This is a genomic window from Oceanobacillus salinisoli, from assembly GCF_009733865.1.
Lineage (GTDB): Bacteria > Bacillota > Bacilli > Bacillales > Amphibacillaceae > Oceanobacillus > Oceanobacillus salinisoli.
The window spans coordinates 173,015-218,648 of the sequence record NZ_WOFB01000012.1 but is presented as its reverse complement, the minus strand read 5'-3'; the positions used below and the strand labels follow the sequence as shown (position 1 = coordinate 218,648).

39 protein-coding genes and 1 pseudogene are annotated in these 45,634 nt (G+C 37.5%); 10 read left to right on the top strand and 30 right to left on the bottom strand.

Translation table 11 applies throughout. The features are described from left to right. Window positions 1-166: 166 nt before the first annotated feature. The gene (gene speB, locus GMJ66_RS10140; protein WP_156290201.1) at window positions 167-1,039 is read right to left on the bottom strand and encodes an agmatinase; all 873 of its coding nucleotides are present in this window, start codon (window positions 1,037-1,039) and stop codon (window positions 167-169) included. A gap of 14 nt (window positions 1,040-1,053) precedes the next feature. Next, window positions 1,054-1,881, bottom strand: coding sequence for a polyamine aminopropyltransferase (gene speE, locus GMJ66_RS10135; protein WP_156290200.1), 828 nt, complete (start codon window positions 1,879-1,881; stop codon window positions 1,054-1,056). 362 nt (window positions 1,882-2,243) lie between these two features. Here speE and GMJ66_RS10130 point away from each other — a divergent pair, with 362 nt between their 5' ends. Next, entirely contained in the window at window positions 2,244-4,295 is a 2,052-nt protein-coding gene (locus tag GMJ66_RS10130) for a transglycosylase domain-containing protein (RefSeq protein WP_156290199.1), read from the top strand. A 244-nt stretch (window positions 4,296-4,539) separates the two neighbouring features. Here the strand turns inward: GMJ66_RS10130 and GMJ66_RS10125 are convergent, their stop codons facing one another. The 7 genes from GMJ66_RS10125 to GMJ66_RS10100 all read right to left on the bottom strand — a co-directional run bounded on the left by GMJ66_RS10125 (window position 4,540) and on the right by GMJ66_RS10100 (window position 11,070). After that, the gene (locus tag GMJ66_RS10125) at window positions 4,540-5,265 is read right to left on the bottom strand and encodes a hypothetical protein (protein WP_156290198.1); all 726 of its coding nucleotides are present in this window, start codon (window positions 5,263-5,265) and stop codon (window positions 4,540-4,542) included. After that, a complete protein-coding gene (locus GMJ66_RS20680) occupies window positions 5,237-5,449 on the bottom strand; it encodes an RNA polymerase sigma factor (protein WP_231514889.1) in 213 nt (70 codons plus the stop codon). Before GMJ66_RS20680 ends, GMJ66_RS10125 begins: the two co-directional genes overlap by 29 nt. 35 nt (window positions 5,450-5,484) lie before the next feature. Continuing rightward, the gene (locus tag GMJ66_RS20675) at window positions 5,485-5,778 is read right to left on the bottom strand and encodes an RNA polymerase sigma factor (RefSeq protein ID WP_231514888.1); all 294 of its coding nucleotides are present in this window, start codon (window positions 5,776-5,778) and stop codon (window positions 5,485-5,487) included. A gap of 405 nt (window positions 5,779-6,183) precedes the next feature. Next, window positions 6,184-7,953 carry a gamma-glutamyltransferase gene (ggt, locus tag GMJ66_RS10115; RefSeq protein ID WP_156290197.1) on the bottom strand — a complete coding sequence of 590 codons (1,770 nt, stop codon included), beginning with the start codon at window positions 7,951-7,953 and terminating at the stop codon, window positions 6,184-6,186. Window positions 7,954-8,637: 684 nt separating this feature from the next. After that, window positions 8,638-9,153 carry a YwhD family protein gene (locus tag GMJ66_RS10110; protein ID WP_156290196.1) on the bottom strand — a complete coding sequence of 172 codons (516 nt, stop codon included), beginning with the start codon at window positions 9,151-9,153 and terminating at the stop codon, window positions 8,638-8,640. A gap of 101 nt (window positions 9,154-9,254) precedes the next feature. Beyond that, window positions 9,255-9,761 (bottom strand): YwgA family protein, encoded by a 507-nt coding sequence (locus GMJ66_RS10105; protein WP_156290195.1) that lies wholly within the window; start codon window positions 9,759-9,761, stop codon window positions 9,255-9,257. Beyond that, window positions 9,751-11,070, bottom strand: a complete 1,320-nt coding sequence (locus GMJ66_RS10100; RefSeq protein WP_156290194.1) for an HD domain-containing protein — start codon at window positions 11,068-11,070, stop codon at window positions 9,751-9,753. Before GMJ66_RS10100 ends, GMJ66_RS10105 begins: the two co-directional genes overlap by 11 nt. Before the next feature lie 81 nt (window positions 11,071-11,151). On the opposite strand from GMJ66_RS10100, the gene GMJ66_RS10095 reads away from it, so the two are divergent. After that, window positions 11,152-12,057 (top strand): lipoate--protein ligase family protein, encoded by a 906-nt coding sequence (locus GMJ66_RS10095; RefSeq protein WP_156290193.1) that lies wholly within the window; start codon window positions 11,152-11,154, stop codon window positions 12,055-12,057. A gap of 252 nt (window positions 12,058-12,309) precedes the next feature. On the opposite strand, the gene pta is transcribed toward GMJ66_RS10095, so the two are convergent. Beyond that, entirely contained in the window at window positions 12,310-13,287 is a 978-nt protein-coding gene (gene pta / locus GMJ66_RS10090; protein WP_156290192.1) for a phosphate acetyltransferase, read from the bottom strand. Window positions 13,288-13,731: 444 nt separating this feature from the next. Between pta and hemQ the strand changes: the two genes are divergently transcribed. From hemQ to GMJ66_RS10075, 3 genes are all read left to right on the top strand, one after another. Continuing rightward, window positions 13,732-14,484, top strand: a complete 753-nt coding sequence (gene hemQ / locus GMJ66_RS10085; protein WP_156290191.1) for a hydrogen peroxide-dependent heme synthase — start codon at window positions 13,732-13,734, stop codon at window positions 14,482-14,484. Window positions 14,485-14,993: 509 nt separating this feature from the next. Further along, window positions 14,994-15,506 (top strand): spore coat protein GerQ, encoded by a 513-nt coding sequence (gene gerQ, locus GMJ66_RS10080; RefSeq protein WP_156290190.1) that lies wholly within the window; start codon window positions 14,994-14,996, stop codon window positions 15,504-15,506. A 178-nt stretch (window positions 15,507-15,684) separates the two neighbouring features. Beyond that, on the top strand, window positions 15,685-15,936 hold the full coding sequence (locus GMJ66_RS10075; RefSeq protein WP_156290189.1) for a hypothetical protein: 252 nt from the start codon (window positions 15,685-15,687) through the stop codon (window positions 15,934-15,936). A 4-nt stretch (window positions 15,937-15,940) separates the two neighbouring features. On the opposite strand, the gene GMJ66_RS10070 is transcribed toward GMJ66_RS10075, so the two are convergent. From GMJ66_RS10070 to GMJ66_RS10050, 5 genes are all read right to left on the bottom strand, one after another. Beyond that, window positions 15,941-16,309: a DUF423 domain-containing protein gene (locus tag GMJ66_RS10070; protein ID WP_156290188.1), complete on the bottom strand. Its 369-nt coding sequence runs from the start codon at window positions 16,307-16,309 to the stop codon at window positions 15,941-15,943. Window positions 16,310-16,328: 19 nt separating this feature from the next. Further along, window positions 16,329-16,643 carry a YwdI family protein gene (locus tag GMJ66_RS10065; RefSeq protein ID WP_156290187.1) on the bottom strand — a complete coding sequence of 105 codons (315 nt, stop codon included), beginning with the start codon at window positions 16,641-16,643 and terminating at the stop codon, window positions 16,329-16,331. A gap of 767 nt (window positions 16,644-17,410) precedes the next feature. Beyond that, window positions 17,411-17,572: a hypothetical protein gene (locus tag GMJ66_RS10060; protein WP_156290186.1), complete on the bottom strand. Its 162-nt coding sequence runs from the start codon at window positions 17,570-17,572 to the stop codon at window positions 17,411-17,413. 550 nt (window positions 17,573-18,122) lie between these two features. Beyond that, window positions 18,123-18,443 carry a phasin family protein gene (locus GMJ66_RS10055; protein WP_156290185.1) on the bottom strand — a complete coding sequence of 107 codons (321 nt, stop codon included), beginning with the start codon at window positions 18,441-18,443 and terminating at the stop codon, window positions 18,123-18,125. 14 nt (window positions 18,444-18,457) lie between these two features. Then, a complete protein-coding gene (locus GMJ66_RS10050; RefSeq protein WP_156290184.1) occupies window positions 18,458-20,098 on the bottom strand; it encodes an ABC1 kinase family protein in 1,641 nt (546 codons plus the stop codon). 292 nt (window positions 20,099-20,390) lie between these two features. On the opposite strand from GMJ66_RS10050, the gene GMJ66_RS10045 reads away from it, so the two are divergent. Further along, a complete protein-coding gene (locus tag GMJ66_RS10045) occupies window positions 20,391-21,731 on the top strand; it encodes a YjiH family protein (protein ID WP_156290183.1) in 1,341 nt (446 codons plus the stop codon). Window positions 21,732-21,999: 268 nt separating this feature from the next. Here the strand turns inward: GMJ66_RS10045 and GMJ66_RS10040 are convergent, their stop codons facing one another. Further along, window positions 22,000-23,013 carry an acyltransferase family protein gene (locus tag GMJ66_RS10040; protein WP_156290182.1) on the bottom strand — a complete coding sequence of 338 codons (1,014 nt, stop codon included), beginning with the start codon at window positions 23,011-23,013 and terminating at the stop codon, window positions 22,000-22,002. A 471-nt stretch (window positions 23,014-23,484) separates the two neighbouring features. Then, on the bottom strand, window positions 23,485-24,336 hold the full coding sequence (gene ku / locus GMJ66_RS10035; RefSeq protein WP_156290181.1) for a non-homologous end joining protein Ku: 852 nt from the start codon (window positions 24,334-24,336) through the stop codon (window positions 23,485-23,487). Between the two features lie 118 nt (window positions 24,337-24,454). Here ku and GMJ66_RS10030 point away from each other — a divergent pair, with 118 nt between their 5' ends. Next, entirely contained in the window at window positions 24,455-26,257 is a 1,803-nt protein-coding gene (locus GMJ66_RS10030) for a DNA ligase D (protein WP_156290180.1), read from the top strand. Between the two features lie 853 nt (window positions 26,258-27,110). Here GMJ66_RS10030 and GMJ66_RS10025 read toward each other — a convergent pair. The 5 genes from GMJ66_RS10025 to GMJ66_RS10005 form a co-directional block, all read right to left on the bottom strand. After that, window positions 27,111-28,505, bottom strand: coding sequence for an L-cystine transporter (locus tag GMJ66_RS10025; RefSeq protein ID WP_156290179.1), 1,395 nt, complete (start codon window positions 28,503-28,505; stop codon window positions 27,111-27,113). 244 nt (window positions 28,506-28,749) lie between these two features. Further along, on the bottom strand, window positions 28,750-29,190 hold the full coding sequence (locus GMJ66_RS10020; protein WP_156290178.1) for an OsmC family protein: 441 nt from the start codon (window positions 29,188-29,190) through the stop codon (window positions 28,750-28,752). Between the two features lie 99 nt (window positions 29,191-29,289). Then, window positions 29,290-29,652, bottom strand: a complete 363-nt coding sequence (locus GMJ66_RS10015; protein ID WP_156290177.1) for a DUF488 domain-containing protein — start codon at window positions 29,650-29,652, stop codon at window positions 29,290-29,292. Between the two features lie 874 nt (window positions 29,653-30,526). Beyond that, a complete protein-coding gene (locus tag GMJ66_RS10010; RefSeq protein WP_156290176.1) occupies window positions 30,527-31,336 on the bottom strand; it encodes a TerC family protein in 810 nt (269 codons plus the stop codon). 267 nt (window positions 31,337-31,603) lie between these two features. Continuing rightward, window positions 31,604-33,346: a phospho-sugar mutase gene (locus GMJ66_RS10005; RefSeq protein WP_156290175.1), complete on the bottom strand. Its 1,743-nt coding sequence runs from the start codon at window positions 33,344-33,346 to the stop codon at window positions 31,604-31,606. A gap of 252 nt (window positions 33,347-33,598) precedes the next feature. Here GMJ66_RS10005 and GMJ66_RS10000 point away from each other — a divergent pair, with 252 nt between their 5' ends. Both GMJ66_RS10000 and GMJ66_RS09995 read left to right on the top strand, forming a co-directional pair. Then, window positions 33,599-34,720: an AI-2E family transporter gene (locus GMJ66_RS10000; protein ID WP_231514887.1), complete on the top strand. Its 1,122-nt coding sequence runs from the start codon at window positions 33,599-33,601 to the stop codon at window positions 34,718-34,720. A 293-nt stretch (window positions 34,721-35,013) separates the two neighbouring features. Further along, window positions 35,014-35,341 (top strand): annotated as a pseudogene (locus GMJ66_RS09995) (tyrosine-type recombinase/integrase); the annotation flags it as partial. A gap of 85 nt (window positions 35,342-35,426) precedes the next feature. Here GMJ66_RS09995 and GMJ66_RS09990 read toward each other — a convergent pair. From GMJ66_RS09990 to istA, 8 genes are all read right to left on the bottom strand, one after another. Further along, window positions 35,427-35,810 carry a hypothetical protein gene (locus GMJ66_RS09990; protein WP_156290174.1) on the bottom strand — a complete coding sequence of 128 codons (384 nt, stop codon included), beginning with the start codon at window positions 35,808-35,810 and terminating at the stop codon, window positions 35,427-35,429. A 139-nt stretch (window positions 35,811-35,949) separates the two neighbouring features. Next, entirely contained in the window at window positions 35,950-36,834 is an 885-nt protein-coding gene (locus tag GMJ66_RS09985; RefSeq protein ID WP_156290173.1) for a PhzF family phenazine biosynthesis protein, read from the bottom strand. Between the two features lie 238 nt (window positions 36,835-37,072). Further along, window positions 37,073-37,348: a CDI toxin immunity protein gene (locus GMJ66_RS21285; RefSeq protein WP_456238590.1), complete on the bottom strand. Its 276-nt coding sequence runs from the start codon at window positions 37,346-37,348 to the stop codon at window positions 37,073-37,075. A gap of 748 nt (window positions 37,349-38,096) precedes the next feature. Then, complete coding sequence (locus tag GMJ66_RS20670) at window positions 38,097-38,768, bottom strand: hypothetical protein (RefSeq protein WP_231514886.1); 672 nt, start codon at window positions 38,766-38,768, stop codon at window positions 38,097-38,099. Between the two features lie 496 nt (window positions 38,769-39,264). Continuing rightward, window positions 39,265-40,845 carry an LA2681 family HEPN domain-containing protein gene (locus GMJ66_RS09970; protein WP_156290171.1) on the bottom strand — a complete coding sequence of 527 codons (1,581 nt, stop codon included), beginning with the start codon at window positions 40,843-40,845 and terminating at the stop codon, window positions 39,265-39,267. A 286-nt stretch (window positions 40,846-41,131) separates the two neighbouring features. Beyond that, a complete protein-coding gene (locus GMJ66_RS09965) occupies window positions 41,132-41,785 on the bottom strand; it encodes a hypothetical protein (protein WP_156290170.1) in 654 nt (217 codons plus the stop codon). A gap of 480 nt (window positions 41,786-42,265) precedes the next feature. Beyond that, window positions 42,266-42,985 carry an IS21-like element helper ATPase IstB gene (gene istB / locus GMJ66_RS09960; protein WP_156290208.1) on the bottom strand — a complete coding sequence of 240 codons (720 nt, stop codon included), beginning with the start codon at window positions 42,983-42,985 and terminating at the stop codon, window positions 42,266-42,268. After that, complete coding sequence (gene istA / locus GMJ66_RS09955) at window positions 42,985-44,484, bottom strand: IS21 family transposase (protein ID WP_156290169.1); 1,500 nt, start codon at window positions 44,482-44,484, stop codon at window positions 42,985-42,987. The genes istB and istA overlap by 1 nt, the downstream gene beginning before the upstream one ends. 214 nt (window positions 44,485-44,698) lie before the next feature. On the opposite strand from istA, the gene GMJ66_RS09950 reads away from it, so the two are divergent. Continuing rightward, a complete protein-coding gene (locus GMJ66_RS09950; RefSeq protein ID WP_156290168.1) occupies window positions 44,699-45,502 on the top strand; it encodes a hypothetical protein in 804 nt (267 codons plus the stop codon). The last annotated feature ends 132 nt before the right edge of the window (window positions 45,503-45,634 follow it).

Here is a 45,634-nt window from a genome sequence, read left to right as displayed (position 1 = left end):
TCTCACATGCTTTTGAGCGGTTCTACTTTTTTATGAGCCCCCTCCCTCTCTTTTGAGCGGTTCTACCTTTTTATGAGCGCTCTTCCCTCTCTTTTGAGCGGTTCTACCTTTTTATGAGCGCTCCTCCTTCTCTTTTGAGCGCCTACCAGCGCCTACCAGCTCCTACCTACTCCACCCAGCCGAGCAGCATTTCTCTTACAAATTTGCTTGCGGCAATTGCTGTTTTTTCCGAATGGTCGTATGCTGGTGCTACTTCCACTAAATCTGCACCGATAACATGGATATCCGACTTCGATATCAGTTGAATCGCCTCTAATAATTCATTCGATGTGATCCCACCTGCTTCTGCTGTTCCGGTTCCTGGTGCAAAAGCTGGGTCCAGTACATCGATATCAATCGTGACATAAACATTTCTTCCACTTAAAGCAGGCAGCATTTCCCGTAGTGGTTCTGAGACATGGAATTTGGACATGTGCATGCCGCTTTCTTTGGCATACTGGAATTCTTCACGCATGCCGGAACGGATTCCAAATGAATAGACATTTTCCGGTCCAATTAACTCACAAATTTTTCGTACTGGTGTGGAATGGGAAAGTGGCTCCCCTTCATATTCCTCCCTGAGATCGGCATGGGCATCAATATGAATGAGTGCCATATCCGGGTATTTTTTATGGATGGCCTGAATGATGGGCCAGGTTACTAAATGCTCTCCACCAAGTCCAATCGGAAATTTATCCTGTTCCAACAATTTCCCAATGTATTCCTGAATCATTTCCAGGCTGCGGGCAGGATTTCCAAATGGCAACGGAATGTCTCCTGCATCAAAAAAGGCAACTTCCTCCAGATGTTTATCCATGTATGGGCTGTATTCCTCCAGTCCAATAGATGCCTCGCGAATGCGGCCTGGACCAAAACGAGAACCTGGACGGAAGCTAACCGTCCAGTCCATTGGCATCCCATATATGACTGCCTTTGCTTTGTCAAAATCCGAACCTGACATAATAAATACTTTTCCAGAATATGCTTCATCAAATCTCATCGAAACGTCTCCCCTTACTCAGTCAAATCTTTCACAAATTTAGGCAATACGAAGGAAGCAAAATGAAGCTCCGGTGTGTAATATTTTGTAGCCATCGGTGTAAAACGTTCTTGTTTCACTTTTTGCGGATCATGAATTTTGCTTCCGATTGTAAATGTCCAAAGTCCACTTGGATAGGTTGGAATATTCGCCGTATACAGGCGTGTTACTGGAAAAATTTCTTTTACATCCGAATACACTTGTTTAATTAAATCTGCCTTAAACCAAGGATTATCCGTTTGTGCAACAAATACCCCATCATCTTTTAATGCCTTGGAAATTCCTGCGTAAAATCCTTGACTGAAAAGATTTACTGCCGGGCCAACCGGTTCCGTGGAGTCTACCATGATCACATCGAATGCCTTTTCACTATTGGCGATATACATAAAACCGTCATCGACTTTGACTTCCACACGTTCATTATCAAATTCGCTCGCAATCGTTGGAAGATATTTTTTGGAATAGTCGATAACCTTCCCATCAATTTCTACAAGCGTCACTTTTTGTACAGACGGATGCTTTAACACTTCGCGAATCACTCCCCCATCACCGCCACCAACAACTAGGACGTCCTTTGGATTCGGATGGGTGAATAAAGGAACATGTGCAACCATTTCATGATACACAAATTCGTCTTTTTCCGTTGTCATTACCATATCATCCAGGATTAGCATGTTTCCCCATTCTTCGGTTTCCACCATTTGCAGTTCCTGAAAATCTGTTCGCTCGGAAACATAGGTCTGTTTAATTTTTGCCGTTATTCCAAAATTCTCTGTCTGTTTTTCTGTAAACCAAATACTCATTGCTCTAATCCATCTCCTTGTATGTAGCTTTATTCAAAACTTCCTGCCAGCTAGTATTTCCTGCAGCATGAAATTAATGTTTTCATCAATCATGTAAACAAATAAATTATAGAGAAAACCGTGAAAATTACAAGCCTTTTTTTACACGAATTTCAAATTTAACTCTTTTTGGTTATTAGTAACTAAATCCCATTGTCCACTTCCGCATTTTCATGTTAGTCTAGCTCCAGCGACTAGCGGACTTCCCTCACCTCCGTACGTCGCTAAACGGGCGATTCCGCTTTTCTTATGTTTATTTGTTTTTATCTTTTCCCATAATGGTAGTAATACAAACGTATATTATGATTTATGGAGCTAATGCGATGAAGAAGAGGGGATTTAGAAAATATCGAATCATTGGGAAACTGATTACTGGCTTAGCCGGACTTGTACTTATTTCTTTTGCTGGAATTTATTTTTTAAGCTTTTTATTAGGTCCTCCCGTTTTAACAAACGAAGAGAATACCATTTATTACAGTGATTCCAATGAAGTAATTGGAGAAGAGCATGGGGTGGAAAACAGGTATTGGGTAGACTTGGAGGATATGTCTCCACATGTCATCAATGCCACCCTTATTGTTGAGGATCAGCACTTTATGGAGCATAACGGGTTTGATTTTAAACGGATTGCAGGTGCTATCATAGAAAATATTAGATCGATGTCATTGAAAGAAGGGGCAAGTACGCTTACCCAGCAGCTCGCTCGAAATCTTTATTTATCTCATGATAAAACATGGAACAGAAAAATAAAAGAAGCCTTTTATACGGTTCGACTGGAAATGTATTATTCCAAAAAAGAGATTTTGGAAGCCTATTTGAATTCCGTTTATTACGGACATGGTGCATATGGCATTGAAGCTGCCAGCAGATATTTTTTTGATCAATCCGCGAAAGATTTGGATGTGGCAGAAGCTTCGATGTTAGCAGGAATTCCAAAGGGGCCAACCTATTATTCTCCATTAAATAATAAGGAGAATGCAGATAACCGTCAGCAGCAGATTCTGAACTTAATGTTTAAAAACGACATGATTACTGCAGAAGAGTTTGACAAAGCCACAGAGAAAGAGCTTATCTATGCTGAAAAAGTGGCAGAAAACAAAAATACAATTGGCCCTTATTTTCAGGATACGGTTTTGGAAGAGGCATCCGAAGTTTTGGAACTGGATATGGAACTGATTCGCTCTGGTGGATTTCAAATTTACACAACCCTAAATGCAGAAATGCAAACACAACTGGAAGAATCCGTGGATGCCACGATTAGCGAGGAGAGCGAGATGCAAATTGGTGCTTTAGCGATGGAGCCAAATACTGGTGCGATAAAAGCAATGGTAGGTGGAAGGGATTATCAGGAGAGTCCGTATAATCGGGCTGTAGACGCAAGGCGCATGGCCGGTTCTACCTTTAAGCCATTCTTGTACTATGCCGCATTGGAAAACGGGTATTCCGCAAACACGATGTTAACCAGTAAGCCAACCGTGTTTGAACTGGAAAATGGGGAGGTATATCGCCCTAGTAATTTTAATGACTATTATGCCTACGAGCCGATTTCCCTCGCCCAAGCTTTGGCCGTATCTGACAATATTTATGCGGTAAAAACGAATGTGTTTCTAACACCTGAAAGAGTCATAGAAACTGCAAGAAGATTCGGGTTGGAAGGAGAATTGCCGGAAGTTCCGTCCCTTGCATTAGGAACTGCTTCCGTCACCGTGGAAGAGATGGTAACCGGATACGGAATCATTGCCAATGGGGGACGTGAAATCGAAGGCTATACGATAGAAAAAATTGTCGATCGAAATGGAAAAACGGTTTATGAAAGGGAAGAGAAAGCTGGTGACATCATCCTTGATCCGGACCAGGCTTTTATTTTAACCGATTTAATGACAGGTATGTTCGACCGGAAGCTTAATGGGTATGCATCGGTTACAGGTGCTCCGATTACAGATCAATTAACCCGTGTGTATGCCGGAAAATCTGGTTCAACCCAATCAGACAGCTGGATGATTGGGTATAGTCCTCATCTTGTTACAGGCGTCTGGGGCGGGTATGATGATAATCGTACGATGGAAATCGTTGCGGAATCCGGGTATCCTAAGCAAATCTGGGCAGCTTTTATGGAAAAGGCTCATGAGGAGCTGCCAGAACAAGGATTTGCAGCACCAGAAGGGGTTGTCGGAGTTCCGATTGATCCAGCAACTGGGCACATCGCCACTCCATACTGTGAAGTAAGCCGTGTAATGTATTTTGAAGAGGAAAATGTGCCTACCACTTATTGTACAGAGCATTTTCATATGGATGAACCAGAGGAGGAACCGGAAGAAGAAGATTCCAGCAAGGGACTGGTTGAACGGATTTTTGATTCGTTTATAGGGAGATAACAATCTACCAGTTCCGGATCAAAGCCAAGTGTGTTTTAGTAGTAAAAGGGAATTACTTCTAATTGTAATTCCATGAAAATGCACCTTGCAAATTGGTATTTTGGTTGTTTGAGCTTTCCATTTTACCATATTTTGCTAAAGGTGCATTTTTATTTTTGATGGAAAATACTTTATAGTTATTTCTGTCCTACTAAAAAATTATATGTTATTCAAATCGCTCTAAATATATTTTCTCGTTTATTTGTCAAAAATCAATGGATTCACCAATCTTTATCAGTTGCTCCTCAGATAGATGATAGGTGGATAACGTGAAACCGTACCCGTTTGTAATAATGTTTAATGTCTTCAATCCACTATTGTCATTTTCATTATAAAAGGCTTCATTACCATTAATTTCAGTTTTATAGTCTGCGTTTTCTTTCATATGATTTATCCCATTGTTATTGTTGTTTTCATTTATCTCTGAAATATCTTCTTGAAGAAATGTAAATATTTGCTTACCCTCGCCATCATAGTAATTAGCTGTTACGTTGGTTGTTTTCCCTGCAGACCTTTGTATAAGGTTCTTTATCTCCGTATTACTAGTTGGGGAATACTGCGGAAGTCGCAGGTCAAAGCCCGCTTCATTAATTTCCTCTATATTTGATTCGACCTCTTCATCCATTCCAATACTGGAAACTTGATCTGTGTTATTCCCTGACATATTTTCATTTTGTACCAAAGAATTATTTTGCTGCTGTACACTATGTTCACTAACAAAAAGAGTAGTAGTAGTTCCCAAAAACAAAATAGAAGCTACTATAGGGACAGCACTTCTCCTTATCCAGGATTTACGTTTGGATGATCTAACTTGTTCAAGTTTTGAAAGAAATAGTCTTCGGGAATGCTGCTGTTTCTCATTATCCCACGAAATATTTTCATTCAAGCTTTTGAGTGACTGATCAAGTTGTGTCTCCTCTTGGCCTTTCATACGCAGTACCTCCTTTTTTTAATTGTTCCTCCAATGTCCGTAGTGCGCGGAATAGTGTCGATTTCACTTTACTTTCGGACCATTTTAAAATTTGGGCTGTTTCCTGAATAGAGAATCCTTCTATCTTACGTAAGATAATGACCTGCCGGTAAGAGGTTTTTAGGCGATGTAAGGTCTTATACAAATCCTTTAATTCTTCACGCCCCTCAACAATGGATTCTATTGAGTCTTCTCATCTTTCTCACTTGGAATAAAATTCTTCACTAAAAGAATAGGAGCTTGTTTTCGTATAAAATCAACTGTAATACTGTGTGCTGTACGATAAAGGAATGTTTTGGGGTATTCTATTTCTTTATTCCCAAGATATTTGTATGCCTTTATAAATGTGTCCTGTGTAAGGTCTTCTGCTTGGTGAGTATCATTTATCATTTTTACAATATACTTATAGATACTGATACTATACTGATCATACCATTCCATGATTAATTTACGTTCAAGATCTCCTTCCGGCAATAGTATCCCCCCTTTTTTAATTAATTGTTTTCGCTATAAGGACGTATGAATCATAAATAAGTTGCAGTTTTTTGGTTTTATAATTTTTCAATATCCTATTTAATTCCAATGATACTTCTTTCAAACTACTGGAATCATAGATTTTGAACAAGCACTTTTAATAGAATTCACGTTATAGACGTTTGGAATTTGGTAAAGTTGCAAAAATACCCCCTCCATATTTTGGAAATGCTCATAAACTAAATATCATTTTATTGATGGGAAATTTGAGTAATATATAATACAAATTTTGTATATTCGGGACGTAAAATTAAAAATTCAGGTACATTGATCCCATTTCTAATGGAAGGAACCAAAATAAAAAGCCGGGACGAAAGATGATATTTCTTTCGCCCCAGCTTCTATTTACCTATTGTTTCCCTTTAAATCAACTCCAATTGCCGCTCCGTTTCTTCTATGATCCGCTACACCTTTTAATAATCCTGTTTCATGATCTAGTAAAATACTTTGAACATTCCCTATCGTTGTTGGTGAAGTTCCGAATTGGTGTCCCATGGAATTTAACTGCTCAATAACTTCCCTAGGGATACCTTCCTCATAACGATAGGAGTTCAGGTTGTTGGAATAAATCCGTGGTTCTATAACGGCATCTTCCGGTTCCATACCATATTCAACGACATTGATAATGGTTTGCAGGACGGACGTAATAATCGTCGGACCACCTGGAGAACCAACTGTTAATACCGGATCATCATTTTCAAACACAATGGTTGGCGTCATACTGCTTAATGGACGTTTATTTGGCTGCACCTCATTCGCACCACCAGGGATAGCATCAAAGTCTGTTAACTCGTTATTCAGCATGAACCCATATCCTGGTACCATGATTCCTGAACCAAATACCTGTTCAATGGTTGTCGTATAGGAAACTACATTTCCATCTTTGTCAGCTACTGTGAAGTGGGTTGTTTCCCCATATTGCCGATCATCCGGCTGTTCGGTCATTTCATAATTAGGTGAAGTATTTTCATATTGCCAAGGATCACCCGCTGTTGGATTTTCATTGACAGATTCTAAATCTATCAACGCCCTGCGTTCGGCAAGATAATCTGGGTCAATCAAACCGTTAACAGGTACATCGACAAACTCAGGGTCCCCAGCATATGCTGCACGGTCGGCGTATGCCAAATGCATCGTTTCAGCTAATAGATGATATTTTTCCCAGGATTTTGCATCATACTGGGATAAATCAAAACCATCTAAAATTCCAAGCATTTGAAGGAGGAATACCCCGCCAGAACTTGGAGGTGGCATGCTGGCAATGTCATATCCTTGGAACTCACCCCATACTGGTTCGTCTATCGTCACATCATAACGAGCTAAATCATCAACCGTCATGGAACCTCCAAAGTCCTGTACCACACCAGAAAGCGCTTCCCCGATTTCGCCATTGTAAAAAACATCAGAACCTTTCGCACGAATAAGTTTTAATGTTTTTGCCAAATCTTCTTGAACAAGGATATCTCCCTCTTCTATTACTTCTCCATTTGAAAAGAATACTTCTTCGGCTGCCGTGCTTCGTAGCTTACTCTTATTACTCGAGATGGATTGCGCAAGATAATCATCAACAGGAAATCCATTTTGAGCCAGTTGAATAGCAGGTCCAATCAATTGCTGAAATGGACGAGTTCCCCATGTTTCATGAGCTGTTTCCAAACCTTTCAACGTTCCTGGAACACCAACTGCTGTCCCTTGTCTTACACGCTCACTGAATGGAATGGGATTCCCGTTTTCGTCTAAAAACATATCTGGTGTCGCACCGGCTGGGGCACGTTCACGGCTATTCACAATGGTCGTTTCTCCTGTTTCTCCGTCATATACCATCATAAATCCACCGCCACCAATTCCGGACATCATCGGCTCCACCACATTTAATGCAAACTGAATGGCCACAGCAGCGTCCACCGCATTTCCACCCTGTTCCAAAACGTCAGCACCAACTTGGGTTGCTATTCCGTGAGATGTGGATACCATCCCACCATTCGAGGTATCAACTAAATCAAAATTGTCGTAATCCGTATCATATTTTGCTGCTAGTGCTGCTGTTGGATATGTTCCTGCTGTCATGACTAAAATCATACTCAAAACTACGATTCGATTCCACCATTTTTTCATCAAAATCTCTCCTCCCTAAGATATGAATCACCATTATCAAGCCTTGAAAGAAATGTCCCTCCTTCTCCCATCCAATTAACATTACATTTCGTGTTTTTATTTACCTTTTCCTTCCATAAATGGAAAAACAGTACTTTTGTCTTAATTTAGGATGTTTTCTAAAGAGTCAGCACTAAGTCTGCCGGCAATTTTGCTTTCAACTCAAAGGATTTGTTGCTATTGAAGAATGTTTTCATTTGTATTTGCTCACGGGGCGCCCACGAAAAGCGGAGTGTATTTCCGTAGCGATGCGTTAGCAGTATCCTACAGTCAGGAATTTATATCTAATATCAACTAATGTAGTGCTATAGCATACTTTATATCAAATTGATAGCAACAAAATACGAAAATGGCCTAATTTTCGAACAACCTGGTAACCCCTTCCTATCCCCAGCATTCGGATTCCCTATGAGCCAAAAGGCAAAGAAAAAGTCTACTATCTTAAGAAATCTTCCTCCTCCCACTTCCAAAAAAACTGTAGTAAAAAAAAGCAACCGACAATCCAGGGAAGATTGTCGGTTGCTTTTTGTCCTAGTAATACATGTTTGTCCATGTATCCATATTTTACAAATTTCTGACTAAAAGTACAATATGAATTAAAATTGTTCAAGATTCGTTCACAAAGTGTTCATTTTTTAAAATATTTTACTCCGGCAATGCGTCTTTAAGCTCATCGGATGAATTATTCCACATATCTTCATCAAAATCTACGAGAAAATCTTTAAGGAGTTTTTTCGAGTGGTCATCCATGTGATCGACAATGATTTTTCCTTTTAGGGATTTTTCCATATGTTTAATATGTTCCGGCATGTATTTATATGCTCGTTTGTTTTCTCTATCAACGCGGATTTCACTGCCTGCTACACCACTGTAAAACTTTCCACTTTCGTTTCGTTCCACATTGACCCATACAATCCAATATAATTTTCCATTTAGAACCTGATCTCTCTCATGGGTCCATTTTACTCTGCGCTCCACTTTACTTCGCGCGTGCATTGCATCCATGTCCACATATGCCTCATTCTCGTTGGGATCCACAATGACTGGGGACATGTTTTCCAGGCTGATGACACCACCACCTCCACCGTAGCCACCATGACCATCTGTAGGATCGTCCTTAATAATCGTAAAAGCATTCTTTTTCTTTTTATCCGAACTCATACAAGATTTCCTCCCTTTCTTCACCAACCACTAAGAATATGTGTGCATACTACCCATTTTTACTAATCTTACCAAAATAAATACGTTATTTCACACATTCCTTATTGCGTAACCGGATCTTTTAGTTCGTTAATAAATTGTATGGCATCCTGTATTTCTTCATCACTATATTTTTGCTTCGCTTTCACTGTACGAACTTTTTCAATTGTTTCTTCCATTGGCAAGTCATCGAAGTAAAACATGGTTGCAACCAATTCGAGAAAACGGGAGCTTCTTGATTTTAATTTATCCACTTTAATCTGGTAATCCGGCATGTCCAGTCCAAATTGCTGCAGAAAATCTTTCCCGTCTGAAGTAATCCTATAATTATATTGATAATAATTGCTTTTATCTTCTTTTACTTCATTAAGAAATCCAAGATTACAGAGCTCCTCAATTCGTAATGTCAGTTCTTCCGAGTAAGGACCGTAAAAATGAAAATTGTATTTTTCCTCAAATGGAATGTTACACTTTTGTAAGATATAAATCATCTTCTGCAACTTCTTGCGTCCAGTCACACTTTCGGCCACTGAAAAAAACTGCACTAACTTCGCATGATTATCTAACATCTTTTACCTCTCCTTGGCCATATAAAATTTCTATAATACGATGTTTAAGCTGTTCATCTTCCACTGCATCTAAGCGGTCTTTCGGAAAATATAACTTATGATCCGTCCGTTTTTTTCCGGATATCGCTTCTACTATATCGGAATGTCTGGACAATTCCTTTAATGAATTATCCGGCATAACTAAATGAATCGGCAATCTTTCTTCTTCCTCACCTGGTCGATAAAAGTCATATGGTAGATCAGATGAAGAATCAACAACTAAATAATATTCCGGATGAATACCGGCGTCCTGAAACAGCTGGTAAAGTTCCATCCACTGCTTCATTTGCAGATTAGGATTAAATTCCACATATTTAAACAGTCTCCGATTCATAAACCGTTCACACAAATCTCGTAAAATATCATCCTGCTCTTCCTGCCAAAGCTGAAAATAATAGTGCACAATCGATTCATCCAGTTTTAAATACTCTTCCAGCTTCACTTTCCCTTCAAAAAAGGAAATAAAGTGGGTTGGCTTCAATTTAAATATAAAATCATCGGATTCATATAACTCTTTGGCACGATGCAATATTTTCGATAGAATCACTTCTGCACTTCTTGTTACCGGATGAAAATAAACTTGCCAGTACATTTGATATCTGCTCATGATGTAATCTTCCACGGCATGCATCCCTGTGGATTTAATCACGACCTGATCTTCCATCGGCCGCATCACTCTTAAAATCCGTTCCATATCAAAATGACCATAGCTAACCCCAGTATAATAGGCATCCCGCTGGAGGTAATCCATTCGGTCGGCATCGATTTGACTGGAGATTAAACTGACTACCAGCTTGTCCTTATACGTTTTTGCAATGACATCCGCAACCTTTTGGGAAAATCCGGGACTGACTTTTTCCAGTATGTTGTTGATTTTTGTGTCTCCGATGATAATTTGTTGGGTAAAATATTCATGATCGAGCTTAAAGACCTTTTCAAAGGAATGGGAAAATGGTCCATGTCCCAAATCATGAAGCAGTGCTGCACATAAACATAGCAGTCGCTCCTCATTATTCCAATGTGGACGATTCTCAAAGTTACTGATAATCCTTCTTACAATCTCATACACGCCGAGTGAATGATTAAAGCGACTATGTTCTGCCCCATGGAATGTCAAATTTGTCGTACCAAGCTGCTTAATTCGACGCAGCCGCTGAAATTCCGGTGCTGCAATCAGATCCCATATCACCCGATCTCTTACGTGGACATAACGGTGTACAGGGTCTTTAAATACCTTTTCCTCCGATAATTTCTGATCTTTATATGCCATTTTCTCCATCCGTTTCTTTCGACAATTTTACTTTATATTATATAATACATACTGACTCGAAAAAAGGGTAAGGTGCGAAAAATGAAAAATTGGAAAGAAATTATTCGTCAGACGACGTTTCGTTATGTAGATCATTCGAATAAACATACATTTTATGATAAACCGTATACAGCTTTGACATCTTTTGCGGTGGATGACGCTTTGGCCATGTCTGTTAGTAATGGGGATTCCCCTCCCGTGATGCGCTTATGGGTTCATCCGCGTACTATTGTGCTCGGCATTCCGGATGCGAAACTTCCCTATATTGAGGAAGGTATCCTCTTCCTGTCAGATCAAGGCTATCATGTCGTAGTCCGTAATTCTGGTGGGCTTGCGGTTGCCTTAGATAACGGCGTGTTAAATCTTTCACTAGTCATACCAGGAATTCACGAGCTTTCTATTCATGACTGCTATGAGGCGATGGTTAGCTTTGTCCAGTACATGCTGCGCGATTTGACAAGTGAGATTGAAGCCTATGAAATCGTTCATTCCTATTGCCCCGGTGATTACGACCTTAGCATAAATGGAAAAAAATTTGCCGGCATTTCCCAGCGAAGAGTAAAAGATGGTGCCGCAGTACAAATCTATTTGGATGTTGAAGGAAACAGCTATGAGCGCGCATCAGTCATTCGCAATTTTTATCAAATCAGCAAAAAAGACGAAGAAACCAAATTTACGTTTCCCGAGGTGCACCCGGAAGTCATGGGATCGTTATCGGAATTGCTTGGAGTTGATTTGACGGTAGAGGATATGAAGGAACGCGTGCTTGCTTCATTAACTGACTTTAGTGAAGAAATAGTGGTGACCGACTTTTCTGAGGCTGAACAAATTGGATTTGAAAAAAGATATGGGCAAATGGTGAAACGGAACGAAAATGTTGCCCGGGTGCTGGAGGAAGCGTTCATAAAAAATAGCGACCGCTCAAATGTGGGAGAGAACCGCTCATAAAAAGCGTGGACCGCTCATATGTGTGGGAGAAATGGATTATGTGCTCTGGCAGATAAAGTAAATTTTCAATCAGTGGAGGGGTTTTTTCAACCTTCACTGCATGTTAGATGAACATCAGAGGTTTACCCACCACAGCTTTTGTCATTTATGGGCTTCTCATTGTGTCCTGTAGTCCCTCCCCAAAAGCGGTTTTCACATTTAAAAAAAAGCTTAAAGCAGATCATTCATCACTGCATTAAGCCTTTTTTAGAATTACTCTCCTACCGCCTGTGCTGCTGTAATTAGAGCTAATTTATATACATCTTCTGAACTGCATCCTCGTGACAGGTCATTGACTGGTTTGTTCAACCCTTGAAGGATCGGCCCTACCGCTTCAAAGTTACCTAGACGCTGTGCAATTTTGTATCCAATGTTTCCTGCTTCCAGACTTGGAAAAATAAATACATTCGCATCCCCTTTGATGACAGAATCCGGAGCTTTTTTCTGTGCAACACTTGGAACAAATGCTGCATCGAATTGGAATTCTCCGTCAATGACAAGAGAAGGATCATTTTCTTTTGCAATTTTCAGTGCTTCTTCCACTTTTTCCGTTTCTGGAGATTTCGCTGAACCCTTCGTTGAAAAGCTTAACATCGCAATTCGTGGGTCTACGTCAAATAGTTTTGCCGTAACCGCACTTTCTGCTGCAATTTCTGCTAAATCCTGGCTGTTTGGTGAAATGTTGATGGCACAGTCTGCAAATACATATTTTTCCTCGTCACGAACCATGATGAAGACACCAGAAGTTTTCTTTACTCTGCCGTTAGTTTTAATAATTTGTAATGCAGGACGTACGGTGTCAGCTGTAGAATGTGCCGCTCCACTAACGAGGCCGTCCGCTTTATTCATGTATACAAGCATGGTTCCGAAATAGTTTTCATCAAGCAGGATTTTGCGTGCATCCTCCTCTGTCGCTTTCCCTTTACGACGTTCCACAAACGCCTGAACCATCGCATCGAAATCCGGATAGTTGTTTGGATCTAAAATTTCACAAGATGTGACATCCACGCCAACTTCTTTCGCCTTTTGTGCAATACTTTCTTTATTTCCAATTAAGATTGGCAGTACTACACCATCTTGGCTCAGTTTGCTTGCTGCCGTTAAAATACGTTCGTCCAACCCTTCAGGAAATACAATCTTTTTATCTTTTCCTGATATTTTATTTGTAAGCTGATCAAATAAGTTACTCAATTCACAAACCTCCAATTTTCATTTCCAATACTATCATAAATGAATCCATACCCAATTTAAAGAAATTGTCTATGTTATCTTACAAATTTTGACAAAGAATTGACAATCCATTAAAATTACATTGATTGACAACCCTTCCATGTGAATAGGTTACCCCAATTATGCTATAGTAAAAATATAATGTTATAGTGCGTGTTCAAATGTTAGGTTAGAAAGGGCCGTTCGAGGTGATCACTTCTACGTTGCAAAAGGACAGGGAATATTCGGGCAATGACCAACTCCACGAAATTTTTTTAAGGGGGATGGCAAGTTTAGCAGAAGTTCCTGACCATACCGGGCAATGGATAAGTGAGCCAACAGAAATGTGATGTACCTTTTTCACCGGACTTTTTGAACAACCTCTTATAGTAAATATTTTCGAATGATAAAGGAGAGAATAAATAAATGGCAGCAGAAGCAGTAGTAACAATGGATGGCTGGTGTATGCTACATGATTCACGCGTGTTTGACTGGGCTTCCTGGAAAGTGGCAAATGAGAAAGAAAGAACCGAAGCTGTGGCAGAATTTAAAGAATTAATCTCCAAATGGGAAGCTGTGGAAGAACAAAAGAACGGAAGCCAATCCATTTATAAAGTAGTTGGAAATAAGGCAGATTTAATCTTTATTTTTCTAAGACCGACAATGGACGTGCTGGAAGAGATTCAAAGAGAATTGAATAAGTCCAAAATTGGTGACTATTTGATTCCTGGCTACTCCTATGTGTCTATTGTGGAAAAGACGATGCACAACCCGATGGATGAAGGAAGAGACCGTGAATTGAATTCTAAGGTAGAGGCACTCCTTAAACCAATTCTTCCTAAATGGGAACATGCTTGCTTCTATCCAATGGCACGCCGCCGCTGGAAAGATGCAAACTGGTTTGCCATTGATAAGGCGGAACGAACTAGACTGCTTTATGAACATGGCATGACCGGTCGTAAATATGCAGGAAAAGTGAAAGAAATCATTTCCGGTTCTATTGGTTTAGATGAATGGGAATGGGGCGTAACCCTATTTGCTCACGATCCATTACAATTTAAAAAAATTGTTTACGAAATGCGCTTTGATGAAGTAACTTCCAAATACGCGGAATTCGGTGACTTCCTGGTCGGAAATTACCTACCAAAAGACGACGTGGATACTTATTTTTCATTGTAATATGCGGAAATTAAAGAACAGATGAAACTCTGTTCGCGATTTTCTATAGTAGACTCATTTATGACAAAAGACTTTCTGTTTATAACGGAAAGTCTTTTTTTAGTCATCTTTTTCTGGGTATTTACATACATATAAATATTGAGTCTAGCATCCTAGATTTTGGGCAGAAAGAGGAGTTATTTTTGGGTGAAAGTACGATGAATCTCCATGGAAAAGCATCCCTTTTTAAACTGAGGTGATATTTTATTAGATAGGAATTAATAGCATAAAGGCGGTCTTTTGACAGGGATACAGGGAAACGTAGACGACCTTAGTATGTTTGATGAATCCAAAATGAATGAAAAACCAGAGATTCTTAAACCATTTTTTCGAACACTGCTTGATTGACTGCCCAGCAGTCTAAAGATAAAAGAATAGGAATAAGAAACCTTTCCGAAACTAAGACACCAATCGACAAATTTCGGGAAGTGACAGGCACCAAAAAGCATCAAAAAAGGGGAGGAATTTTAATGTCTGAGAATAATGTTTATCAACCGTATGGGAGCTTCTATCCGACTCCAGCTTATCCGTATTATTTTTATCCAGCTTATGGGATGAGACAATATCCTGCAGGAGCTTATGCTGGATACCCATATCAACAAGGTCAAAACCAACCAGCCCAACCAACTCAGCCAGTCCAGCAACAGCCACAGCCGACACAAACCCAACAGCAGCAACCAGTTTCCGAAGTGCCTGGGATGCTGCCACTTCAGCAATCCTATATTGAAAACATTCTACGCTTAAACAAAGGTAAGCTTGTTACGGTATACATGACTTTTGAAAACAATACCGAGTGGAATGCCATGACATTTACTGGCATTATTGAAGCAGCAGGCAGAGACCATATTATCCTTAGTGACCCGGACACTGGAAGACGTTACTTATTACTTATGGTTTATCTCGATTATGTTGTGTTTGATGAGGAAATTAACTATGAATACCCATTTGCAGGGGGACAGCTAAGCACTTACCAGCCTAGATAAAGGCAGATAAACACAAAAGGATGACACCTTTATCCTGTGTCATCCTTTTCTTTACACGTTTAACGGACGAGACGAATGACGTGTAATCATCCTATTTCTCACGTGATTCATTCGTCCATCTAACAATCAATGGGGGATAACCCTCCACTGATTCATTTATTCCAAAGAGGGGGATTCGATGAGAAGTCCAACAGAAAAAATAACGCTGATTGAAATCCTATCTATTGCGATTGCTGGTTTTTTTGGCTTGCTTGCCATGGTGCAAGGATATCTTACCCTAATGCTCTTAACCTTCTACCTTGTATGTGTAAGTTTAATATGTGATGCACTTATTTATTGGCAGAAAGGCCATACAGCACATACCGGAAAACAAGTACTGCGCGCAGCAGTCATCTTTATTTTCACAACGTATATCCTGATTCGTTTATAAACCTTTATAGATAACGGATGACACTAATTCCAAGCAATACCCACCCAATTAAAAATGCTACCCCGCCAATCGGAGTAATCATCGCAAACGTCTTTACCGCCGTTGTCGAATAGATATATAGACTGCCAGAAAATATTACGATACCTATAAAGAACATCCAGCCAGCCCATGTTAAGGAACCACTTTGAAATTTTGCCAGTAAAAGGCCAACTGCAATTAATCCCATCGTATGAAACATTTGATACTGTACCGCAGTATTCCACGTCCCCAATTGCTTCTCCGTAAGTCTGGCCTCTAAGCCATGTGCTCCAAAAGCTCCGAGCGCTACAGCTAAAAAGCCATTCACCGCTCCTAATACTAAAAATAGTTTCATCCTCTTTTCACCTTTCTATTTAAAAGTCAAAAATAGAAGACCCATTTGCTTCTTCGTGATTAATGGTCTGAAGCTTTTTCGATTGTTCCTTCTGAATTTTTTTAACTGCTTCCTGCTCCCCAATCATAGCTTTCAATTCCGCTTGGGAGAATTGCTCCTTATTTTGAACAGGCTTGACCATAGCTTCTTTATCATCTTCCTCCAGAAATAAATCACAGAGCAGTTTTACATTCGCTATGTGCTTTACCAATTTATCATGATTATGCTGATTTCCCTTGGCTTCGTTCAGTTCATTAAACATCTTTTTTATAATCGTTTCATTTGCCACCGCCATTACGGACCGCTCCTTAACTCACTTAATTTTCACCGGTTTCATTATAACATGATTTATTTGGAAAGAATAAGAATTGGTAAAGTGAAGATAATGGTGAAATAAACATAGTTGTAGTTATGTTTTTACAGTTAATTAATAAGTGTTCTTAAACGAAAAATGGTTCCTATCATCAAAAATCGGTGATTGAACCATTTCAAGTAATATTAGGCTAGTTATTTCAAGCCTCTCCTTTTCATATCTACCCAGTCACAATTCTTTCTTGAGAGGCTTTATCTAACTTTGCTATGAATTTAACTCCGGACTTATGGCAAATCAATTTGTAGTCCAAATTCACGCTTTGTACCATCCCCTAAAATATATCCTTCTTTACTTCCTAATTGCTCTATTTCTTCTTCGGACAACGGTTTATTATCACTTTCTGATTCATCAATGTCCTGCCAGGATTTGGCTTTTATTCTTTGAGCGTTCTACCAAAAACTCCACTTTCTTTATAACAAGTGCCCTCCAATAGTGGAATATTAAGCTCTTTATTGCCAAGATTCATCTTATTACAGAAAAAGACGATCGTTTTGTTGATCGCCTTGTTTAACGCTTGCTCCAGTTATTTCAAGATAATTATCAAACCTTTTATTTCAAACCTGAGTGAAGTTAGATTTTTATATGCCAAATAATACAAAATTGACACCCTGAGATACCTCCTCAAGGTAAATTTTTTGTAAAACGCTTACATATTTATGTACTATTTTACATAAATATGTACTTTTATTTTATGCCTTTGAATATGCTTCTTTTGAATTCTTTACACATCCGCTTTGTTGTTCTTCTGAATAGCGATTGTACATCCATTGCAAAAAATTAACTTCCTCTTCCCGCAACTGTCTCCCTAGCTGCTTTCTCGCATCATCATATAAATGCAAAATGTTCTCCATACCGCTATAACCCCTCCATATTGAACAACTCGTCTTATTTTACTCCATTATACTATAGTTTTTCCAGAAATCAACAGATATTTTTAAATTGTTAGATTTTATTGAAAATAATCAATATGGATACTTCTATGCCTTACGTGTTAGAGAACTTGGTGTCATCAAGTATTTAGCAAATGTGTAGTTATCTTATGAGTATTAGAAAGTAGGACAAAAGCATTTTAATCAAAAAGAAACAAGCACTATATTATTCTACTATAAAATTCGAATTAGTTCGGACTTTTAATGGGGTCTATTACATTTTGCAAAAAAATTTATTTCGAATTTGATATAAACGCGAACTAAGTTCAGATGCTAAGTTGGTGTTGTACCTACCGCTCCGGTAATAAACTACTCTCATTTAGTTCGAAGTTTATATCAATTCATAACAACAAAACCTCTCCAAAAAGAGGCTTTAATCATTTCTTAACATGTAAACATTCGTTTTTAAAATCGGGTGTTTTTGTAATATCTTAGCTATTACTAATGTAAAAAAAAGAGTGAAACATGCTGCTCACTCTTCTTCTATTGGGTTATTTTCATCTGAAAGCTTTTCTTCCAGGGCACTTACTCGTTTTTTTAGTTCATCCACTTCTTCTTTCGTGGCAAGGCCAATTTCTCTGGCCCATTTCTGTGTTTGTTCTTTTTGTTTGGAAGTCCATTCCTGTTTTTTGGTGTCGCCTTTTTCAATAAAATTATCCATCACTGATTTTGCTTGTTCCTGGGTAATCTCGTTTTTTTCAACAAGTTCTTTTAATTTCTGCTCCAGCTTTTCTTTTCCACTGACAGCAGCACCAATACCTAGTAAAAATCCTTTTTTCAAATAGTCGCTCATTGCCGAAACCTCCTTTACCGTTTATGACGTATCAACCGATAATGAAACATTATAATGATACCAACTAATACAGTAAAAATGCCTGTGACAATTAAACCAATTATTCCTGTCATTTCCATTCCCATGCTCAAACCATAAAGGCAAATAAATATTCCTGTTACTACCATGATAAAGGATATGATCTCTAAAAGTAAATAAAATTGATGCTTTAAATCCATATAATGTTTTTCCTTGTCCCACTTCCTATCCCTTTCCCCACTTTCCAGGAAGGTAAGTAATGCTCTTGGATAAGATAAAAGTGGTTCTGCAGCATTTTTGGCATACTGTTTTGTCACTGATTCCACAATGCTTTTTCTGCCAAACCAGTCCTTGATTTTTGGCTTAGCCCATTTAATGATGTCCAATTGCGGATTAATGGCAAAAATGACTCCCGCAATAATAGAGACGGCTCTTAGTAAATACGCGTAATTTGCTGGTAGCTGAATTGCCTCATCTTTAATAATCATATTAATTTCTTCATTAATGTGCTTCATTACTTTTGCGTCCAAGTTTTTTAACGACCCATTGGAATATATTTCTATCGTTTCTTCAATGACCCTTTTCAGTTTCCGCTTATCCGCATTAGGCAATATAAAATTCATTTTATAGAGGGCATCCACGACCATATCATAATTTTCGATAATGAAACCTTGTACAAATAACTTAAAATGCTCAATATCTTTTTGTTTGATCTCGCCAACCATGCCAAAATCAAGGATTGCCACTCGTCCATTTTCTTGTATCATAATATTTCCTGCATGGGGATCAGCATGGAATTTCCCAGCACGCAAAAACTGATCCATATAAAAATCAAAGATAACTTTTGTGGCGTACTCCACATCGATCTGATGTCGTTTTATAAAGACTGTATCCGTTATTTTGGCACCTTCTATCCATTCCATAACAAGTACTTTCTTTGTACTTAGCCTTTCATAATACTTAGGTATGTGGATGTCCATCTTCTCCTGGTAACGTTCCTTAAAATACTGGGCAAATTGCAGCTCCTGTTCAAAATCCAATTCCCGGTCCATGACCATCACAAGTTCCCGGTAAATTGCCTTTAAATCTGCCCGCTTTCCAAAACCGGTAAACACTTTTAAAATCCAAAATACCATTCTTAATGCAATAAAATCTTTATGAAAAATTTCATCTATCCGGTAACGCTGCACTTTAATGGCCACAACTGTTCCATCCTTCAGCATCGCACGATATACTTCTCCAATGGATGCCGATGCAATCGATGATTTTTTGATGGCTTTTACATGCGTATCAAGGCTCGTCCCCCATTCTTCCTCCAGCAAATCTTTGGCATACTTATATGGCATCGGAGACACGTGATCCACTAATTCTGTCAGTTCTTTAATAAATACGTCCGGCATAAAATCCGTTCTCGTACTTAAAAACTGGCCACCTTTAATTAAAATTCCGCCAAGCCTCTCTGCTTTTACTCGGTATTCCTTAGCCATTTTCACTAAAAGTGCATTCCATTTTGTTTTAGCTTTCTCATCCCAAATGGTGTTTCTGAAATGAAAAAAATAAATCTGAACAATAAACCTGATAACCATCCATACAATCACCGTAAAACGATAGATGAAATTATATTTCAATCTATTCATTAAAAGACTCCCCATCGTTATGTGTTTGGTGCGGGACAATTAATTTAATAATAAACATAACTGTTATGTCATATCGTATTACATATAGTTTTTACAATTTGGGTGGTGTTATAAGTTATTGAATATTTTTTCACCCTAATGTATAATCATTCGATGTGCCTTATTGAATTCAGTACATTATAATCCGTATTAAACCAGCACTTTAAGTTGCGTGTTTTTTATAGTTGGATGTCACATATTGGAAAAGCAGCTTTTTAAAGAAGAATTTATTATATAGAAAGGATTTATCATCATGAAACCATTTCAGCGAATAGATCACCTTAAGTTTATAATGCCTTCCATCATAGGAATCTTTTTATTTATAACCCCCATTCCAACTGATAATGGATTTACGATTCCCATCGCTCTTTTGGCAAATGAAGTTCAGGCTCTGCTGGCCGATCAATTGTCGGCGATTATGATGATGATTATCGTCATTACAGCGGCATTAACCGTTATAGCAAAAATACGTCCCGAAACATTTGCGAAGACACCCTTTTTTCAAAGGCTGTTTACGGTTAATCGCTTCTGGGCAGCAACGAGAGTTCTAGCGGCCATTTTTGCAGTGATGGTATTTTTCCAGGTGGGGACAGAGGCTGTATATGGTCCTGATACAGGTCAGCTGTTACTGGATGACCTGTTGCATGTATTATTTGCAGTCTTTTTATTTGCAGGATTATTTTTGCCGCTGCTGATGAATTTCGGTTTATTGGAATTTGTTGGCACGATGATGACAAAAATTATGCGCCCCTTATTTAAACTTCCTGGACGCTCATCGATTGACGCTTTGGCATCATGGATTGGTGATGGTACCATCGGGGTGCTTTTAACGAGTAAACAGTATGAAGAAGGATTCTATACGAAACGGGAAGCAACGGTAATCGGAACGACGTTTTCTGTTGTATCCATCACTTTCTCATTAGTTGTACTGGCAGAAGTGGACCTGGCTCACATGTTCTTACCGTTTTATGTAACGATTCTCATTGCAGGATTTGCTGCAGCCTTAATTATGCCGCGTATCCCGCCTTTATCCAGAAAGCCGGATACGTATATCAATGACCAAGAAAAAGTGGAAGAGGAATGGATTCCTGAGGGTGAAACAGTTTTATCATTTGGATATAAAAGTGCATTAAACCGGGCAAAGAAACAAAACAGTGTCTATCAATTTTTCAAAGAGGGCGGACAAAATATATTAGATATGTGGATGGGGGTTGCCCCTGTTGTAATGGCATTCGGCTTGGTCGCATTGATTATTGCCGAGTATACACCAATCTTCCAATGGCTCGGCGCACCATTTATTCCATTACTTGAGCTAATGCAAGTACCTTATGCACAAGAGGCATCGGAGACAATCCTAATAGGGTTTGCGGATATGTTCCTTCCAGCCATCATTGGATCTGGAATTGAAGCTGAAATAACGAGATTTATCATTGCAGCACTCTCTGTAACCCAATTAATTTACATGTCCGAAGTCGGTGGATTGCTGCTCGGCTCAAAGATCCCGGTGTCATTTTGGAATTTAGTTGTCATTTTTGTGCTGCGTACGCTAATTACACTGCCGATTATTACGTTGATTGCCCATATTATTTTTTAAATAACTTTTCCAAAAAGTCGTTTAGGATTTCCTTTTCCTGGACGACTTTTTTTGGTTGGGGGCGGCGCTTGATTTGGAGTCGGGGTGGCGCGTTTTAGTTTCGCTGTCGCTCGATTTAAAGCTTGGGCCGCTCGGTTTACCTTAATGTGCTTAGAAAAAATTAAGCCCCATTCATCATGGGGCAGTTTATATATAAGAGCACTATAATAAACAAATAGAACAACAACCTATAAGTTTCATTATTAGCAGTCTCTTTCCAAGTCCTGTTTTACGGATTAGACTGGCTTCGATTATGTTGACTTAATGCCTGCTTCATAAGCGTTATTTTCCCTTCGATTAAAGGCTGAGATACTCTCAATACTGGTCTGCTGGAAAGCAGGATGACAATTAATGCTGACAGAACGGCTAAACCTAATAAATCGATGATGGAATTTACCGCAAACATTTCATACTGACGGAAGAATTGAATGAAAAATCCGTGTAGCAGATATACATAAATCGTTCTCGTTCCCAGTTTCGTAACCCAACCAAAATCACGTTTTGGCACCCATGCTAACACACTGACTGTCATAAGTGCAGCTGTAATATAAACCAGCAATCTTGCTAATCCACCATATTCTACCATTCCTAAATCAATATAGGATTTTGATGCAAGCAGCCACCCTGAATTTATTTCAGGTGCATAATAGAGTGATATCGCCAGCGTTACCATTACAGCAATGGATACAATTTTCAAAGCCGGGCGCTTGACTAGCATCACTTGTTTCTCTGTCAGCCAATAACCAGCCAGAAAGAACGGGAAGAAAACAAAGGTACGGGACAGGCTGAAGGTATGTCCAATGTCACCTATATACCCAACGAATAACCCAATAATGACAGCCAATGAGATTCCATATTTTGCAGGAATCTTTTTAAAGAAGATCAATAAAATATGCCAGCTGAACAGGCTAAATAAAAACCACAGTGACCAGTGCGGATAAAAGATTCCCGCTTGCCAACTGTCATTACCAATAAGGAAAAAATACACAGTAAATAAGCTTTGAAAAATAAGATATGGTAGCAGCAGTTTCTTTGCAAGCTTCATTATATAATCCTTACTTCCCGAACCTTTAGCGAAGAAACCGGACAGCAGGATAAATGCCTGCATATGAAAAGTATAAATCCATAAATAAAGTGTATTTACTTCTTTTGAGTCAAAGGTAAACGGCTGAATAACATGCCCAAATACTACTAAAAAAATGAAAAGCAGTTTTGCGTTATCATAGAATGGATTTCTCTTCATTTTTTCTCCCCTCTTGTCACTAAAATTCCATGTATTACACACTTTACTCTTTTTTTGGTAAAAATTCACCTCTAATAACGTCATTTTATCGGATTGTAAATAGACTGTAATAATTGCAAAAAATGAGACTAACTTGTAATTCTAATGGGACAACTTTTCTTCATTTCGCTGTTCGGTACTTTCTTTTAAAAGCAGACTTAAATTTAGGTCGGGTAGCCTAGCCTCATGTCATGGGGGATAATTTATTGTCGCGTGTACTGAATTATTCCGGGGATGCTGATTTATTCGTGTGAAGGCTGAATATTTTGCATGAAAGCTGATTTATTCGCGCGAAGACTGAATTATTCGTATGAAAGCTGATTTATTCTGAGGAAGGCTGAATTATTATTGCGAATGCTGAATTATTCGCGCGAAGGCTGAATCCCCCACCCTATTCACCCACAAACAAAAAATGTCCCCGGTTAGGAGACATTAGGAGGTTGCTTTTTTCTTCTTGGCAACTGTTTTCGTTTTTCGTTTCGGCTGTCTTGGTTTTGGCTTGTCCTTTTTTGCTCGGTCGAGTGATGCTTGAAGTGCATCCATCAGGTTGGTTACATTATCAGGCACTGGCTTGTCTGCTGGTGCTGGGGTTGTTGTTTCTTCATTATTTTTCTTATCTTCAATCAGATCCAGTAGCGCTGTTCGATATTCGTCCTTGTATTTTTCAGGATCAAATTCTGCAGTTAGCTGCTCAATAAGCATTTTGGCTGTTTCGAGTTCTTTTTCACCAATTTTGGCTTCTTCCGGAACATTGGGGACGTCCTGCACATTTCGGACTTCATCAGGGAAATGAATGGTTTCTGCAACTAACACATTTTCATATACCCGAATGACGGCAAGCTGTTCTTTGGAGCGAATCATCATTTTTGCCACACCGATCTTCCCCGTATCCTTTAGTGCGCTGCGCAATAAACTATACGCTTTCCCACCACCTTCATTTGGAGATAAATAATAGCTTTTCTCAAAATAAATCGGGTCAATTTCATCTAATTTCACAAAATCAACAATTTCGACGGCGCGGTCCTCCTGTTCTTTTTTTAACGCCTCTAAATCTTCCTCATCTAAAACAACAAATTTATTTTTCGCATACTCATATGCTTTCACGATTTCATCATTTTCAATTTCCCGTTCACAGACTGGGCATACCTTTTCATATTTCACAGGGGACTTGCATTCTTTATGCAGCTGCCTTAACTTTACATCTTTATTTTCCGTAGCCGCATGCATTTTTACAGGAATATTGACAAGACCGAAACTGATTGTGCCCTTCCACATCGTATGCATGAGTGAAACCTCCTTTGGTAAACTAGGCTTTTTTCTAGTTTGCGTTATCCTTATATTTTTATCCGATTGATTAATTTTTCACTTTTAAGCCAGTTTATAAATGGAAGGAGAAATGGATATGGAAATCATGAAGCCTATCGCAAGCACTGACATTCCCCGTGGTGATGACTGGTTATATGAGGTGAAATATGACGGATACCGCTGCGTATTAACCTGGGATAGGAACGGGGAAGTTCGTTTAACAAGTAAAAATAATAAAGATTTAACAGCTCATTTTCCGGAAATAGTTGCTTTTTGCGAGAAACAACACGAGAACATCATAGATTGGCTTCCATTAAAACTTGATGGAGAATTGGTCGTATTGAATAATGCGTTTCAGGCAAATTTCTCATGGATGCAAAAACGTGGCAGGCTAAAAAACAGCGAACCGATTAAAAAAGCTGCAGAACAGCGACCGGCTGCTTTTATGGCCTTCGATATTCTGCAGATAAAAGGAGCCTCCCTTCTAATTGAAAAATTTACAGAACGAAAGCAAAGCCTAAAAGAATTATTCGAAAAGCTGCCAAGGAATCACCGAATAAATATGGTCTCATCCTACGAAAAGCCGGATGAGCTGTGGAAGATCATATTTGATTATAAGGGAGAAGGGATGATTGCTAAAAAAAGAAATAGTAAATACATAGCAGGTAGGAGCCATCGTGACTGGTTTAAAATCAAAAACTGGCGAACGATTCGAGGATTCCTCACTCACTATGATCATCAAAATGGGTATTATTCCTTTAATGTGTTTCATAATGGGGAAATACATGAAGTCGGAAAATGTAAACATGGACTGGATGATGAATCATCGGGAACGCTGAAGCAATTATTTTTAACGAAAGGAGAAAAAACAAGTCAAGGCTATACCTTACCACCAGCTATTTGTGCACAGGTTCATACCCTTGATTTATATAAAGAAGAGCTTCGTGAGCCTGAATTTGTCTCTTTACTGCCAAAGATTTCAGCTGATACTTGTTCTATGGCAAACTTACAAATCGATTTAGCCATGATACCAGAACGTGTTGGCGTTTCAAAAACCGACAAACTGTTTTGGCCTGACCCGCACTTTACAAAAGGAGATTTGCTCACATATATTCGAGAAATCAGTCCATATATGCTCCCCACTTTTAAAAAGCGTGCTTTAACATTAATTCGATGCCCGGATGGTGTGGAGGATGAGCATTTTTATCAGAAGCATCTCCCAGACTATGCCCCAGATTTTATTGACAGCAAAAATGTCGGAAGTGAAAAAATAATGATTTGCAATCACATGGATTCTCTTGTTTGGTTTGCCAATCATGGGGCATTGGAATACCATGTTCCTTTTCAAACGGTTGATAACGCTAATCCAGTGGAAATTGTCTTTGATCTGGACCCGCCAAGCAGAAAGGAGTTTCCATTAGCAATACAAGCAGCGAATGTAATCAAGCCGATTTTGGATGATTTAGGGCTTCTATCCTTTGTTAAAACGTCCGGCAACAAAGGGATTCAAATTCATATTCCTATCCCTGAAAACAGTTTAACCTATGATGATACCGCTATTTTTACCCAGGCGATTGCCTATACGGTAGAAAGTGCCTATCCCGATTTATTTACTACGGAAAGAATGAAGAAAAAGCGGAATGGTAGGCTGTATATCGATTATATACAGCATGGAAAAGATAAAACAATCATTGCACCATATTCACCACGAATGACGAAAGAAGGAACCGTTGCAACGCCCTTATTTTGGAAAGAAGTAAACGAACACTTACGACCAGAGCAGTTTCATATAAAAAATACATTAGCCCGGGTCCAGGAATTAGGCTGTCCATTCTCATCGTATACAGAGGCTGGAGAGAACCAGGACTTAAGTAAGGTGATTAAGCTGATAAAGGGATAAAGCATGTTGGAGGTTCTTTTGGTTCAAAGTGAGAAAAAGATGTGTAAGAGATTTAAATTTTTATAAAGCACACTCGTTCGCACCTTTTAGCGGATTCCTAAGTTCGTTCGGGTACGTAGATCCTTTCTACGTTACCTTATTGTGGTTTCCTATGCTCGCTCAGGCACGTAGATCCTTTCTACGTTACCTTTTAGTAGATTCTGAAGCCTGTTCGGGCACGTAGCCCCTTTCTACGTTACCTTTTAGCAGTTTCTGAAGTTCGCTCGGGCACGTAGATCCTTTCTACGTTACCTTTTAGTGGATTCTGAAGCTCATTCGGGCACGTAGAATCTTCCTAGGTGACCTGTTAGCGGATTCCTAAGCTCACTCGGGTACGTAGATTCTTTCTACGTTACCTCTTGTATCGATTCAACAAATCCCCCAGCCCAAGTAAACAAAAATAATAAGCATTGCCCCTCCATGATGAAATAAGTGAGGACACCACGCTTATTATTTCTATAATATTTTAATAAGTTGGTGTAACCTCACGATAACTTTTTGAGGCTGCCTTATGTTTATCGATTATACATGAACCAACTCGTTTTACCGCAAGATCTAGAAATTTATATCCTCCACCTTAAAATTAACTCAGATCATGAAAAATTTGACGTGCTTACCACCTATGAATGATGATGAAAATTGCTTTATGCATTTTACACGCATTCTGTTTTTACTGGCAGAAGGATTGATGCAATTAAAAAGCATTCTTAGAATCAAGCACTAGAAAATTACTCCACAAAAAAATGGTTCCAATCATCAAAAACGATGTTCGGAACCATTTTATAGGCTAGGGTAATTTCCCAGCCTCTCCATATTAAATCGCAATTTTTTCCGTCTGTGCATTTTTATCATTGAATGTATCTGTGTCCAGGTTACCTAAGACACGTGAAGTAACTGTTCCGGAAACCATGGCACCATTAACATTTAATGCGGTTCTTCCCATGTCGATTAGCGCTTCAACCGAGATTAATAGACCCGCTAATCCAACTGGAAGACCCATGGACGAAAGGACGATAATCGCGGCAAATGTTGCTCCACCACCAACACCAGCTACACCAAATGAGCTAATACCAACGATAAGCACGAGCTGCAGAAGGAATCCAGGAGAAAGTGGATCAATACCTACAGTTGGTGCAATCATTACCGCAAGCATGGCAGGGTAAATTCCCGCACAGCCATTTTGACCCATCGTTGCACCAAATGGAGCAGACATATTCGCTACCCCTTCATTGACACCAAGAGAATCTCTTTGTGCTTGCACATTTAATGGAATCGTTCCTGCACTGGAGCGGGATGTAAAGGCAAACCCTAATACCGGAATAACTTTTTTCAAGTATGTTAACGGGTTTAAGCCAAAGCCTCCAACAATAGCTAAATGAATGAAAAACATGACAATCAATGCAACATAAGATGCTAATACGAATTTACCAAGCTCAATGATTCCGGCAAAGTTGGTACTTGCAACCATATTCGTCATTAAAGCTAATACCCCAAAAGGAGTTAGTCTTAATATAAGTGTTACAATTCGCATAACTACTGCATAAAGTGAATTAACAATTTTAATGAACAAATCTGCCTGTTCCGGGTTTTTTCTTCGTACCCCTAAAACCGCGATCCCAACAATAATTGAGAAAATAACAACGGCGATCGTTGATGTTGGACGATCTCCTGTCATATCTAAAAAGATATTATTTGGAATGAAGTTTAAAATTCTCTGTGGCGTTGTTTGATTTTCCATTTCCGCATACGTTGCTTCCATGGATTCCGCACGTTCGTTTTCCGCTTGGCCTGCCTCAATTTGCTCTGCATTTAAGTCAAATAGAAAGGCAGAACCAATTCCTACTAATGCTGCCACCATTGCTGTTGACACAAGAATACCAATAATCCATCCTGCCATTTTTCCAAGCTCTTTTGTTTTTTCCAGATTAATAATTGCTCGAATAATAGATACCATCACTAACGGTACGACGATGACCATTAGCAATCGGACATACCCGCTTCCAACAATAGAATACCAGTCAGTTGTAATCGAGATAATTTCTGACCCATTCCCATATGCAGCCTGTAAAATGATACCTAGCAGGATTCCCAGGCCCATACCAGTGAATACGCGCTTTGCAAAGGAAACATGTTTCTTTTGCATATACATCAATAATCCTATAATTGCTAGTAAAACAGCGATATTCACTATAATAAATAGTGCTTCCATCTTGAATAACCTCCTTATGATTTCATATTTAAAATAATAATGTATTAATCCAATGAAATTAGTATGTTTTAAATATACAACTTTTTAGCTGCATTTTCAATACATATTTTATAAGATAAACTATTCATATAATAAGAAAAATCCGTATTCTCTTGTCCTTAAACGAATACGGTTTTTTCTACTATTTGAGACTTTAAAGATTTATACTTTCACAGTATGAAAAAAGGACTGAAAACCTGGATTATCAGGATAGTTCAGCCTCTAGTTCCAATTCCACATTTCCTTGTATAACACGGGATATCATACAGCTTTTTTCGGCTTTTTCCACGAGCTTTTTCAATTTCTTATGCTCTGCTTCCGTTGCATTCGCCATTAAAGATACGGCTGGACGATGAATAATTTTCTTGTATGTAAAAACTCCTTTAGTAACATCGACAATACCTTCCGATTCCAGTGACATTTTGTCCAACGGCAGTTTTGCCCGTTCAATCATAGCAGCCAGTGTAATAATATAACAGGTTGCAGCTGCCCCTAATAACATTTCATCCGGGTTCGTCCCAATTCCGGGACCATCCATTTCCGGTGGGATTGATATTTTCGTTTTTAAATTTCCCGCTTCTATATATCCTTCACTGTTTCTTCCACCAGGCCAATCTGCTTTTAAATGAAAATGATGTTCTGCCATGTAAATCACCTCATCCCCATTGTAGCCCAATAACATATGAAACGGAAACAAAATACATTCATCCACATTCCATCTTTGGAAAACGGAAAAAAGTCCAATTTACCCAAGTTCGGATTCGATTAATTCCTTTAATACTACAGCCTGATTATATATCTCATTTTTCGCAGCATAAAGCAGTGTAATGTCCGGATGTTCGTTAATTATTTCCTTTAGTTTCGCTAGCTGTTCCTGTTGCTCTCCCTCCTGCAATTCCTCCCAATATTTTTGTTTAAACATCGGGAAATGCTTTGGGTCATGATTAAATTCTTTTCGCAAAGCTGTTGATGGTGCAATACCTTTTAGCCAATAATCCAGCTTTGCCTTGTTTTTGGAAATCCCCCTGGGCCAAATCCGATCCACTAATATTCGTATTCCATCCTTGTCTTCTGCCGGCTCATAGATACGTTTGATATTAATTGACATACAAACCTCCTCCTAATCGAAAATATACGTTGAAAATGAAGGGGCAGATTATGCTGGTACGGAAAAGTCTGTGATGTGAATAAGCATCTGTCACTTTTATTTTTAATCCTACACAATGTAAACTCAATCTTCCAGACAATTAAATAGTCTGTTTTTTAAATTATTAAGACTGCAATTACTCGTCGAATTAATCAAAGGGGCACTTAGGATAGGGCTACGTGACTGAATGAACTCGGGGATTCAGTTAAAAGAGCACGTAGATTGGTTCTACATGACCGAATGAACTCAAGAATCAGTGATAAGGGCACTTAGACTGGTCTACGTGACCGAATGAACTCCGAATCCAGACAAAAGGGCACTTAGACAGCTTCTACGCGACCGAATGAACCCGCAATTCAGCCAAATGGTTACGTAGACAGCTTCTACACGACCGAGTGAACCCGCAATTCAGCCAAAAGGTTACGTAGACAGCTTCTACGCGACCGAATGAACCCGCAATTCAGCCAAATGGTTACGTAGACAGCTTCTACACGACCGAGTGAACCCGCAATTCAGCCAAAAGGTTACGTAGACAGCTTCTACACGACCGAATTAACTCAAGAATCCAGCCAAAAGGGCACGTAGATTGCTTCTACGCGACCGAGTGAACCCGCAATTCAGCCAAAAGGTTACGTAGACAGCTTCTACGCGACCGAATGAACCCGCAATTCAGTCAAAAGGTAACATAGAAAGCTTCTACGCGACCGAATTAACTCAAGAATCCAGCCAAAAGGGCAATAGAATGGTTCTACTTTACCAAATGAGCTCTGGAATTCATCCATAAAAAGAGCAACCACCTCAAAATGAGATCGTTGCTCTTTGCAAAAGGTTACACTTAAGTGTGCTCCCCTTCCTTTTCTTGTTCTTTTTTCGGCCCCGATGCAAACCAGCCAATTAATGCTACTAATACTAGTACACCATAGAAAATAACTTTCCATAATGTGGAATGCGGAAATTCATGTGGAAGCCAACCAATTGCATCATGTGCAAATACCATCACCGCTAATTTTACACCTACCCAGCCAACGATAACAAAGGCTGCTATTTCTAAACCAGGGCGATCATGGAGCAGGCCGACAAATATGTTTGCAGCAAAACGCATAATGATCAGACCAATCATTCCCCCGGCGAAGATAACGGCAAACTGGCCTGCATCCAGACTTCCTACCGTTCCCAGTCCACTTGGTGGGAGCGCAACTGCTAGAGCGACCGCAGCTAAAATCGAATCGACCGCAAAGGCAAGGTCAGCAAATTCCACTTTTACCACTGTCCACCAAAATTCCTTCGGTGATGCTTCCTGTTCTTCCCCATCTTCTCCAAGTTTTCCCAGAGCTTCTTCCTCAGTCTCCGGTTTCTTCGGTTTAAATCGATCATATAGATTCTTAAAGGATATAAATAATAAATAAATGGCTCCAAGTGCTTGAACCTGCCATACATCCACAAGGAATGATATGACAAAGAGTGATCCAAATCGAAGGACGAACGCACCAGCTAAACCATAAAATAATGCTCTCTTACGTTGTTTTTCAGGTAAATGTCTAACCATGATGGCTAGAACTAAGGCATTATCTGCTGCAAGCAAACCTTCCAGAGCCACCAGCACTGCCAATACCCATAAATACTCAATGATTAATTCTGCTCCCATGTTCTCTCTCCTTAAACAAATAAAATGGTCTTACCAACAGGTAAAGACCATAAAGAGACCTTTACCTGTTCGTGGTAAAGGTCTCGCTAACAACGTTCGTTCGTTGCCAAATAAAGCCGGAGATATGGGATATCTCGTAATGACGACTTTAAATGTACAGCTACTCCCCTTTTAGGAATTATATATTCTTATATTAAACACTTTATGAGTACTGAAGTCAATCAGGATATTCTACCATTTTCTATTTTTTTCAGTAAACCGACTAAATTAAACCTTTACCGATAAAATTTCTTCCATCATTCTATCCAGTACATCTTTTAATGATTCCAGTTTCTGTTCACTTTCCTCTTTACTATTCCCACAAACCCCATAATAATACTTAATCTTAGGTTCTGTGCCAGAAGGCCGTAAAGAAACCCATGCATTGTCTTCCAAATAAAATTTTATCATGTTTTCTGTTGGCAATGGAATCGATTCGATATGACCATCTGCTATATATTGACGTTCCCCTGTTACATAGTTTTCCATCTTTTCCACTTTAAATCCTGCAATCTCCGTTAATGGATCATTTCTGAAAGCATCCATAATTTTAGTGATTTGGGTTGTTCCTTCTTTTCCTTTTAACGTACAAGAATTCAGCCCTTCCATATAATAACCATATGTCTCATAAAGCTCATTTAATGCATCTAACAGACTTCTCCCCTGTTCTTTCCAGTAGTAAGCCATTTCTGCAGTCATGACAGCGGCCTGAATCGCATCTTTGTCACGCACAAAGCCACTTATCAAATAGCCATAACTTTCTTCAAACCCAAACATAAACGTTTCTCCACTGGCATCAAACGAGTGAATTTTTTCCCCAATGTATTTAAAACCTGTGAGGGTATCAATCGTTTCCACATCATAGGAATCAGCAATCGCTCTTCCCAATTCGGTCGTCACTACCGTTTTAATCATACGAGCATTTTGATATACGGTTGGGTTACTGTGCCGTAAAATATAATCCAATAGCAATGAGCCCAGCTGATTCCCAGTCAATACCTGGTAGTTTCCATCCGTTTTTTTAACAGCCGCTCCTAATCTGTCTGCATCCGGGTCTGTTCCAAGCAAAATATCCGCATCAACCTGTTTCCCAAGATCGATAGCCATCGTAAACGCCTGATGCTCTTCAGGATTTGGAGATTCAACAGTGCGGAACTCTGGATCCGGTTTTGCCTGTTCTTCTACTACATGAACATTGGGAAAATGAAGCTGTTCCAAGCCTTTCCTTACTAAATGATTAGCCGTCCCATGCAGAGGTGTGAAAACAATTTTAATATCCTTTTCCATATTTTGGGTTTGCGAATCCATTCTAGTTATATATTGTAAGCGCTCTAAATAGGCATGCTCAATTTCATTACCGACCCAGTTTAATAGCCCTTTTTCCTCTATTTCCCTTTGGCCCACGTAAGGAACTGATAATGCATCTTCTGTTTGGTTAATAAAGGAAATCACTTCATCTACTTCTTTCGGTGTAATTTGGCCACCATCTTCATTATATATTTTCAACCCGTTATATTCTGGTGGGTTATGACTTGCTGTAATCATTATTCCTGCTACTGCACCTAAATACCTTACTGCAAAGGAAAGCAATGGTGTCGGTCGAAGCGACTTAAAAACATGTGCTGTTATTCCATAATGTCCCAGAACTTTAGCTGCCTCCAATGCAAATTCCGCTGACATATATCTGGAATCATAAGCAATCACTACCCCACGGTCTTTCACATTCACTCGATTCTCGAACAAATAGTTTGCTAAACCATTCACTGCTTTTCTTACCGTGTATATATTCATTCGATTGGTCCCCGGTCCTAAAATACCGCGCATACCACCCGTTCCAAATGATAACTCTTTATAAAACGCATCCTCTAACGCTGCCTGATCTTTTTTTAATCTATCTAACTCTCGTTTTAGAGATGTATCTAAACCCGGAAAAGAATCCCAGTATTTAAAAACTTGTTCCCCAGTATTCATTCAATTGTCCTCCAATGTATATATGTTCAAATTTTAACATATTTTAAATTTAGATTCTATATACTGAAGTGATTTGTCTGTTAGGGAAAATCAGACTATAGAAAAGCTATTTTCGCGAAACAATGATAGGATAACAAACTGCACTCACTTAATATAGCGGTATGAATAGGAAGGTTATTGGTTAAGATATTATTAAATTATGTTTTCATACTTTCTATTATTTCCTTTTATGGTTAAAATAGGAATAGTTATATGAGGGTGAAAGTGGTGAATCTATTGTTTCAAAAGCGTTGGTTTCATGTATTGAGTTTTTTTATTCTATTTTTTCTATTAATCTTGTTATTAAATTATACGAAATTTATCTTCATTCCGATTCTCCAGTATATCGGTGCCCTTGCGTTTCCACTGATTGGTGCCGGAATACTTTACTATTTAACAAGACCATTGATGCATTTCTTTGAACACAGATTAAAACTAGGCCGCATATGGTCTATTATTCTTGTATTTCTTGTTATCATTTTGCTCGTGACCTTATTTATCATGTATATTTGGCCAATTGCACAAAGACAGATTACTAACTTAATGTACGGAATCCCCGGTATGATTGCTGTAATTGATGAATTTATCTTTTACTGGCAAGCCAATTATACAAGTATTCCGCCACAGATTATTAACGCAATTGATGACTTTATCGGAAACATTCCAAGTCATGTCCAAAATATACTTGACCATCTTTTTGGCTTTTTAGGTGGATTAATTGGCCAGGTTATCAGCTTGGTGGCTGGGCTGATTATCATGCCATTCTTCCTGTTCTTTATGCTGAAAGACGGGGAAAAATTGCTCCCTTTTATTCTACAAATCTTTAAAAAGGAAAAAGCCGATAACATTCGCAATTTATTAGGAAAAATTGATAATGTATTATCCTCCTTTATACAAGGGCAATTAATTGTCAGTTTTTGTGTAGGCGTCCTGTTACTAATCGGCTATATGATTATTAGTCTGGATTATGCATTGATCCTTGCATTATTCGGTATGATGACCAATGTCATTCCATATATAGGGCCTTTTATCTCCGTTATTCCTGCACTTATTGTCGGAACCTTACAGGACCCCATGAACTTAATCTGGGTCTCCATTATTATGATTGTTGCCCAGCAAATTGAAAGTAATCTCATATCGCCGAACGTAATGGGGCAAGCATTAAGTCTCCATCCCCTAACAATCATGACAGTAATTATCGCAGCTGGCAGCATCGCTGGATTCCTGGGCATTTTATTTGCGGTTCCAGTCTATGCAGTCGTTCGAACGATTATCGTCCATTGCTACCAGACGTATGTGAATTCAAAGGAAAACAAAGAGGATGCTTTAATATAGTAATTCTTGTGTTTAGGGAGAGAGGACCCAGTATAAATCACAATAAGTGGGCTTAGAGAAATAAAATCTCAGAGCCCTATTTTTTTATAATTATTACTTCTTGAGATAATGCCACCCAATAATTGGAAAAGGTTATACTTTTTTCTATCTTCACTCTGCCTCTACTTTATCATGCCAATCCCGCTGTCTTTTTTTCCGTAAAAGTTCCTGGTAAAATGACAATCGAACCACTTCATATAAGACTAAAGTAAAAATGGCTCCAACGATAAATAATAACATGCCTATGATTAAACAATATCCGTTGTGATATATGGCTAAAGAAATACTTAAACAGCAGGAACGACAATGATCCAGCTATATTTGTTACAGAACGTTCTCCGCATAGAATGAGTATTGCTCAAATGAGATACATTATTAAACGTATTTCCAATAGTGCAGGGATTAATAAAACTATTCATCCTCACCAGTTAAGACATAGCTATGCAACACATCTATTAAATAATGGTGCTCCACTTGAAGTTATACAAAGCCTTTTAGGTCACGAAAAAAGTGAAACAACTCGAATCTATGCTCAATTAAGGTGGAAGACTTCGCCAAGAGTTTTACAGAAAGTATTTTTAAAATAAGAAGAAGAGCAACGATGAAAAAGTCTCGTTGCTCTCTTGTATTATCTATCGCACCCGTTAGCGAAATATTCTATCGAGGGTTAGTTAGATAATAATTGTTGTTCTTGTTTGCTTCTTTTCCTGTCTAATACCATCAAGATAAAACTAATTAAATAACAAACACAAGTAATTCCAAAAAGAGCAAAATAGCTTGGTGTAAGCACCATATATAAGCTAATTGGCAATGACCATACGAATGCAATTAACATTAAGAAGCTATAATTAGTTAAAGAAGCTATAATTGCTAAAACCGCTGGAAGTGCTAATGAAAAAAATGTGTTCAGCATTGGCTCATATTCAGTTGGTTTAAGCACAAACCATATAATGATACTAGCAACACCCGCAATTATTCCTAATAACTTTGAGGTTTTTCTAATTTTAATCACTCCTCTCTTCGTTATTAAACTCTTTGCACCTTTAATCAACAGTAGACCTTAGCAATAACTGCTTCTTAAAAGAAAGCACCCGTTAGTTTAAGTACATTCTTACACAAACTAATAGTTGAAATAAGAAGAAAGCGACCTTCATCTTGAAAAATCGCAATTGCTAAAAGAGGGAGATTATTTATATTAAAAACCATTCGCCCTGAGCTATTTTTTCTACTTTTCCTCCAACATTTACTATGATTTCACCGTTTTCATCACTAGCCTCTAAAAATAATAAAGACGGTCTTTTAATTTCATATCCTTGTTCTACACGAATATTAATTTCACTTTTATCAAAATACCGATATTTAACTAAGTAAGAAGCTAAACATCCATTAGAACTTCCAGTAGCTGCATCTTCTGGAATACCAAAATAATCTGCAAAGTCTCGAACGTTTAAATTATTATCAACACTATATGTTTCAGGAGAGAAGACCAAAATTGCTTTTGCATCAGTATGCTCAATTAACTCAAAGTATTTTTCTTTATTTATTCTTACTTTTTTAGTTGCTTCTAAAGATTTTAAAGGGACAATAATCACTGGAAGTCCTGTTGAAACCTCTTGGATAGGATATCGATTATCTATGTACGCTTTATCTAAATTTAAAACATCAGAAACCTTATTTGTATCTAAAATACGACCAAATGTGGGTCTATTTTGTTCCATCCAAAGAATCTGTTCTTGTCTATCGAACGTTACAGGAATCTGTCCAGCTTTAAAATTTAAAAGTAGTTTATCTATCGGTTCCCCTATTAATTCATTTTGGATGATATATGCAGTTCCTAAAGTAGGGTGTCCAGCAAAAGGAATCTCTTCATTGGGTGTAAAAATCCGAACATCATAGCCATTATTTTTTTTGGTATCTGACAATATAAAGGTAGTTTCTGAATAATTGATCTCCTTGGCTATTTGTTGCATTTTATTATCTGAAAGGTTTTCTGCATTCTTAAAAACAGCAAGTTGATTCCCTGTATATTTTCCTTGTGAAAAAACATCCACAATTGAATAATTAATTTTCCCCATTCTTTCTTTCCTCCACCTGTGACTGTGATATCTATAACATACGGTTTATTTGTTTTTAAGTTAAGTAGTAACATATCACTCTTATTCAGCAATCCATCCCTGTTAACTCAACATCTCTACACTTCAATAATAACATAATATTGCAACAGTTATATCGGGTTTTCCAGAAGAAAAAGGCGTTCAAATTTAATGATCACCTTGTTTAACTATTGCATCCAATAGTTGAATAGGAATATGTTTATAAATAACCCAATGTAATTTCACCTTCATGATAAATTTCAATTACATATTTATGTGGAACATACAAAAAGGTATCTGAACTTACAGCTGTTAAATCATGCAATGCTCTTAAAATGTTATCAAATTCAGTTTTCAACACTGGGAAATTCCCATTGCTCCAATACATTTCAATATTATCTTGATAAATAAGGTCTGAAGCTTCATTCAAGTCATTTATCACAATACATTTTTTTATTTTTCTCCTATCTATTCGTGACCATCGTGTAAATGGTATTTGGAAAAAATAGGATGTTGAGGGTATGAAAAGTGATTAAAGAAAGAAAAGGTTAGAACTACTATTGAAACGTCAAAAGAATAAAGAAAAAAAGAATTATGGTGTTTTGTTTGATGAGTGTATAGAGGCTCTTGGTGATGGTGTAACTGTTTATTCATATGCAAAGAGCAAAGAATTGTATAAATTATTTCTATTGTGTTTAAGCCACCGTTAGCAATACATCATTGTTTATTAACTTTAAGTAAAATAGCGAACAACAATCCGATTACTAAACTACTATTTATTTGATTTGCAATGATTGGGGCATCTTCAAAAAAGTAAATCATCCCTACAGTATAGGCAATTATCCCAATCAAAAGATATGCAATCCAATTATTTTCACTCAAAAAATCACCCTTTCATTACCTTACATTGTTTACCACAGAAAACTTTTACCTTATTGAACATTACTGCTACGTTAGTACAATATCTTTATACTACAATGCTAACATAATATTCCAGACATATTATTTGATTTTATCAGATGAACAAGGCAATCAAATTCTTTGATCACCTTGTTCAACTCTTGCACCCTTTAGTTGAAGAAAGACGATGAACGGTTTACTGAACAGTATCCTTGTACTGTGCAATAAAATAAAATGTTGGTTTTTCGTCGTTCTTATTCAACATTTACGCAGAAAACAAAATATGTAAGTGAGTTATTTGCAGCGATTTCTTCTATTATATTATCTACTAAGACAATTCATCTTTAGAGCTTTTTAAAATCCTGTAATACCATATTTAAAGCTAATCCTACTGTTAGTCTATGTATATTTACCTTAGTTTCCCTTTTATCACCTGTATCCACTGTAAAATGGACTTGTTCTGCATCAGTAATATCAGTTTCTAAGGTTGTTAAGTTACGCTCCACATAAGACTCAAATGATACCTTTTCTTCTTCATTCTCAAAATATAGAACAACTTCATCAAGATTCCTTTTTGCATACACTTCTTCCATATCCTCATCATCAAAGAAGAACTCCTGCAGTGCATAAGCTATGCTATCTTTCAAATAATACTTGTACGAGTATTTGTGATTGATACCCCATTGATCACGGCCGACATACCCCCACTGAGGTATTGGTGTTTTAAACCTTCCGCTGTCTAAAATTACTAATTGAAAATCATCTAAAACCGTTTCATTACACATGATTTTTAAATTTTTATACATGAACTTAAAGTTTGTCTGGGAGTATACATAAAACTCCCCTGATCTTCTATCGTATTCATCATCGTCATATTCTTCTACAAGCTTAAACTCTGGTTTATAAATATTATAGTGTGCTCCGTTGTTTTCAACCCATTCAGATTTGTTCTTTAATCTATTTACTATCTGTTTCAATGGTGGTTGGGTTAAGCCAAGTCGTTTCTTCCATAGCATTTCAATCTGCTGCATATTAGCATTTTGACTAATCGGGGTATTCTTATCTCCAATTCTTGTGTGTATGTACCCCTCTTTTATATTGCTGTACCTTTTGCTTTTTTTCTTTAAGTAAAAAGGCACACTATAAGAGTTAAATACTGTAAGAATATCAATTTCCTTATCCTCAATTTTAATTGTCTCAATCTTTACTTCCGGAGTATTATCACCTGCAAAAACTGTGTTGGAAAGTAAATCTAGTATTGCTACTTGCTTAACTCGGTTTTCATCATTAAGCCAATAATCTCACCATCATCCGAAACTCCTATAATTATTTAGCAATCCCTGTCGTGGACAGTATTTGCAAAACAAAGAATGTCATGTAGCAGCCTTTCATTATCCTTATGCCACTCTTGTTTAAAATCCCAATAATCACCTTCAGTCTTTTTACTAATTAACTTATAAATTTTCTCCTCAATGTTACCTCTCATCACTAACCCATTTATTAAACAGTGTATTAAAAAAGTTGTTTCCAATCATCATCGTAACGATCCATAGACATTGGCATTATTATTTCGTCAGAATACTTGTCTTCTCTTTTACGTAGTTCTTCCAGATGAACCGCCATTGACAACAAAATGATCCCTTCTCGTACATAAGTAAGTAGCCTCATAGCTGCATCTTTAAATTCATCAACGGTTATCGAATAAGCCAAAGGATCATCTCTATTCTCCCAAGATTCTTTTGTTATGGGATACAAAACACTGTCGTGAACTTTTAAATAACGATGCTCTAGATGGTGGCGAATCTTCGATATATGTTCAATTGCAGGTTCTATATAGTGGTGCTCTATCTTTTGCTTCCCTATATCTTTACATAACCAGTAAAGACCGATTAATGGAAGGTTAAACGTTTCCTCATCTGTCATCCTCGACTTTAAATTCACTTTTAAGTTATATGAATTTTTTCCTTTTCTAATTTTATCCTGCCATATCGAACGGTAGGATACATCCCTTTCCTTAATCCCAATTTCAAAATACTCATTCACAAAAAATGCAATCCGATCAATTAAGGAATATAAACTTCTATAGGAATATTTCATTTTCTCTATTGAAATACCGTAAGCTGGGTAATCTAATGTATTAACAAGGTGAACATCTTTATCTGAAAAATGGGCTCCTTCAAAAGACAAGGCATCATATACCATATATCTAGCAGACACAAATTCCTGTTTTATCTGATTATATAAACCATGAAACCTTGGTCCTTCATCAATTTTAGTAACGATATTAGGTAAATGAAGAATATCAGTTGCAGAGACGGAATATGGAAAAGCATCATTTAACGTATTAAGAAAAAAGGTATTTTCAAGACACCACTTCCGATATCCTACTTCTGCATCAGAGTCCCCCAATGAATACTCATCAAATTCATACGGTTCCTCTAAAAATTCGATCGGGTAAAACTGTTCTAATTTAGCAACTAAGCCCTCATAGTGTTTATAAGCATACTCTTCTATATTATCGAATTCCAACACTTCTTTTAATAATTGATAAGATTCATTAGCAAAAACAGATTGATGTCCTTTGTCATAATCGAATGTAGCATAGTCCATTAAAAAACCAGCAAAGTTCCCAATGGCAATCGGAAAGTCCCTTCCTACACCAAATTTCAAATAAGAAAGAGCCTTCATAAGCCTGCCACATTTTTGTAGCAAGTTAGCATAGTTAGTGTATGCCATTAATAGATATGTAGTAAAATACTGACTTTCTTCTGATCCATCCTTCAAATCTGCTTCCTCTTGATACGAACTTAAATTTTCAATAGATAATCGAAACAATAATAAACACATCTCAAAATCTTGTTCGTTATTCATATCATCAGAATAACGCAAAGCACCCTTGAATTTCAGATGTATATAGTTGCTGTATGATGTCGCACCATGATAAGCAAGAATCCCTTTCTCAAGAAGGTTGTACTCTCCAGATTCGACCCATCCCAAACAATCCTGAGCTATTCTTTGTAAGGTGTCTGTATCTTTTTCATCAAAAGCTCTATCAGCAAAAATTCCAACAGTATGCACATTTTCATTAACCATGGATTTTCCTCCTCATCATCTATATCTAATATTTTACAATATTAATAAACAACTCTGATGTTCTTAGTCAACTTTTTTGTTGCGCAGTAATTGTCAACTAAGAAAGACGACCACCCAAAAAGTGATCGTCTTCTAGATGTTTATATTATTACCAGTATTGTTGTACTGTGCAATAGATAAGCTGTTTTGTCTTACTTATATAACATTAGAGTTGCGATTATGTTATGGAAGAATAGAATTATTAATAAACTACTTGTAATATATAATTCACCGTTATGTGTCTATATTAGTTTTTTAGACTCTCTGTCAATTGTATACTAAGACCTTCGACTCGTCTGTAAGCTAAGTTCCCCATGTCTAGATTATAATCAAGGTTTTGCCTTAATTCTGATTCAAGATGAACAGTGTTTCGATATTTATATAGTTTTATAAGATCACCTTTTAGTTCAAAATCAATTAAGTTTAATTTATAACAAGCCTCAACTTTTTGATCATACCTTATTTTTGTTTTGTCAACTTCTTTTTTTTCTGTGAAAAAAGTTAAAATTTCTTTACCCTCATGAATTAATTCTCTTTCCAACTTTTCTTTTTTATGACGTGGAATCATAATTTGTGTAGTCCTTTCTTGAAACAAGAGGTCTTGCACAGGATCTTTATCTTCTAATAAATCAAAAAGAACATAATTAACTACAGCTTCTTGTATAGAAACATACATAATAACTTGTGTTTTTATTTGCGCTAATAATAATTCATCTTTTGCTTGAAGACCCTCAAAAATTTTATAAATAACACGACTATTTTTGTACTCAACAATTAATCTTTCCCTCAAAGTTTCATCCGCTATAAATGTGTAAAAATTTTCTTCATACCACTCTTCTCTAGGTAAATGTCCATAAACATATTCTAATATTTTTTCTTGTAAATCATCTGAAAACGGCATTTCTTACCTCCTACTATTAATCTTTAATAAATTTGTTTTCTAGCTGTATTATTCCAATTAACTCATTTCCACTCTAATGTGATTCTAACTTAATAGATATAAGAGCTTTTTTGCTGATTTCCCACTTGCAACCCACCTTTTATAAATACTTATTATGGGATATATATTTTCTGCAATTCTACCATATTTCTCCATTGTATTTATAAATAATTTAAATTTGCGCAGCGCAATATTTAGTCAAATATGAAGAGACGAACTTGCCATCTTGCGCGCAAAAAGACTGCGCTTACTAAAAATCAAATTTTATGATTCATTTCAATTAAAATCACATATCGTAATACTCAGATACACTAGCAAGAAAATAAGATGCTAACTAAGGTCAAACTAGTTGTTAATGATATACCTATTAAGATGATGTATTTGGCAAGTAGAAAATGTATGAAATGGCATTTAAAAATGCATGCCACTTGCCACCTCATATTACTGTTGTAATAAAGACGCTTTATAGCGGTGACTTTCGCCGCTAAAAACGAGTAAATGTGAATGATGAATAAGTCTATCAATGACCGCCTCCGTTAGTATTGGGTCTCCGAAAACATGATTCCATTGACCGAACTGAAGATTGGTTGTGATGACCAAACTTTTATTTTCATAACACATGGAAATCACCTGAAATAATAACTCCGCACCCTCTTTATGAAGGGGGATATAACCTAATTCGTCTAATACAAGTAAATCCAATTTTTCTATTTGTTTAATTAACCTAGAGAGGGAACCTTTTTGGTTCGCCTCAATTAATTTATTTGCTAAAGATGCCAAGGTAAAGAACTTCACTTTACTGCCAAACCTATGTATGGCATTTAAGCTAATCAATGTTGCCAAATAGGTCTTTCCTGTTCCAACATTGCCATATAAAATTAGGTTTTCTTTTTCATGAATAAATTCCCCTTGAAGAATAGTATCTCGATTAATCCCTTGAGGGATCTGTATATTCTCCCATTGAAATGGTTGATTACCAGTTTTGGGGAGTTGGGCTTGATTTAGTAATAAATTCACTTTCCTCTCTTCTCTATTTTGTACTTCTCTTTCAAACAGTTTAAGAAGATAATCGTGGTTATTATCAGCTTCTATTTCATGATAGTGTTCTCTAATCCAGCTTAATTTCAAACGTTTGGCATATAGTTCAATTTTCTCTCTCATCATGAAACACCTCCATTTTGAAGTAAAGAATCATAATGAGAAAGTCCTCTTGTTGCTTCAGGCATGTTTGGTAAGGCAATATTAGGTGTAATAGTTTCATAGGTATTGCCTTGATGAAGTACAGAATAAAAGCATTGCTTAATCTGATCAGTACTCGGGTGCCCATGAGAGGATGCAAGAGTTAGAGCTTGATTTAATAAAGAAAAATCATTATTTTTTAGTAGCTCTCCAAGTAAACGTAAGGCACTCTTCTGCTGTTCCTCGGTACAGTTCATCAAATATTCAGTCCAAATAGACGGAAATTGATTATATAGACTGGAATACTTAATAGCTCTTGGTCGTTTCGATAATAAATCAAGATAAGGCTGCCAAATCATCGATTTTCGCTTTATACCATAAAGCCTTGTATGTTTAACAATAATTTCGTTATATTCGTTTAAAATAGTAACCTCGTTATAGGTTATACTTACTCTTACTTTTTGTTTCGCAAATCTAGGAGTAGTAGAATATTGCTTTTTATCTATAGATACCATCCCATATTTGTCTGCTTTCACTTCTTGATATCGAGCACACTCAAACTCTTTTTCAGGCAACATGAGCCAATTATCTCTATCTTCTTCAAATAAATCAGATTGAAGAATATTTTTATTATAATGTAGACGATCACGATCTTTTTCTGCAAGAGACCATAATGTTTCATTGAAATGATCTAGATTCAATACAGTATTTTCCGGTAGTAGGAAGTTATTTCTCACATACTTAACCATTGCTTCTACATGGCCTTTTTCGTTGCCTTTTCCTGGGTTACAAAATTCATACTGAAACCCATAATGTAAAACAAATCTTTCAAAGGTATCTGTTAATTCACGCTCACCTTTAGAAAATATCTTCTTAACTGCAGGCGATAAATTATCAAATCGTATTATCCTTGGAACCCCTCCCATATAACGAAACATTCGTTGTAAACCTTCAAGTAGACATTCTGTGTTTTCCGAAGGAAAGACTTGAAAATAAAAGCAATTACTATTTGGAAATGACATAACTAAATATGGCAAATCAATAACCTCTGAATGATACTTAAACGGTCCTGTTCCAAAGTCAACTTGTGCAGTGCCTGGAATAGATTCAAGAGGTAAGGCTGCATCCCCCATAGACTCTTTTAGCTCTTTTTTCCTCCTAGAAACGTAATCGCGTACGGTTCGATCAGAACCTGTGAAACTATGAAACTCTTTTAATTGCTCGTACATTTTCTTAGCTGTTCTTTGATATTTCTTTTTCTTCTTTAAATCTTCTTTGATCCACTTATCTAGAATTGGTTTAATAGGGTCCATTACTGGTGATTTTCGTTTTTGTTTTTCCTTTTTCTTAAACTCTTCTTGGTTTGCGTATTTACTCACTGTACGTGGATCAATCCCCATTTTTCTTCCTACGCTGGCATAAGTTTCTCCTGTTTGATTTACTTCATGTCTGATATAATCTATTTGTGCCACTGCTAACATCTCCTAATATCCTCCTGTCGAACGTTGTTGGTCCAACGAGGAGTTTAAAGTTATTTGGAGAGGTTGGCTTTGTGTAGGGCCCTCCGGGCCCTACACAAATTAAATGCCAATCCTTACATTATTATTTTGCCATAAACAAAGATGATGAAATTAAACCATTGTAAGTCTATACTATAGTAAAGAATATATTAAAAAATAGTGAAGGGGTAAGTTTATGCTAATTTATGATAAAAACAATCCAGCAACCATTCACTCTGCAGTTTGCTTCGTGGATATTTTAGGTTTTACACACTTAGTTCAAGAATCTTTTAATAAAGGAACTGGGAATTACCTTCTCAAACGCCTCCATAAAACTCTTACTCATGGAATTAATTCACTGAGACCTCGTGAAGAATATGTTGGTGTTCTTAAAACATTTACTGACAACATCGTAATTGGTCATCCGATTTATGAAGATGGCGAGAGTCAACTGGGTGGGATATTTCTAGATTTTGCAGCCTACCAATTGTCCTTGACACTTGAAGGATTCTTTATAAGGGGAGCTGTTAGCATAGGGGAATATTATGCAGATAATGAATTTGCTTTTGGTCCTGCTCTATTGGAAGCACATCACCTAGAAAGTAATGAGGCTATTACTCCCCGAATTATCCTAAGTAACGAAACGAGAAAAATGGTTCACAAGCATATAGGTTATTATGCTGAGCCTGAATGGGCACCTCAATCAAGAGATATACTTAAGGACAATGTTGACGGAAATTATTTCATTAACTATCTAGAAACAGTTATGGGAGATAGAGAACTTCATGACCATCAATTCGCATTTAGCATTTTACAAAGGCACAAAGCAATCATCGAAGAAAATTTAACACGTTTTCAAGGTAACCCAAGGGTCTTTTCTAAGTATGAATGGGCTGCACAGTACCACAACTTTTTTAGTGATTTAAATTTTACTAGTACTTACAGCAGCCAACTGCAAATCTTAAATGTTCCTAATGGAAACTTTTCTTTAATTATATAAATATATCAAGGCCGTTATCTGGTAGATATCGGCTTGATTAATTTGATTGCGTTAGAACGAACTATATATATTATTTTTACTTTGAAAGGAAAGTGGTGGCATAATAAATTGGTTAAACTATTAATTTTCCCT

Bases quoted from the DNA above. Each gene is read 5' to 3' on its own strand.
- GMJ66_RS10110 (WP_156290196.1), bottom strand. From the start codon at position 9,153: ATGAGTTCGGATAAAAAGAAAAAGAATGCTTTTACGATTATTAAGGAC.
- istA (WP_156290169.1), bottom strand. From the start codon at position 44,484: ATGTTAGCAGTGGCACAAATAGATTATATCAGACATGAAGTAAATCAA.
- GMJ66_RS10070 (WP_156290188.1), bottom strand. From the start codon at position 16,309: ATGAAACTATTTTTAGTATTAGGAGCGGTGAATGGCTTTTTAGCTGTA.
- GMJ66_RS10075 (WP_156290189.1), top strand. From the start codon at position 15,685: ATGAGAAGTCCAACAGAAAAAATAACGCTGATTGAAATCCTATCTATT.
- ggt (WP_156290197.1), bottom strand. From the start codon at position 7,953: ATGAAAAAATGGTGGAATCGAATCGTAGTTTTGAGTATGATTTTAGTC.
- gerQ (WP_156290190.1), top strand. From the start codon at position 14,994: ATGTCTGAGAATAATGTTTATCAACCGTATGGGAGCTTCTATCCGACT.
- GMJ66_RS10020 (WP_156290178.1), bottom strand. From the start codon at position 29,190: ATGGCAGAACATCATTTTCATTTAAAAGCAGATTGGCCTGGTGGAAGA.
- GMJ66_RS10055 (WP_156290185.1), bottom strand. From the start codon at position 18,443: ATGAGCGACTATTTGAAAAAAGGATTTTTACTAGGTATTGGTGCTGCT.
- GMJ66_RS10105 (WP_156290195.1), bottom strand. From the start codon at position 9,761: ATGTTAGATAATCATGCGAAGTTAGTGCAGTTTTTTTCAGTGGCCGAA.
- GMJ66_RS10010 (WP_156290176.1), bottom strand. From the start codon at position 31,336: ATGGGAGCAGAATTAATCATTGAGTATTTATGGGTATTGGCAGTGCTG.
- GMJ66_RS10060 (WP_156290186.1), bottom strand. From the start codon at position 17,572: ATGGAGAACATTTTGCATTTATATGATGATGCGAGAAAGCAGCTAGGG.
- GMJ66_RS10040 (WP_156290182.1), bottom strand. From the start codon at position 23,013: ATGAAGAGAAATCCATTCTATGATAACGCAAAACTGCTTTTCATTTTT.
- GMJ66_RS20670 (WP_231514886.1), bottom strand. From the start codon at position 38,768: ATGCTATGGAAGAAACGACTTGGCTTAACCCAACCACCATTGAAACAG.
- GMJ66_RS10065 (WP_156290187.1), bottom strand. From the start codon at position 16,643: ATGGCGGTGGCAAATGAAACGATTATAAAAAAGATGTTTAATGAACTG.
- GMJ66_RS10025 (WP_156290179.1), bottom strand. From the start codon at position 28,505: ATGGAAGCACTATTTATTATAGTGAATATCGCTGTTTTACTAGCAATT.
- speE (WP_156290200.1), bottom strand. From the start codon at position 1,881: ATGAGTATTTGGTTTACAGAAAAACAGACAGAGAATTTTGGAATAACG.
- GMJ66_RS10000 (WP_231514887.1), top strand. From the start codon at position 33,599: ATGAGGGTGAAAGTGGTGAATCTATTGTTTCAAAAGCGTTGGTTTCAT.
- GMJ66_RS10050 (WP_156290184.1), bottom strand. From the start codon at position 20,098: ATGAATAGATTGAAATATAATTTCATCTATCGTTTTACGGTGATTGTA.
- GMJ66_RS09985 (WP_156290173.1), bottom strand. From the start codon at position 36,834: ATGGGGAAAATTAATTATTCAATTGTGGATGTTTTTTCACAAGGAAAA.
- hemQ (WP_156290191.1), top strand. From the start codon at position 13,732: ATGGCAGCAGAAGCAGTAGTAACAATGGATGGCTGGTGTATGCTACAT.
- GMJ66_RS10125 (WP_156290198.1), bottom strand. From the start codon at position 5,265: ATGAAAGGCCAAGAGGAGACACAACTTGATCAGTCACTCAAAAGCTTG.
- istB (WP_156290208.1), bottom strand. From the start codon at position 42,985: ATGAGAGAGAAAATTGAACTATATGCCAAACGTTTGAAATTAAGCTGG.
- ku (WP_156290181.1), bottom strand. From the start codon at position 24,336: ATGCATACGATGTGGAAGGGCACAATCAGTTTCGGTCTTGTCAATATT.
- GMJ66_RS10095 (WP_156290193.1), top strand. From the start codon at position 11,152: ATGAAAAATTGGAAAGAAATTATTCGTCAGACGACGTTTCGTTATGTA.
- GMJ66_RS10100 (WP_156290194.1), bottom strand. From the start codon at position 11,070: ATGGCATATAAAGATCAGAAATTATCGGAGGAAAAGGTATTTAAAGAC.
- speB (WP_156290201.1), bottom strand. From the start codon at position 1,039: ATGAGATTTGATGAAGCATATTCTGGAAAAGTATTTATTATGTCAGGT.
- GMJ66_RS09950 (WP_156290168.1), top strand. From the start codon at position 44,699: ATGCTAATTTATGATAAAAACAATCCAGCAACCATTCACTCTGCAGTT.
- GMJ66_RS09965 (WP_156290170.1), bottom strand. From the start codon at position 41,785: ATGCCGTTTTCAGATGATTTACAAGAAAAAATATTAGAATATGTTTAT.
- GMJ66_RS10130 (WP_156290199.1), top strand. From the start codon at position 2,244: ATGAAGAAGAGGGGATTTAGAAAATATCGAATCATTGGGAAACTGATT.
- GMJ66_RS10045 (WP_156290183.1), top strand. From the start codon at position 20,391: ATGAAACCATTTCAGCGAATAGATCACCTTAAGTTTATAATGCCTTCC.
- GMJ66_RS10030 (WP_156290180.1), top strand. From the start codon at position 24,455: ATGGAAATCATGAAGCCTATCGCAAGCACTGACATTCCCCGTGGTGAT.
- GMJ66_RS09970 (WP_156290171.1), bottom strand. From the start codon at position 40,845: ATGGTTAATGAAAATGTGCATACTGTTGGAATTTTTGCTGATAGAGCT.
- GMJ66_RS10005 (WP_156290175.1), bottom strand. From the start codon at position 33,346: ATGAATACTGGGGAACAAGTTTTTAAATACTGGGATTCTTTTCCGGGT.
- GMJ66_RS10015 (WP_156290177.1), bottom strand. From the start codon at position 29,652: ATGTCAATTAATATCAAACGTATCTATGAGCCGGCAGAAGACAAGGAT.